At 66.5% G+C, this 57,101-nt stretch carries 51 protein-coding genes and 3 riboswitches (2 of these 54 cut by a window edge); of the genes, 14 read left to right on the top strand and 37 right to left on the bottom strand.

The annotated features are described in order from the left end of the window. The 9 genes from I6F20_RS29065 to hydA form a co-directional block, all read right to left on the bottom strand. Positions 1–883 carry the 5' portion of an ABC transporter substrate-binding protein gene (locus tag I6F20_RS29065; protein ID WP_109145850.1) on the bottom strand. The gene continues 722 nt to the left of window position 1, outside the view, so the window shows 883 of its 1,605 coding nt (coding positions 1–883); its start codon is at positions 881–883; the stop codon falls past the left edge of the window. Positions 884–1,033: 150 nt separating this feature from the next. Next, positions 1,034–2,704: a nickel ABC transporter ATP-binding protein NikE gene (gene nikE, locus I6F20_RS29060; protein ID WP_225128935.1), complete on the bottom strand. Its 1,671-nt coding sequence runs from the start codon at positions 2,702–2,704 to the stop codon at positions 1,034–1,036. Then, complete coding sequence (locus tag I6F20_RS29055) at positions 2,701–3,549, bottom strand: ABC transporter permease (RefSeq protein ID WP_225128934.1); 849 nt, start codon at positions 3,547–3,549, stop codon at positions 2,701–2,703. Before I6F20_RS29055 ends, nikE begins: the two co-directional genes overlap by 4 nt. After that, positions 3,546–4,580, bottom strand: coding sequence for an ABC transporter permease (locus tag I6F20_RS29050; RefSeq protein ID WP_225129011.1), 1,035 nt, complete (start codon positions 4,578–4,580; stop codon positions 3,546–3,548). Before I6F20_RS29050 ends, I6F20_RS29055 begins: the two co-directional genes overlap by 4 nt. 28 nt (positions 4,581–4,608) lie before the next feature. Then, complete coding sequence (locus I6F20_RS29045; RefSeq protein ID WP_036023574.1) at positions 4,609–6,228, bottom strand: ABC transporter substrate-binding protein; 1,620 nt, start codon at positions 6,226–6,228, stop codon at positions 4,609–4,611. Positions 6,229–6,347: 119 nt separating this feature from the next. Continuing rightward, positions 6,348–7,784 (bottom strand): NAD(P)-binding domain-containing protein, encoded by a 1,437-nt coding sequence (locus I6F20_RS29040; protein WP_225128933.1) that lies wholly within the window; start codon positions 7,782–7,784, stop codon positions 6,348–6,350. Further along, a complete protein-coding gene (locus I6F20_RS29035) occupies positions 7,781–8,530 on the bottom strand; it encodes an SDR family oxidoreductase (RefSeq protein WP_225128932.1) in 750 nt (249 codons plus the stop codon). The genes I6F20_RS29040 and I6F20_RS29035 overlap by 4 nt, the downstream gene beginning before the upstream one ends. Position 8,531: 1 nt before the next feature. Next, positions 8,532–9,506: an NAD-dependent epimerase/dehydratase family protein gene (locus I6F20_RS29030; RefSeq protein ID WP_225128931.1), complete on the bottom strand. Its 975-nt coding sequence runs from the start codon at positions 9,504–9,506 to the stop codon at positions 8,532–8,534. Between the two features lie 16 nt (positions 9,507–9,522). Beyond that, positions 9,523–10,992, bottom strand: coding sequence for a dihydropyrimidinase (gene hydA / locus I6F20_RS29025; protein ID WP_225128930.1), 1,470 nt, complete (start codon positions 10,990–10,992; stop codon positions 9,523–9,525). Between the two features lie 56 nt (positions 10,993–11,048). Here hydA and I6F20_RS29020 point away from each other — a divergent pair, with 56 nt between their 5' ends. After that, positions 11,049–11,711 carry an aspartate/glutamate racemase family protein gene (locus tag I6F20_RS29020; RefSeq protein ID WP_225128929.1) on the top strand — a complete coding sequence of 221 codons (663 nt, stop codon included), beginning with the start codon at positions 11,049–11,051 and terminating at the stop codon, positions 11,709–11,711. Here I6F20_RS29020 and I6F20_RS29015 read toward each other — a convergent pair. The 8 genes from I6F20_RS29015 to I6F20_RS28980 form a co-directional block, all read right to left on the bottom strand. Then, positions 11,708–12,367, bottom strand: coding sequence for a flavin reductase family protein (locus I6F20_RS29015; protein ID WP_225128928.1), 660 nt, complete (start codon positions 12,365–12,367; stop codon positions 11,708–11,710). The two genes, I6F20_RS29020 and I6F20_RS29015, sit on opposite strands and share 4 nt — an antisense overlap. A 5-nt stretch (positions 12,368–12,372) precedes the next feature. Then, the gene (locus tag I6F20_RS29010; protein ID WP_225128927.1) at positions 12,373–13,305 is read right to left on the bottom strand and encodes an N-carbamoyl-D-amino-acid hydrolase; all 933 of its coding nucleotides are present in this window, start codon (positions 13,303–13,305) and stop codon (positions 12,373–12,375) included. A gap of 103 nt (positions 13,306–13,408) precedes the next feature. Next, the gene (locus I6F20_RS29005; protein WP_225128926.1) at positions 13,409–15,091 is read right to left on the bottom strand and encodes a long-chain-fatty-acid--CoA ligase; all 1,683 of its coding nucleotides are present in this window, start codon (positions 15,089–15,091) and stop codon (positions 13,409–13,411) included. Then, a complete protein-coding gene (locus I6F20_RS29000) occupies positions 15,088–16,383 on the bottom strand; it encodes an aminotransferase class III-fold pyridoxal phosphate-dependent enzyme (RefSeq protein WP_225128925.1) in 1,296 nt (431 codons plus the stop codon). The genes I6F20_RS29005 and I6F20_RS29000 overlap by 4 nt, the downstream gene beginning before the upstream one ends. 10 nt (positions 16,384–16,393) lie before the next feature. Next, the gene (locus tag I6F20_RS28995) at positions 16,394–17,974 is read right to left on the bottom strand and encodes a hydantoinase B/oxoprolinase family protein (RefSeq protein ID WP_225128924.1); all 1,581 of its coding nucleotides are present in this window, start codon (positions 17,972–17,974) and stop codon (positions 16,394–16,396) included. After that, complete coding sequence (locus I6F20_RS28990; protein ID WP_225128922.1) at positions 17,971–19,980, bottom strand: hydantoinase/oxoprolinase family protein; 2,010 nt, start codon at positions 19,978–19,980, stop codon at positions 17,971–17,973. The genes I6F20_RS28995 and I6F20_RS28990 overlap by 4 nt, the downstream gene beginning before the upstream one ends. Before the next feature lie 463 nt (positions 19,981–20,443). Next, entirely contained in the window at positions 20,444–21,880 is a 1,437-nt protein-coding gene (locus I6F20_RS28985; RefSeq protein ID WP_225128920.1) for a PepSY domain-containing protein, read from the bottom strand. Between the two features lie 12 nt (positions 21,881–21,892). Then, positions 21,893–24,250, bottom strand: coding sequence for a TonB-dependent receptor (locus I6F20_RS28980; RefSeq protein WP_225128918.1), 2,358 nt, complete (start codon positions 24,248–24,250; stop codon positions 21,893–21,895). A gap of 115 nt (positions 24,251–24,365) precedes the next feature. Beyond that, positions 24,366–24,568, bottom strand: a riboswitch (cobalamin riboswitch). Between the two features lie 72 nt (positions 24,569–24,640). On the opposite strand from I6F20_RS28980, the gene I6F20_RS28975 reads away from it, so the two are divergent. Next, the gene (locus tag I6F20_RS28975; RefSeq protein ID WP_225128917.1) at positions 24,641–25,213 is read left to right on the top strand and encodes a histidine phosphatase family protein; all 573 of its coding nucleotides are present in this window, start codon (positions 24,641–24,643) and stop codon (positions 25,211–25,213) included. Here I6F20_RS28975 and cobT read toward each other — a convergent pair. From cobT to cbiE, 8 genes are all read right to left on the bottom strand, one after another. After that, a complete protein-coding gene (gene cobT, locus I6F20_RS28970; protein WP_225128915.1) occupies positions 25,206–26,258 on the bottom strand; it encodes a nicotinate-nucleotide--dimethylbenzimidazole phosphoribosyltransferase in 1,053 nt (350 codons plus the stop codon). The genes I6F20_RS28975 and cobT overlap by 8 nt on opposite strands. Before the next feature lie 10 nt (positions 26,259–26,268). Continuing rightward, positions 26,269–27,018 carry a precorrin-6A synthase (deacetylating) gene (gene cobF / locus I6F20_RS28965; RefSeq protein WP_225128913.1) on the bottom strand — a complete coding sequence of 250 codons (750 nt, stop codon included), beginning with the start codon at positions 27,016–27,018 and terminating at the stop codon, positions 26,269–26,271. A gap of 46 nt (positions 27,019–27,064) precedes the next feature. Continuing rightward, entirely contained in the window at positions 27,065–27,742 is a 678-nt protein-coding gene (locus I6F20_RS28960; protein WP_225128911.1) for an energy-coupling factor ABC transporter permease, read from the bottom strand. Positions 27,743–27,779: 37 nt separating this feature from the next. Further along, positions 27,780–27,998, bottom strand: a riboswitch (cobalamin riboswitch). Between the two features lie 45 nt (positions 27,999–28,043). Then, the gene (gene cobA / locus I6F20_RS28955) at positions 28,044–28,775 is read right to left on the bottom strand and encodes a uroporphyrinogen-III C-methyltransferase (protein ID WP_225128910.1); all 732 of its coding nucleotides are present in this window, start codon (positions 28,773–28,775) and stop codon (positions 28,044–28,046) included. Next, entirely contained in the window at positions 28,772–30,082 is a 1,311-nt protein-coding gene (locus I6F20_RS28950; protein ID WP_225128909.1) for a cobyrinic acid a,c-diamide synthase CobB, read from the bottom strand. The genes cobA and I6F20_RS28950 overlap by 4 nt, the downstream gene beginning before the upstream one ends. Then, positions 30,082–30,864, bottom strand: a complete 783-nt coding sequence (gene cobM, locus I6F20_RS28945) for a precorrin-4 C(11)-methyltransferase (RefSeq protein WP_225111825.1) — start codon at positions 30,862–30,864, stop codon at positions 30,082–30,084. The genes I6F20_RS28950 and cobM overlap by 1 nt, the downstream gene beginning before the upstream one ends. Further along, positions 30,861–31,229, bottom strand: coding sequence for a cobalamin biosynthesis protein (locus I6F20_RS28940; protein ID WP_036023534.1), 369 nt, complete (start codon positions 31,227–31,229; stop codon positions 30,861–30,863). Before I6F20_RS28940 ends, cobM begins: the two co-directional genes overlap by 4 nt. Further along, positions 31,226–32,407 (bottom strand): precorrin-6y C5,15-methyltransferase (decarboxylating) subunit CbiE, encoded by a 1,182-nt coding sequence (gene cbiE, locus I6F20_RS28935; protein ID WP_225128908.1) that lies wholly within the window; start codon positions 32,405–32,407, stop codon positions 31,226–31,228. Before cbiE ends, I6F20_RS28940 begins: the two co-directional genes overlap by 4 nt. Between cbiE and I6F20_RS28930 the strand changes: the two genes are divergently transcribed. Next, a complete protein-coding gene (locus I6F20_RS28930; RefSeq protein ID WP_074448201.1) occupies positions 32,406–33,152 on the top strand; it encodes a cobalt-precorrin-6A reductase in 747 nt (248 codons plus the stop codon). The genes cbiE and I6F20_RS28930 overlap by 2 nt on opposite strands. On the opposite strand, the gene cobJ is transcribed toward I6F20_RS28930, so the two are convergent. Genes cobJ through I6F20_RS28895 form a run of 7 tightly spaced genes read right to left on the bottom strand, consistent with a single transcriptional unit; the run spans position 33,128 to position 41,050 of the window. Beyond that, positions 33,128–33,862, bottom strand: coding sequence for a precorrin-3B C(17)-methyltransferase (cobJ, locus tag I6F20_RS28925; protein ID WP_036005370.1), 735 nt, complete (start codon positions 33,860–33,862; stop codon positions 33,128–33,130). The genes I6F20_RS28930 and cobJ overlap by 25 nt on opposite strands. Then, positions 33,859–34,590 (bottom strand): precorrin-2 C(20)-methyltransferase, encoded by a 732-nt coding sequence (locus I6F20_RS28920; RefSeq protein WP_036023524.1) that lies wholly within the window; start codon positions 34,588–34,590, stop codon positions 33,859–33,861. The genes cobJ and I6F20_RS28920 overlap by 4 nt, the downstream gene beginning before the upstream one ends. A 2-nt stretch (positions 34,591–34,592) precedes the next feature. Next, positions 34,593–35,222, bottom strand: coding sequence for a precorrin-8X methylmutase (locus I6F20_RS28915; RefSeq protein ID WP_036005374.1), 630 nt, complete (start codon positions 35,220–35,222; stop codon positions 34,593–34,595). Further along, the gene (cobG, locus tag I6F20_RS28910; protein WP_225128907.1) at positions 35,222–36,385 is read right to left on the bottom strand and encodes a precorrin-3B synthase; all 1,164 of its coding nucleotides are present in this window, start codon (positions 36,383–36,385) and stop codon (positions 35,222–35,224) included. Before cobG ends, I6F20_RS28915 begins: the two co-directional genes overlap by 1 nt. Continuing rightward, positions 36,382–39,630 carry a cobaltochelatase subunit CobN gene (gene cobN, locus I6F20_RS28905; RefSeq protein WP_225128906.1) on the bottom strand — a complete coding sequence of 1,083 codons (3,249 nt, stop codon included), beginning with the start codon at positions 39,628–39,630 and terminating at the stop codon, positions 36,382–36,384. Before cobN ends, cobG begins: the two co-directional genes overlap by 4 nt. Further along, positions 39,630–40,679, bottom strand: coding sequence for a cobalamin biosynthesis protein CobW (cobW, locus tag I6F20_RS28900; protein WP_225128905.1), 1,050 nt, complete (start codon positions 40,677–40,679; stop codon positions 39,630–39,632). Before cobW ends, cobN begins: the two co-directional genes overlap by 1 nt. Next, entirely contained in the window at positions 40,676–41,050 is a 375-nt protein-coding gene (locus I6F20_RS28895) for a DUF1636 family protein (protein ID WP_036005458.1), read from the bottom strand. Before I6F20_RS28895 ends, cobW begins: the two co-directional genes overlap by 4 nt. Before the next feature lie 95 nt (positions 41,051–41,145). Beyond that, positions 41,146–41,367: riboswitch (cobalamin riboswitch) on the bottom strand. Positions 41,368–41,407: 40 nt separating this feature from the next. Here I6F20_RS28895 and cobO point away from each other — a divergent pair. Both cobO and I6F20_RS28885 read left to right on the top strand, forming a co-directional pair. After that, on the top strand, positions 41,408–42,043 hold the full coding sequence (gene cobO / locus I6F20_RS28890) for a cob(I)yrinic acid a,c-diamide adenosyltransferase (protein WP_057029997.1): 636 nt from the start codon (positions 41,408–41,410) through the stop codon (positions 42,041–42,043). A gap of 5 nt (positions 42,044–42,048) precedes the next feature. Further along, positions 42,049–43,497, top strand: a complete 1,449-nt coding sequence (locus I6F20_RS28885; RefSeq protein WP_225128904.1) for a cobyric acid synthase — start codon at positions 42,049–42,051, stop codon at positions 43,495–43,497. Here the strand turns inward: I6F20_RS28885 and cobD are convergent. Further along, positions 43,486–44,451 carry a threonine-phosphate decarboxylase CobD gene (cobD, locus tag I6F20_RS28880; RefSeq protein ID WP_225128903.1) on the bottom strand — a complete coding sequence of 322 codons (966 nt, stop codon included), beginning with the start codon at positions 44,449–44,451 and terminating at the stop codon, positions 43,486–43,488. The two genes, I6F20_RS28885 and cobD, sit on opposite strands and share 12 nt — an antisense overlap. 11 nt (positions 44,452–44,462) lie before the next feature. Continuing rightward, positions 44,463–45,404 (bottom strand): adenosylcobinamide-phosphate synthase CbiB, encoded by a 942-nt coding sequence (cbiB, locus tag I6F20_RS28875; protein WP_036023485.1) that lies wholly within the window; start codon positions 45,402–45,404, stop codon positions 44,463–44,465. A gap of 120 nt (positions 45,405–45,524) precedes the next feature. On the opposite strand from cbiB, the gene cobU reads away from it, so the two are divergent. The 5 genes from cobU to I6F20_RS28850 all read left to right on the top strand — a co-directional run bounded on the left by cobU (position 45,525) and on the right by I6F20_RS28850 (position 51,290). Beyond that, positions 45,525–46,028 (top strand): bifunctional adenosylcobinamide kinase/adenosylcobinamide-phosphate guanylyltransferase, encoded by a 504-nt coding sequence (gene cobU / locus I6F20_RS28870; RefSeq protein ID WP_225128902.1) that lies wholly within the window; start codon positions 45,525–45,527, stop codon positions 46,026–46,028. Then, complete coding sequence (cobS, locus tag I6F20_RS28865) at positions 46,025–46,807, top strand: adenosylcobinamide-GDP ribazoletransferase (protein WP_036005415.1); 783 nt, start codon at positions 46,025–46,027, stop codon at positions 46,805–46,807. The genes cobU and cobS overlap by 4 nt, the downstream gene beginning before the upstream one ends. A gap of 4 nt (positions 46,808–46,811) precedes the next feature. Beyond that, positions 46,812–47,444: a 5,6-dimethylbenzimidazole synthase gene (gene bluB / locus I6F20_RS28860; RefSeq protein WP_036034966.1), complete on the top strand. Its 633-nt coding sequence runs from the start codon at positions 46,812–46,814 to the stop codon at positions 47,442–47,444. Between the two features lie 121 nt (positions 47,445–47,565). Then, positions 47,566–48,600 carry an ABC transporter substrate-binding protein gene (locus I6F20_RS28855; protein ID WP_036023477.1) on the top strand — a complete coding sequence of 345 codons (1,035 nt, stop codon included), beginning with the start codon at positions 47,566–47,568 and terminating at the stop codon, positions 48,598–48,600. Next, positions 48,597–51,290, top strand: a complete 2,694-nt coding sequence (locus I6F20_RS28850) for a hybrid sensor histidine kinase/response regulator (RefSeq protein ID WP_225111816.1) — start codon at positions 48,597–48,599, stop codon at positions 51,288–51,290. The genes I6F20_RS28855 and I6F20_RS28850 overlap by 4 nt, the downstream gene beginning before the upstream one ends. Positions 51,291–51,478: 188 nt before the next feature. Here I6F20_RS28850 and I6F20_RS28845 read toward each other — a convergent pair whose 3' ends face one another. Together I6F20_RS28845 and I6F20_RS28840 are read right to left on the bottom strand one after the other, a co-directional pair. After that, positions 51,479–51,955, bottom strand: coding sequence for a hypothetical protein (locus tag I6F20_RS28845; protein WP_225111815.1), 477 nt, complete (start codon positions 51,953–51,955; stop codon positions 51,479–51,481). A gap of 409 nt (positions 51,956–52,364) precedes the next feature. Further along, a complete protein-coding gene (locus tag I6F20_RS28840) occupies positions 52,365–53,294 on the bottom strand; it encodes a LysR family transcriptional regulator (protein WP_225111814.1) in 930 nt (309 codons plus the stop codon). A 128-nt stretch (positions 53,295–53,422) separates the two neighbouring features. Here I6F20_RS28840 and I6F20_RS28835 point away from each other — a divergent pair, with 128 nt between their 5' ends. Both I6F20_RS28835 and I6F20_RS28830 read left to right on the top strand, forming a co-directional pair. After that, entirely contained in the window at positions 53,423–54,361 is a 939-nt protein-coding gene (locus tag I6F20_RS28835; RefSeq protein ID WP_225128901.1) for a ring-cleaving dioxygenase, read from the top strand. Beyond that, entirely contained in the window at positions 54,358–54,984 is a 627-nt protein-coding gene (locus I6F20_RS28830; RefSeq protein WP_225128899.1) for an alpha/beta hydrolase, read from the top strand. The genes I6F20_RS28835 and I6F20_RS28830 overlap by 4 nt, the downstream gene beginning before the upstream one ends. Before the next feature lie 40 nt (positions 54,985–55,024). Here I6F20_RS28830 and I6F20_RS28825 read toward each other — a convergent pair whose 3' ends face one another. Beyond that, positions 55,025–55,999 (bottom strand): magnesium transporter CorA family protein, encoded by a 975-nt coding sequence (locus I6F20_RS28825; RefSeq protein ID WP_225128897.1) that lies wholly within the window; start codon positions 55,997–55,999, stop codon positions 55,025–55,027. Positions 56,000–56,191: 192 nt separating this feature from the next. On the opposite strand from I6F20_RS28825, the gene I6F20_RS28820 reads away from it, so the two are divergent. Beyond that, complete coding sequence (locus I6F20_RS28820) at positions 56,192–56,593, top strand: arginase family protein (RefSeq protein WP_225128895.1); 402 nt, start codon at positions 56,192–56,194, stop codon at positions 56,591–56,593. After that, positions 56,524–57,101 carry the 5' portion of an arginase family protein gene (locus I6F20_RS28815; protein ID WP_225129008.1) on the top strand. It continues 1 nt past the right edge of the window, so 578 of the gene's 579 nt are visible here — the first part of the coding sequence; it begins with the start codon at positions 56,524–56,526; its stop codon straddles the right edge of the window (only 2 of its three bases are visible, at positions 57,100–57,101). The genes I6F20_RS28820 and I6F20_RS28815 overlap by 70 nt, the downstream gene beginning before the upstream one ends.

Genomic DNA, 57,101 nt, shown 5'->3' with positions numbered 1-57,101 from the left:
AGTTCATGCGGAACGAGCCGATATTGCCGAGGGGATCGCCGATATCGACGCTGATATTCTTGTTCTTCTTCAGAACCGGAACGAGATCCGCGATCGGGTTCTCCCACCAGTCGATCTCACCGTTCTGCAACGCGGCCGCCGCGGTTGCCGGATCCGGCATGATCACCCACTCGACGCGGTCGACCATCACCTGCTTGCCGCCAGCAAGCCAGGACGCCTTCTCCTGCCGCGGTGAATAGTCGGCGAATTTCTCGAACACGGCCTTCGCACCGGGGACCCACTCGCTCTTGGCGAACTTCAGCGGACCGGAGCCGATATATTCGGAAATCTGCTTGAACGGATCGGTCTGCGCGATGCGCTCCGGCATGATGAAGCTGCAAGGCGAATTGTTCTTGCCGAGCGCATAGAGCAATTTCGGGAAGGGCTGCTTCAGCACCCATTTGAAGGTGCGGTCGTCGACGGCCGTGAGCTCCTGCTGGAGCGCCTTGATCATCAGGCCCATCGGATCGCGCGCCGACCAGCGCGTCAGGCTTGCCACGACGTCCTTGCTGAGCACCGGCTCGCCATCGTGGAATTTGAGGCCGGGCCGCAGCTTGAACGTCCAGGTGGTGCCGTCGTCGGTCACTTCCTCGGACTCGACCATCTGCCGCTGCGGCCGGAACGAGGAATCGATGCCGTAGAGCGTGTCCCAGACCATCGCGGCGGCATTGCGCACGACATATTGCGTGCCCCAGATCGGGTCGAAATTGGCGAGATTGGCCTGGGGCACGAATCGCAGGGTGCGCGCCGCCGCACCCTGGGCGATCGCCGGGGCCGACAGGCCACCCGTCAACGCCAGACTGCCCGCGCCAGCCAGTCCCTTCAATACCGTCCTGCGATCCATGAAGTCCTCCCAGAGATGCCGTGATGCCAGCTATTCATTGGCAAAGGGCAAGTGAAACCGAACCCATTTGCAAGCAAATGGTATGCCACTAAATGCGGCTTCGCCAGCGGGATCTCGCCATTTGGCGGCCCAGGAATACGAGTTCGGGGTTCACAGAGCGGCCGCCAGCGTCGGCCCGGTCTCGATATGCGGGATCGCCTCGACCAGTTTGCGCGTGTAGTCGGTCTTTGGATTGTCAAACAGCGCCCGGCTCTCGCCCTGCTCCACGATGCCGCCGTTGCGCAGCACGATGGTGCGGTCGCACAGCATGCGCACGACGTTGAGATCGTGGCTGACGAACAGCAGCGCAATGTCGTTCTCGCGCCTGAGGCGATCGAGCAGTTGCAGCACAACCGCCTGCACCGAGACGTCGAGTGCGGCGGTCGGCTCGTCCAGCACCAGCAGCCGCGGCCGGCAGGCGATGGCGCGGGCGATGCCGACGCGGGCCTTCTGCCCGCCGGAGAGCTGATGCGGAAACCGCGGCAACAGATCGAGCGGCAGCCCGACTCGCTCGGCGCATTCTTCCACCCGTTTGCGCAAGCCTTCGCCCGCGCGCATGCCGTCGAGCCGCATCAAGGGATGGGCAATGCAATCGAACGCCGTGAAGCGCGGGTTGAGGCTTTCGTTCGGGTCCTGAAAGACCATCTGGATGTCTTTGCGCAACGGCGAGCGGTGGAAATCGCGCGCCGCCACGTGCCCGATCGACTGCCCGTCGAACACGATGTCGCCCTCGCTCGGATCGATCAGGCGGCAGATCATGCGCGAGGTCGTGCTCTTGCCCGAGCCGGACTCGCCAACCAGCCCGACACTCTCGCCGCCCGCCATGGTCATCGAGAAGTCGGCAACCGCAGCGGAGCCCTGATCGAAACGCTTGGCGAGCTTGCGCACTTCCAGGAGCGGCGGCGTGCCGTGCGCTCGCTCCTGCCTGGGCCTGGTGACGACGTTGGCGTAACGCTCTCTGTCCTCCTCCGTCACGAGATCTTCGATCCGTGACGTCGCCGTCGGCGACGCCGCAACCAGGCGCCTCGTATAGGCGTGCTGCGGCGCGCTGAAGAGAATGCCGGGGCTCGCCTCCTCGACGATGCGGCCGCGCTCCATCACGGCGATGCGGCGGCAATAGCGCGCCGCAAGGCCGAGGTCGTGCGTGATCAGGATCGTGGCCATGCCTCGCGCGGCGGCAATGTCTGCCAGCAGATCCATCACCACCTTCTGCGTGGTAACGTCGAGGCCGGTGGTCGGCTCGTCCGCGATGAGCAGCGCGGGATTGCAGGAGACCGCGATCGCGATCATGACGCGCTGGCACATGCCGCCGGAGAGCTCGTGCGGATAGGCGTTCATCCGCGCCTCGGGATCGCGGATCTGAACGGCGCGCAGCAGGTCCAGCGCCTCGGCACGCGCGGCCTCTTTCGAGATACGCTTGTGGGTGAGGATCGCGTCCGCGATCTGCAGGCCGATCGCGCGGATCGGATTGAGCGCCGCCCGCGGATTCTGGAAGATCATCGACATCGCGGCGCCCTGCAGCTGTCGCAGATCATCGCCGCGGAGCTTGGTGACGTCCTGCCCGCGGAACAGGATCTTGCCGCCGGTGACGCGGCCGGCTGCATCGAGCAGCCGCGTCGTCGCAAAGCCAGTGACCGACTTGCCCGAGCCGCTCTCGCCGACGAGGCCGAGCATCTCGCCGGCCTTGACGGTGAGCGTGACGCCGCGCACGGCCTCGACCATGCCCCGCCGCGTCGAGAACGCGACGTGGAGGTCGTCGATCCTGAGCAGGTCCTCGCTCATGTGCGCATCCGGGGATCGAGAATGTCCCGCATGCCGTCGCCGAGGAGGTTGAAGCACAGCACGGCCAGCATCAGTGCGAGGCCGGGAAAGGCCACCAGCCACCAGCGTCCGGTGGAGATGAAGCGCGCGCCTTCCGCGACCATGATGCCCCATTCCGGCGTCGGCGGCTTGACGCCGAGACCGATGAACGACAGGCCGGCGGCATTGAGAATGGCCCAGCCGAGATTGAGCGAGATCTGCACCGCCATCGCCGGCAGGATGTTCGGCAGCAGGAAGCGCAGCACCACCGAGAAATGGCTCTCGCCGCAGGCGCGCGCAGCCTCGACCCAGCCGACATTGCGGCGGACGTTGACCTCGGCGCGCGCGAAGCGGATGTAGAACGGAAGATTGATGATCGCGGTCGCGATCACGATGTTCTCGATCCGGTTGCCGAGCGCGGCGACCATCGCCATTGCCAGCACGAACAGCGGAAACGCCATCATCACGTCGACGAAGCGGCCGACGGCGCGATCGAGCCGTCCGCCGGCATAGCCGCAGAACGCGCCGACGACGGCCCCGATCACGAACGAGATTCCGACCGCGGAGACTGCGATGGCAAGGTCGAGCCGTGCGGCGATGATGAGACGGCTGAACACGTCGCGGCCGAGCTGGTCCGTGCCGGCGATGTGCGCCGCGCTCGGCGGCAGCAGGGCCTCCGACACGTTCGACGCCACGGGATCGTAGGGCACGATCCACGGTCCGAAGATCGCGACCAGGACGAACAGCGTCACCCCGGCCGCGGCCACCGCCGTGAGCGGATTGCCGCGCAGGATCCAGACCGTATGGCGAAGTGTGGCGCTGGTCATTCGATCGACACCCTGGGATCGGCGATGCCGTAGCAGATGTCCACGACGAGATTGACCAGCACGAACAGGCTGGCCATCAGCAGCACGAAACCCTGCACCGGCGCATAGTCGGAGGACAGCAACGCGTCGAGCGCATAAGAGGCCACGCCCGGCCAGGAGAACACTTTCTCCACCAGCACGTTGGCGCCCAGCATGGTCGAGAACACGATGCCGGCGATGGTGATGACGGGCAGGATCGCATTGCGGAGCGCATAGGTGACGACCACCTTGCGCCAGGACAATCCGACCGAGCGCGCAGTGCGCACGAAATCGCTGCCGAGCGAGACCAGCATCGAGGCCCGCGTGATCCGCGCCAGCGGCGCGATCACGAACAGCGCCATGCTCACCGCCGGCAGGATCAACTGCCTGCAGGCCGCCCACCAGCCCTCGACGTCGCCGGCGAGCAGGAAATCGATCGAGAGGAAGCCGGTGCGCTGCGGCGGCGGCGAGGTGAAGACGTCGATGCGCCCGGTCGGATCAGGGGCCAGCCCGAACAGATAATAGAAGACATAGATCAAGAGCAGGCCCGAGACGAAGGTCGGCACGCAGACGCCGAGTGCGCAGAACAGCCGCACGCCGTGATCGATGATTGATCCCGGCCGCAGCGCCGCCAGCACCCCAAGCGGCACGGCCGCGATGAGCGCGATCAACAGTGCGGTGAAGGTGAGCTCGAGCGAGGCCGGCAATCGCTCGCGCAGGTCCTTCAGCACCGGCTGTCCCGTCATCATCGAGCGGCCGAGATTGCCGTGGCCGATGTCGGAGAGATAGAACACGAGCTGCTCCGGCACGGATTTGTCGAGCCCCATCTGCTTGCGGATCTGCTCGATCTCCTCCTTGCCGGCATTGGGTCCCGAGGCGAAGAACACCGCGGGGTCGCCGGGCAGAACGCGCATCAACAGGAAGGTGAAGACCAGCACACCGAACAGTGCCGGCAGCGACGACAAGAGCCGCCTGCCCGCCCGCACCATCGTTGCACCAAGACCGGTCGTCACCATTCAGCGTCCCTGCTCGCCGCGGATGTCACTTGCGGCTGACATCGCGATAATCCACCTGGCGGTGGAACTCATAGGTGTAGCCTTCGATCGACGGCGCCATCACCGCGTCCTGATTGGGCTGCCACAGCATAATCTGCGGCATCAGGTCGACATGCATCGCGTTGAGCTTGCGGCCGGCTTCCTCGTACTTGGCCTTATCCGGCTCGAAGCGGGCCTCCTGCGCAATCGCGGCAAGGTCCGGATTGTTGATCGAAGAGTAATTCCAGCGCTGAGTGCCGGTGTAGAAGTTGCGGTAGAAATAGTCGGTCGACGGCAGCCAGGCGACGATGCCTTCGGTGAAGAACGGCAGCTTCTTCTCGTTGATCTGCGTCGACATCTGCGCGTCCGGCAGCTTCTGGATGTCGACCTTGATGCCGATCTTGCCAAGAGACTCCTTGACGAGGGCGGCCATCGGCTCGGCCGTCGAGGCCTGGCCGACATTGAAGCTGAAGGTGGTCGAGAAGCCTTCGGGCAGACCTGCAGCCTTGAGGTATTCCCTGGCCTTGTCGAGATCCATCTTCACCGGCTGCTGGAACGGATAGATGCCGTTCGCCGGCTTGCCGTCCGGCCAGGTCGCGCCGAACAGCGGCGCGCCGCGGCCGAACAGGGCCGCCTTGAACATGTCCTCATAGGGCAGCGCGGAAGCGATGGCGCGGCGGACATTGACGTTGTCGAAGGGCGGGATCTGGTTGTTCATCGAGACGTAGGTGACCGCATTGTATTGCGGCGTCGAGATTACCTTGAGCTTGCCCTTGGCCTCCAGCGACTGCACGTCGCTGGCCTGCAGGTCGAGCACGAGATCGGCATCGCCGCGCTCGACGAGGTTGGCGCGGGTCGCCGGCTCCGGCACCGATTGCACGATGACGCGCTTGAAGTACGCCGGCTTGCCGGGCGATCCCCGGTTCCAGGCCTCGTTGCGCTTGATGATCACCTGCTCGCCCGGCTTGAAGCTCTCGACCGCATAGGCGCCGCTGCCGGCGGTGTGCTCCTTCAGCCAGGCCGTGGCCCAGGGATCGTCAGCCGTCGCGTGCTCTTTTGCCACTTTCGAGTTGATGATCATCGGGTAGACGGTGGCGAGATTGGGCAACGCAAGCTTGTCGGGTTTTGGCAGCGTCACCTCGATGGTGAGGGGATCGATCACCTTGAACTGATCGGCCGACGTCAGCGAGCCCGTCAGCAGCTGCGCCTTGCCGAGGATCGGCGCGGTCACGCAGCGGTCGAGCGACCACTTGACATCCTCGGCCGTGACCGGCGAGCCGTCCTGGAACTTTGCATCCTTGCGCAGGCGGAAGGTGATCTTAAGGCCGTCGGGACTGACGTCATAGGATTCGGCGAGCTCGCCGGTGATCGTGTCGAGGTCGAACACCCATTTGCCGTTGAGCTGCTTGCGGCCGAATGCCACCAGCCTGTCATAGGTGCTCATGCTCAACGCGAAGGATTCGCGGGTCGAGCCGGGGATGTTGGGATCGAGCGTATTGACGGAGGCGCCGGTGACGTAGCGCAAGGTCTCTGCCCTGGTTTGCGCTTGCGACGGCGCAGTGGCGATGAGCAGCAGCGCAGTGGTGGCGAGAACTGAGGTCGCCAGTCTGAAAGACACAAAACGCATTGGTTTTTCCCTGAATTTCGAACGAGAACGCCAGCAAGGCAGGTTCAGAAGGAAGCAAGTTGCGCGCCAGTCCGATCGGACATTTCGAGGGACGCGAGGTCGCGACGGCGCATGGGTGATCACAGCGATTCCCCCATTTCTCGCGCATGACGCGTCACCACGGCCTGCGGCACGTCATAGGCGCTGAGCGAATCCCAGTGCCGTTCGACATCGGCGCGAAACAGGCCGCGCGTCAGGCCGTGGACCAGCTTTGGAACGGCGGTCGTCATCGCATTGATCGACGATCCCGACGGACCGAAGCTCATGGTCGAGGCGATGGCGAACAGATGGATGTCGGCGATCCACGGCGTCATTCCCGGCTCGCGCTCGGTGAAGGCATAGTCGTCGGCGAGATAGGGAAAGCGGCCGAGCCGTTCGTTGCGTTCGTCTTCCGGCGGCTGGTAGCGGTCGGCCCAGGTCGCGATGTTGGCGGCACATTGGGCGAGCTCGCCGCGGCCGGCAAAGTCCATGTCGATGCCGGTGCCGCAGATGACGAAATCGGCGGTGATGGCGCCGCGCGGCGTCTGGAGTTCAACGCCGTTATCGGTCTTGCGCGTGGCTTCGACCGGCGCGCCCTCGTGCAGTGTGAAGTTGGCGTGACGCGCGCAGCGGTCATAGGTCGGCTGCGGAAATCCTTCCCGCATCTCGAGGATCTTGCGCATGAAGCGCCAGCGCCAGGCATCGTCGAGATCGCTGAGATGGCGCAGGAAGCCGCGAAAGGTCAGCCAGCGATAGGGCTGGATCACCTGGATCTGAGCGCGTCGGCACAGCAGGCGCACTTCAGCGGCACCGGCCTCCAGCGCAGTCGCCGCATTGTCGAAAGCGGAGGCGCCGGCACCGATCACGGCGACGCGCTTGCCGCGCAGGCTTTCGAAATCGATGTCGTCGGCGACGGTTGCAACAGAGCTCGCCGGCAGATGCACCAGCTGCTCCGGAATCATCCAGCCGCCCATGCCCTCCTGCCCTGTCGCAAGCACGATCTTCCGCGCATAGAGCGTTTCGACCTCTCCTGCCCGTTTCACGCGCGCAGCGAGCAGGCCGTCAGCCGCCGGCGCGATCTCCTTGAGCTCGCAAGCGTTGCGCACCGGCAAGCCGACCGTGCGCCGCAGCCAGAGCAGATACTCCGCCCAATGCTCGCGCGCGATCAGGCCGAGCTCCTGCCAGCTCGCCTTGCCGAAGCGGGCCTCGTGCCAGGACTGGTACGTCAGGCCGGGGATGTCGAGGTCGGGCCCGGTGTAGTCCTTCGGGCTGCGGAGCGTCGGCATCCGGGCGTAGGTGAGCCACGGGCCCTCCTTGCCCTCTTCGGCCTTGTCGATCAGCAGGATGTTGCTGACGCGCGAGCGCAGCAGGCCGAAGCCGATGGCGATGCCGGACTGGCCGGCGCCGATGATGAGAACATCCAGCGCCGGCTTGCCGTCTGGCCCCGCTTTCGGTTCGAGCCACGCCGCGCCGGGATGCGCGATCCGAGCGAGATCGGCGTGAATGTCGGCTTCGAGCTGGGTCAGCGTCTCACTCATGCCGCGAGCCAGCCTCCGTCGACCACCATCACGGTGCCGGTCGTGAACGACGAAGCATCGCTCGCGAGATGCAGTGCGGTTTGCGCGATCTCCTCAGGCACGCCGAAGCGCTTCATGGCGTGGCGGTTGCGCGAGGCCTCGCGCACCTCGTCCGAATTGGCGTGGCGGGCAAAGCTGCGGCGAAGCATCGGCGTGTCGATCGCACCGGGAGCGATCGCGTTGACGCGGATGCCGTCGGCGGCGAAATCCACCGCCATGGTGCGCGTCAGGCTGACGATCGCGCCCTTGGCGGCGATATAGGCGCTGTTACCCTTGCCGCCGGCAATGGCGAGCTGCGATGCCAGCGTGATGATCGAGCCGCTGTTCTGCCGCTGCATCTGCGGCACCGCGGCCCGCGCCCACAGCCAGGTGCCGCCGACATTGGCGCGGAACACCGCATCCCAGTCGTCCAGGCTCGTCGTCAGCACCGTGCCACCACAGGAGAAGCCAGCCGCCGTCATGAGAATATCGAGCCGGCCATGCCGGGCCACGACGTCGCCGACGACGGTTTCGGCGAATGCGCCATCGCCGACGTCGCCGATATGCGTCGTCGCTTCGCCGATAAGGCTCAGCGTTTCCTCGAGGCCCGCGGCGTCACGATCGACCAAAGCAAGGCGCGCGCCCTCCTCCGCGAACAGTTTTGCGCTGGCGCGGCCGATGCCCGAGCCTGCGCCGGTAATGATGGCCGTGCGCCCCTGCAGCCGCATCTCAGATCCCCTCCCTGTACTGCATCCACCAGGCGCTCATCGCGGCAGCTGACTCCGCACAGCCGAACCGCGCGCGCCAGCCGAATTCGTCGGCCATTCGCGTCACTGAGAGCGGCGCGCGATCGCCCCCATGAAGCTTGATGAAGGTCTTCTCGCCCGGCTCCGCCAGCCGACACTCCAGCCCGGGATGCAGGGCCGCAAAAGCCTCGCCCCATTGCAGCGCCGACCAGGCCGCGCCGCTGGAGATATTGTAGAGCCGGTGGCGCGGTCGCTCAGCTTCGATCAGCACAGCCACGGCCTCGGCAGCGTCCGGCGCGTAGGTCCAATCCTTGATGCCTGGCGCCGGCAGCAGCGCCGGTTCGCCGCGAGCGAATGCAGCAAGGATCTGGAACTGGAGGCTGGGCGTATCGCGCACCTTCCCGATGCGTTCCCACGGACCGAACACTGCGCTTAAGCGCACACTCAGAAAATCGCCTCCCCACAACTCGGCAAGCCGCGCCACGGATCTCTCTGACGTGAATTTGCTGACGGCGTAGAAGGAGACGGGATCGCACGGCGTCTCCTCGTCCAATATCGGATAGCGTTGCCCCGCGGCTCCATAGGCAGATGCTGACGACAGATTGATCACACGCCGAACACCGCGGCGGATCGCAGCGCTCAGAATCGGGAACTGAGCCATCACATTGATCTCGAGAATGCTCGAGGTCGTGGACCGCTCGAGCTGATCCCCGGCAGTTATGGCAGCGCCAAGGACAATCGCGTCAAAGCCCTGCTTTACAAGCGTTTCGATCCTCTCGACGTCCGAGATCTCGCCCTGAATAATCGTGAGCCGCTCCCGGTAGTCGGCAAAGGATCGCTCCGCTCCAGCCGGCAGTTGCTTACGATCATACAGCGTCACCTCATGCCCGCGCGCGAGCAGCACCTCGGCGAGATTGAGGCCGACAAAGCCGGTGCCGCCGAAGATGACGATCTTCATCGCGCGCGATCCACCATCACAGCAGCTCTGCCCCAAAATTCCGTTCGGGATCCATGTCGGCGACGAGCCGGCCGGTCGGCCTGGCCGCCTCGCCGCCGCTGCGCGCGAGGAACTTTCCGCTGCCGGCGCTCGTGAGGCACTTGTCGCCCTCGATGATCACGCGGCCGCGCGAAAGCACCGACACCGGCCAACCCTTGAGCTTGCGACCCGCAAACGGCGTGTAGCCGGCAAGGTCGTGCATCATCTCGTCGGCGATGGTGACCTCGCGGTTGGGATCCCAGATCGCGATATCGGCGTCGGCGCCGACGGCGATCGAGCCCTTGCGCGGATGCAGGTTGTAGATCTTTGCAGGCGCCGTTGCGGTCAGCTCGACGAATTTCTCCAGGCCCAGCCGGCCCTTCGATACCATCGCGTCGAACAACAGCGGCAGCCGCAGCTCCAGGCCCGGCAGGCCGTTGGCGACCTGCTTGAAATTCGGATTGGGGCCGGCGCGCAGCTTGCCGGTCTCGTCATAGCGATACGGCGCGTGGTCCGACGAGATGGTCTGGAGATCGCCGAGCGAGAGCGCCTGCCACAGCGCCTCCTGGTCGGCATGCGTGCGCGGCGGCGGGCTGCACATCCACTTCGCCCCCTCGGCGCCGGGCTTATCGAGATCAGCGGCGGTCAGGAACAGGTATTGCGGACAGGTCTCGGCAAAGACCTTGAGCCCCTGTCCGCGCGAGTCGCGGATCACCTTGGCGCCTTCGGCTGTCGAGACATGGAAGATCATGATCGGCTGGTCGATCAGCGCCGCCATGCCGATCAGCCGGGTGAAGGCTTCCGCCTCCGATACGCGGGCGTGGCTGACGGCGTGGTATTTCGGCATGGTGTAGCCGCGCGAAAGCAGCCGCTTCACCATCCAGGCGATGATGCCGTGGTTCTCGGCATGGGCGCACAGCATCGCACCGGACTGGCGCGCCGCGAGCAGGATGTCGAGCAGCGGCTCGTCGTCGACCTTGAGGCGGTCATAGGTCATGAAGATCTTGATCGAGGCATGGCCCTGCTTCACCAGCGCGGGAATGTGCTCCTCGACCGTCTCCTTGGTCGCGTCCGCAATGATCATGTGAAAGGCGTAGTCGATCACCGCACCCTTCTTCGCCAGTGCGTGATAATCCGCGACGACCTCAGGCAGCTTCATGCCGACATGTTGAGCTGCGAACGGAATCACCGTGGTGGTGCCGCCGAAGGCGGCGGAGACGGTGGCGCTCTCGAACGTATCGGCGTTCATGATGCCGGCGGCCGACAGCTGCTCGATATGGGCATGGCTGTCGACCCCACCGGGCAGCACCAGCTTGCCGCGCGCGTCGATCTCGCGCTTTGCGGGCGGAAGCCCGCGGCCGATGGCCGCAATGGTCTCGCCGGAGATGGCGACGTCGGCCTCGAAGACGTCTGTGGTGGTGGCGACGCGGCCGCCGCGGATGATCATGTCGTAAGCGGGTTCAGTCATGAGGCACTCCGTGATAGGCTCAAGGCACGTTCGCTAAATCTCGCAGGAAGATCATCATGTCCCGGCCGCGCATTCTCGTCATCAACCCGAACTCCAACCACAAGGTCACGCAGGGGCTGGAGGATGCGTTGAAGCCGCTCGATTTCGAGGGCGGGCCGGAAGTGGTCTGCCAGACGCTGGCCGAAGGTCCGTTCGGCATTGAAAGCCAGGCGGACGCAGACAGCGTTGCGATCCCACTGCGAAAGCTGATCGAAAGCGACAACAGCTCGGCCGCCTTCGTCATCGCCTGCTACAGCGATCCCGGGCTGCAGGTTTGCCGGGAAGGCACCGACCGCCCCGTGTTCGGCATCGCCGAGTGCGGCGTGCTGACGGCGCTTTCCCGCGCGGAGACTTTTGGCGTCATCGCGATCGCCCAGCGCTCGATCCCGCGGCACATGCGCTATCTCAGGCAGATGGGCCTGACCGACCGCTTTTCCGGCGAGCGGCCGCTGAACATGAGCGTCGCCGAAACCGCCTCCGGCGAAGGCACGCTCGCCAAGATGATCGAGGTCGGCCGCGCGCTGCGCGACGAGGACGGTGCCCGCGCCATCGTGATGGGCTGCGCCGGCATGGCGCGCCACCGCCGTGCTCTGGAAGACGCGCTGCGCATTCCCGTGATCGACCCGACGCAGGCGGCCGTCACCATGGCACTGGGTACAGTGCAGTTCTCGGCTCACTAGGCGTCCTTCAGCTCGTTGGTGTCCTGGCGCGCGAGCCATTGCGCATGGCTCTCGCGGACAAGGGCAAACGTATCCCGCTGCGTGGTGTAGAGATTGCCGAACATGCGGCCAATCGGCCGGTAAGCGTCGAGATCGACATACATGTTGGCGGTGTCGACCAGCCCCTCGCGGGCGTGAACCCGCAAGACCTCGGCGACCAGGAGCTCGCGATCCGGCGAGAAGGTCATCACGACATGGCGCCGGCATTCCAGCGCGAAGGGCGCCGCGGCGAGACGCGGCACCTTCACGTCGACCGAAGGTAGCGTCGCCAGGCCCGTCGCGGCGACCTCGCTGTCGCCGGAGGGGAAATCGACCGCGCAGTCGTTCATCGCGCCCGACAGCGCCTCGTCGACCATGTGCACCACGAACTCGCCGTCGCGATGGATGTTGCGGGTGGTGTCCTTCGGCGAGTGATCCGGCTTGTGCTGCAGCCCGAGCACGATCAGCGCCGGACTTTCGGAGAACACGTTGAAGAAGCTGAACGGCGCGGCATTCACCGCCCCGTTCTCATCCAGCGTGGTCACCAGCGCGATCGGCCGCGGCACCACGACGCCGCAAAGCAGCTTGTAGCGATCGCGCGGATCGAGTTCACGCAAGGATATGCCCTTGTAAGCCATCGGCGTCACGTCTCCGGCGGCGGCACCGCGCCGGTCTGGCTGGTGATCAGACCGTAATGCTCGATGCGGCGATGCCGGGCGAAATCGAAGATGGTGGTCTTGCCGAAGACCGTCGCATCGAGGTCGCAGGCATGGACCAGCACCTCGTCGTCATCCGTCTTGGCCTCGGCAACGATCTCGCCATTGGGATCGACGATCAGGCTGCCGCCGAACAGGGGATGACCGTCCTCGACGCCGGCCTTGGCGACGGCGACCACCCAGGTCGCGTTCTGATAGGCGCCGGCCTGCACCGAAAGGCGGTTGTGGAACAGGCGCTTCTCGACGCCCTCCTCGCTCTTCTCCGCATTCACGGACGGCGTGTTGTAGCCGATCAGAACCATCTCGACGCCCTGCAGGCCCATGACGCGATAGGTCTCGGGCCAGCGGCGATCGTTACAGATCGCCATGCCGATGATGCCGCCGAGCTCGCGCCAGACCTTGAAGCCGAGATCGCCCGGCTCGAAATAACGCTTCTCCAGGTGCTGATGCGAGCGCTTGCTGTCGTATTCCACATGGCCAGGCAGATGCACCTTGCGGTATTTGCCGACGATCCTGCCGGTTCTGTCGGTCAGGATCGCGGTGTTGAAGTGGTGGCCATCGGGCGTCAGCTCGGCATAGCCGAAATTCATCGCCATTCCGTGCTGCGCCGCGCGCTCGAACAGCGGCCTGGTCGCCGCGTTCGGCATTTCGCGCTCGAACCAGATGTCGAACTCGGCGCGGTCCTCGACGTACCAGCGCGGGAAGAACGTCGTCAGCGCCAGCTCGGGATAGACGATCAGGTCGGCACCCTTGCTCTTGGCTTCGTCCATCAGCGCGATCATGCGCTTGACCACGGCCTCGCGGCTGTCGGCTTTCTGAATCGGGCCCATCTGGGCGGCGGCGACATTGACGATGCGCATCAGCGAGTTCCTGGTGATGGCTGGGGGGAAGCGTCGGCTTGCAGGATCTTCCGCGGCGCCGAGCATAACGCGGCTCCGTGCCGATATTCCAGCCAAGCAGCTTTCATGCCGTCCGCCCCCATTCGGCATCCTGCAACAGCCGCCAGTTGATCTTGTTGCTGGCGGTGCGCGGCAGGGACTCGACGAATACGACGGCGCGCGGCGCCTTGTAGCTCGCCATCGCGCTGCGCGCCCAGCCGACGATGTCGCCCTCCGACGTCGTCGCGCGCGCGGCGTCATCGAGCACCACTAGCGCCTTTACGGTCTCACCGCGATAGCCGTCCGGCGCGGAAACGATGCAGCATTCCCGGATGGCGCGGTTCTGGTACATCGCCGCCTCGACCTCGGCCGGCCACACCTTGAAGCCGCTGACATTGATCATGCGCTTGAGGCGGTCGACGGCGAAGAAATAGCCGTCGGCATCGCGATAGCCGAGATCGCCCGTGCGCAGGAACCGCTTGCCGTCCCGTTCGATGAAGGCTTCGGCATCCGCCTCCGGCCTATTCCAGTAACCCTGCAGCACCTGCGGCCCGTGCACGATGATCTCGCCGACCACATTGCCGTCGAGCTCGATCAGGCTCTCGGGATCGATCACCCGGGCGTCGGTCTCGTGCACGGCGATGCCGAGGCACTGCCGCTTCGGCGCCGCCATCGGATTGAGGTGCGTCGGAGACATCGTCTCGGTCATGCCGTAGCCCTCGACGAAATCGAGCCCAAACCGCCCCTTCAGCCGTTCCGCGACGGCGGTCGGCATCGCCGCGCCGCCGCCGGTCAGCACCTTGAGCTTCGCAAAACATTTGTCGCGGAAGCTGGCGCTGGCGAGCACATCCACGATCATGGTCGGCGCAGCGTTCCAGAACGTGACGCCATAGGTCTCGAACAAATCCGGCAGCAGATCCTTGTCCCAACGCGCCATCAGCAGCAGCGTGGCGCCGGCGACGGTGGCGGCATTCATTGAGCCCTGCATGCCCGCGACATGGAACAGCGGCATGAAGCCGGTCATCACGTCGCTGCCATTGAGCCCATACCAGCGCGCTTGCAACACGGCGGTGAACAGCGCGCTGCGATGGGTGTGCATGCACGCCTTGGGCTTACCCGTCGTGCCGGACGTGTAGGGCAGGATCATGAGATCGTCCGGCCCCGCCTCCATCGCACCCGGCTGCAGGCCCTGCACTATCGCAGGCGACCACGAATACCAGCCCGGCGATGAAGGCGGCTCCAACGGCGCCTCGGTCACGCATGATGGCAGTGTGTCGGGCGTCGCGGCTGGAACTTCGTCGCGGTATTGCGCCACAATCGCATGCGTAATCGCCTCGCCCACAAGCGGTGCAAACACATCGCTTAGCTCGCTGCCGATGATTGCAACCCTGGCGCCGCTGTCCACGGCGAGATACGCGATCTCGGCGGTCTTGTTCATGGGATTGACCGGCACGATCACGGCGTTCGCCCGCATCGTCGCATAGTAAGCGATGACGTATTGCGGCGAATTCTGCAGCGCGATCATGACGCGGTCGCCGCGCTTCACTCCGCAAACGCCTTGCAGAAAGCCGGCCATGGCATCGACCCGGTCGCGCAGCTCGGCGTAGCTCAGGCTCGCCCCGTAGAACATTGTGGCCGGATGCGTTGGCCGTTCACCTGCCGCGCGCGCCAGCGCGTCGTAGAGCGTCCCCTCCGGCATCGCGAGATGCCACGGCTCATCCGCCGGCCAGGCCGGCGAACGACGAGGTGCTGCGTGGTCCGCGATCACCCGTGCTCCTTATCGGCAATTTCGAGGCCGTGGTCGAGCGCCTCGAGCAGCAGCGTCGCCTCGCGCTCGGAGATCACCAGCGGCGGCGCCAGGAACAGCGAGGTCTGCTCGCCGCTGGTGCCGATCACGGCTCCGGCTTCCAGTGCGCGCTCCGCGACGCGCGAAGCGATCGGCACCTCGGTGGTGTCGGCATGCCAGCTGCGCCAATCCGGGCCATGCAGCTCCACCGTCCAGTGCAGCCCCTGCCCGGCCACGCGCTGCACGCTGGGGTGCTTTTGCGCTATTGCGAGGAGGCGGCGGGTGAACAGCTTCTCTAGATTGTGCACGTGGTCCAGAATCCTGTCCTCACTGATGACCTTCAGATAAGCGCTCACCGCCGCCATGCTAATCGGATGGCCACGCAGCGTGCCGTAGTTCTGCCAGCTCGTGCCCTTCAGCCGCTCGACGATGTCTTTGGACACCACGACAGCGGCCACGGCCGCCGCGCCGCCGCCGAGCGACTTTCCGAGCGTCACGATATCGGGCCGGCTCTGCGCGCCCTGGAACGCGAACCAGCGCCCCGCGCGGCCCGCGCCGGTGACGACCTCGTCCGCGATCCAGTAAGAGCCGGCCTGCCGCGCGCAGCGCGCGACCTCGTCCTGATAGGCCCCGTCGTAATAGATGCCGCCTTGCGTATAGTCGATGATCGTCGCCGCCGTGTCCGAGAGCAGGCGCGGGGCGTCCGCGAGATATTCGCTGGGCGGGGTGTTGATGGCCGGCGCGCCATAGATCGCCCCATCCGGCGCCGGCAGGATCCGCACCGGCGCCATCGGTGCCGGTAGTTTCGAGCCGCCGGCGTGCACCGCAAGGCCACCGTGCCATTGCGGCTGCACCGTCATGCTGCGCGACAGCCCGGTGATGCCGTGATAGGCGCGCTCGCGCGTTGCCAGCGCCGAGCGCTGTGTCAGCGCCTGGCAGAGCGACAGCGCCATGTCATTGGCCTCGCTGCCGCTGATGCAGAAGCGCACCGCGCCGACCCAGTCCTCTTCGCCCATGAAGGCGATAGCCATCAGATCGTCGGCGGCCTGCTCGCGGCCGACCCAGGTCCAGCCTTCGTTGACGACGGGCGTATCGGCCGCGCGGCGGATCGCCTCCACCATTGCAGGATGGCGATGGCCGAGACCGCCGCCGGTATTGCTGCCGTCGATCAGCTTGCGGCCATCCGCAAGATGAAAGTAGACGCCCTCGCCGCCGACCACGGCCATCGGCGCGGCCTCGCCCGCATTCAGCCCGGTTCGCAACAATCTGCTCATCGCCACTGCCTCACTCCGCCGGAACGGCGCCGTAGCCACCGCCACCGCACATCTCGATCGTGACGAGATCGCCTTGCTGCAACACCAGGTTCGACTTGCCGTCGATGGCGACGTTGGCGCCCTGCCGGACCAGCGAGATGCGGCAGGCCTTGCCGGGAGAGCCGCCCTGCATGCCCCACGGCGCCATCACCATGCGTTCGACGCAGGTGGTCAGGTGCATCGAGGGCGCCAGGATGCGGTAGGTGCGGACCGAGCCGTCACCGCCGCGATGCGCGCCCGCGCCGCCGGAATTCCGGCGGATGGCCTGCTGCTCGAGCCGGATCGCGTAATTCGCCTCGATCACCTCGACCGGCGTGTTCGAGGTGTTGGACAGATGCACGCGGGTCGCGGACGTGCCGGCCCGATCGTGCCGCGCGCCTTCGCCACCGCCATGGACTTCATAGAGCATCTTCCACGACCCGTTCGGCCGCGGCTCGGCGAAGAACAGCACACCCGCGGTGGTTGCCCCGCCCGCGGACAGGCGCTCGGGAATGGTGTCCTGCATGGCACGGAAAATCGCATCGACGATGCGCATGGAGGTCTCGTGATTGCCGGCGGCAACGGAGGCGGTCCAGCCGGGCTCGAGGATAGAGCCCGGGCGCGTGATAATGGTCAGAGGGCGCAGCGCACCGGCATTCTGCTGCATGTCGCGTCCGCTCATGATGCGCGCGGCATAGGCGACAGCCGAGCGCGCCATGAACGGCGTGGTGTTGCAGAAATTGGAGACGCGATCGCAGCTTCCGGAGAGATCGAAGGTCGCTTCATCGCCGCGAATGGTGATCTTCACATGGATCCGTGCGGGTGCGTTGTTCGCGCTGCCGTCGTCAAGATAATCCTCACCCTCGTAAACGCCATCAGGAAGATCGCGCAGCGCCTCGCGCATCTCAATTTCGGAGAGGTCGTGCAGACGCGACTGCACCGCCATGAAGACCGCCTTGCCATGCTCGCGGCAGAGCTCGACGATGCGCCTCTCGCCGGCCTTGGTCGCCGCGATCTGGGCAAGGAGGTCGCCCTCGCAGGATTCGGCATCGCGGACATTGGCCTTGAGCAGCTGCACGATCGGCGTGTTGAGGCCGGCTGCCGTTGCGATCAGCACCGGCGGAATCCGCATCGCCTCCTGGAAGGTATCGACCGCCTTGGCGAAATAGCTGCCGGGCCAGGTGCCGCCGATGTCGGGCCAATGCGCGAGGCTGACTGCAAAGGCGACGATCTCGCCGTCGAAGAAGACGGGACGCACGACCTTGACGTCGTTGAGATGATTGCCGCCGAGCGCGCCGACATTGTAGATCACGACGTCGCCGTCGTTCAGGCCATCGCGCGGCATCACCTTCAACAGTTCGGGGATGGTGTAGGCCATCGCGCCGAGATGAATCGGAATGTCGCGGCCCTGCCCGACCAGGCCGCCGTGACCGTCGGTGATCGCGGAGGAGAGGTCGCCGGCCTCGCGCAAGAGCGGCGAGCGCGCCGAGCGCGTCATGACGAGGCTCATCTCCTCGGCCGCGGCGGAGAGCCCGTGCCTGATGACCTCGACGACGAACGGATCGAGCTTCATGCCGCCCTCCGCGTCAGGAACAGATTGCCTGATGTATCGGGCCTCGCCTGCCAGCCCGGCGGCACCACCACGGTCGACCAGGCGTCTTCGATGATGGCGGGACCAATGATGGTCTCGGTCAGCGAGGCGCGGTCGATGATTGCGGTCGGGATGTCATGGAAGCCGTCGAACGAGCAGCTGCGCGTGCCCGTAGACACCGCCCTTGCTGCCGTCGCGGGTCGGCTGACGACCGTCGTCGACGGGCGGCGCGCCTGCACGCGCACGGACTCGATGACACAGGGCTCACCGGTCGCATAGCCGAACAGCTCGTGGTGCCGCGTCAGGAAATCCTGCTTCAGCCTGGCGACGTCAAGCGGCAACGTGAAGGATACCGGAATGGCGTCATTCTGCGCCGCGTAGCGCATCAAGGCCACCAGCTCGACCTGGATCTCGGCCTTCGCAACATTGTTGGCGAGAAGCGGCGCCGAGGCATCGGCAATCAGGGCCTCGATCCGTTCCGAGACGCGCGCGAGATCGATGCCGTCAAGGGCGGCGCGAAGGGTCTGCTGCTGCAGGAAGCTGAAATCGGCGGTGAGGCAGCCCAGCGCCGAGAATGCGCTCGAGGCACTGGGCACGACCACCTCCGCAATGCCGTAGAGATCGGCAAGGCCCGCGGCATGCATCGGGCCGCCGCCGCCGAAGGCCAGCAGCGTGCAATCGCGCCCGTCGATGCCGCGCTCGACCGTGACGCGGCGGAGCGCGCGGGCCATGGTCGCGTTCGCGACCTTGATGATGCCGAGCGCCGTCTCCGTCAGGCTCAGCCCGAGCGCGCGGGCAATCGGCGCGATGACGCGCTTTGCGGCCGCGATGTCGATGCCGATGCGGTCGCCAAGCTTGGTCTCAGGATTGAGATAGCCGAGCACCGCATTGGCATCGGTGATGGTCGGCTCCGTGCCGCCACGGCCATAGCAGGCCGGGCCCGGCTCGGAACCGGCGCTCTCCGGCCCGACCGTCAGCCCGCCGGGACCGTTGCGCACGATCGATCCACCGCCGGCGCCGATCGAATGCACCGCGAGCATCGGCTGGCGCAGCGGCTTGTCGCCGAGCATGCGGCCGTCGGTCATCTCGGCCTGGCCGTCGACGATCAGGCACACATCCGTCGTGGTGCCGCCCATGTCGAAGGTCAGCATCCGCGCGCAGCCGAGCTGGCGCGCAATGCTGACCGACGCCGAGACGCCGGCCGCCGGGCCCGACATCGCCATCACCAGCGGACGCTGCTTCACCGCCGAAATCGGCACCATGGCGCCGGCGGAGTGAAACACCTGCAGGCCGGGCCCGATCGGCAGCCGCTGCTCCAGCTCGCTGAGATATTGAACCGCGATCGGCATCGCGGCCGCGTTGAACACGGTTGCCGAGGTTCGCTCATATTCGCGCGCCTCGGGATTGACCTCGTGTGAGAGCGAGACGTGAGCGACCACATCCTTGAGCCGCTCGCCCAGCATCTTTTCATGCACCGGATTGGCATAGGCGTGAAGCAGGGCAACCGCGACGCTCTGCACGCCGGTCCCCTTCACCCACGCCACCAGGCGTTCGACCTCCGCTTCCTCGAGCGCCTTCAGCACCCGCCCCTCATGATCGAGGCGCTCGGCGAGCCCAAAGCAGCGTTCAGGCGGCACCAGAGGCTGTGATTTCGGCGGAATGTCGAGCCGATAGAGATCGCGCCGGCGATAGCGGGCGATCTCGAGCACGTCGGCAAAGCCTTCGGTCGCGACCAGCGCCACCTTCGGCAGCCGGTTCTCGACGATCGCGTTGGTCACGCGCGTGGTGCCGTGGACGAAGCGCTTCACCTCGCTCTTGCGCAGGCCGACCGCCTCGATCGCCTCCAGCATCGCTTGCACCGGTGCGTCGGGGCGCGACGGCACCTTCGCAATCCGCGCTTCCGCGGAATCGCGCCGGATCGCGATGATGTCGGTGAAGGTGCCACCGATATCGGTGCCGACCTCCCAATGATTGCCGGGATCGCTCATCTGCACAATCAGCTACGCGTGACGTTCATCATCATTCCCTGTCATGCCATCACGTGCGAGCGTGCGACAGAGCGATGGCCGCGGGATAGGGTCAGAGTTGTCGCAAACCAAAGCGCTAGCAAGCCACCGGCCTTGCGCGGCGCAGCATCGGCTGCACGTTTCCGTGCAGCGCTGCTCGCGCAGAGAGCAGAAGGCCGCGAAGTCAAAATGTGCAGCGCACCCTTGGATTCTTCGAGGCAAATAGAAGCGCCCGTTGCACTGCAATCGGATCGCACAAGGCCGTTTGTCTAATTTGCAGGCGATCGGTCGGCGGTGCGGGAGACAGCACTGACCAAGAGCTATGCACGCAGGTCGGCTCAGCCTCTCTTTATTGTACGGTCGGTAAGCGAGGACATCACCGGCCGCTGGTGGATAACCCGGCGCGCCGAACGGGTCGCGCCGGGTACGGAGATTTCGCGACTGGCTATGCGCTCGCCAGCCGTGCTCGCAAGCGCCGCCAGCCGATGACGATGCCTGTGATGGAGAACATCAGCCCGAGCGTACAGAGCCCGACAATGAGAGCGTCACGCAGCCGCGCATGAGCCAGCAGAATCGGGAAATCAAGCGTGTGCAGCGCACTGTAAAGCCAGCGATAGGCGCGGCGCGACGGGTCCAGTCTTTGCAGCAGCTTGCCATCGGCAGCATCGACATCGAACCAGAGATCGCCGCAGGTCGTCCGGTAGACGGGGGCCCCCGGAAGTGCGGATTGCGCCGGATAGTCGTCGTTGCCGGCGAGCAGGAACGGTGCGGCACAGCCGGTGCCAAGGCGCGCCGTCAGGTCGCCGATCTCCTGCCTATCCAGGTATGACGCCGGTCCATCGCGCGGCGCGTCCCCTGCCCTGATCAACGCCTGACGGCCGAGACCAACCCGGTCGCGCCGATAGACATGGCCGTTGAAGGCGAACCATTCGACCTCGCGGGCCAACGGCGATATTGGCTGCGGATCGAGCGACGACGCGTCTCGCCAATCCGGCGCGGCGTTCACCACGCCGGCCTCTGCCGGCGTCAATTGCCCGCGCGAGAACAGGCGGCCGTGATCCATCGACAGCCAGCCGCTGAAGATCCAGGTCAGCACGAACACGGTCGCGACGAGACCGATGATGTGATGCAGGGCGTGCCAGCCCCGATAGGGCGACGAGAGCTGGCGTCCCCGCCTTTTCACACGCACGATTCCGAGCACCGCGCCAAGCAATGCCGCGATCAGGGCCAGCAGCGACAGCGTCCAGATCACGCCATCCCACAGCGCCCAGCTGCTGCGCAGAATTGTCGGATAGATCCAGTGCAGCACGCTGCCGGCCCAGTTCCACGCGCGCTCGCTGCGCCTCGTATCCAGGACGACTTCGCCGGTCAGCGACGAAACGTAGACCTCCGTTCCAGAGGCATCGCCGAGAGCGGCGCGAGACAAGGGGCGATGCCGATCAAAACCGTTCGGCACGCTCCATTGATCGTAATCCGACCGCGCGACGATCGCAGCGCGCACCGCCTCAAGCCCGCGCTGACGTGAATAAGCTTGCACGATGGTGAGCGCGACATCGGCTGATGTCACCGACGCGTCTCCTCCATCGGAGGCGCGAACCGCTCGCGAACCTGCGGAGCCCGAAACGACGTAGACCGGTCCATCGCTCCGCTGGATCAGCCGAACACGCGTGGCATCGGCAATCCCGCTCGCCGCAACGGCGTCCGCGACCGAGATCCTCATCCCGTCGCGATCGACCGGCACAAGTCCGGCAAATCGCTCCGCTTCCGTCAGCGACGGAAACGGGACGAAGTGCATGACGATCCCGCTCGCGAACCACATCGCGAACAGCAGGCAGAACGCGATGCCGAGCCAGCGATGCGTGAGGACGATCGCGCTCATCATGCGCTCAAGGCCTCACCATTTGAACGCGGCCGATATTTCATAGGTGCGCGGCGCGCCCAGGAGGATCTGGTCCGGATAGAACGGATCGCCCCAGATCGCGTAGCGCTTATCAGTGATGTTGCGGACACGGAAGGTCAGGCGGGCCTGGTCGACCGCATTGAACGCCGTCTTGGGGATGTCGACGAAGGCGTAGACGTCGGCCACGGTGTAAGCCTTCATCGTCACGACGTTGGCGTCGGTGTTGTAGCGGTCGCCGACATGACGGCCGGTGATGCCAAGCTCCACCGGCCAGGGCGTGAAGAACCGGTACGATGCGCCGGCGTTGGCGACGATACGCGGCACGTTTGGCGGCGTGTTGCCGGAGAACGAGCCGCCGGCAAAATTGTAGTCGGCATAGCGCGCATCGACATAGGCGATGTTGCCCCACAGCCGCAGCGGCTCGATCGGGCGTATCGAAGCGGCAAGCTCGACGCCTTTCGACTCCTGTCGTCCGGCGATGTTCAGTTGCATGCCGCCGGCGGCCGCATAGACGTTCTTGCGCAGGATGTCATAGGCCGAGAACGACCACTCCGCCCGATTGTCCCAGAACAGGTGCTTGACACCGGTCTCATAGGTGCGCGCGGTGGTCAGATCGAGCGGCTGGGTGGGCGAGAGCAGGAAGATGTTGTTGGCTGCGACGTCGGCGCTGGTGGCGTATTGGCTGAAGAAGGTGAGGCCGGGAACGGCCTCCCAGGTGTAGCCGATGCGCCCCGTGACCGGCGCCCAGTCTTTCGCGAATGGAAAGCCCGCCTTCTCCACACCGTTCTTATCGGTCGAGTTGCGGTCGAGCCCGATGTGCTCGACACGAAGGCCGCCGATCAGCGCGAAGCTGCGCGTCAGCTTGAGCCGGTCCTCGAATGACAGCGCCTCGTTGTCGATGCGCGCGGTCTGCTGCTGCGTCGTGAGCAGGCCGTAGAAACCGCGGTTGGGGTCGACCAGCGAAACGGAATCGCCGGGAAAGTTTGCCGCGCCGGGCCTGACGAAATCGAGATAGCTCGACGACAGCGTCGTGACCAGCCGGTTGTCGAAGCCCGCAATATTTGTATCCCAGATCAGGTCGGTGATGTTGCCGACCAGCCGCTGGCTGTGGGCGACATAGAAACGCTCGCGATCGACCAGGTTCGTGGTGGAATTGAACGCCTCGATCTCGTTATTGAACCAGGTCCGTTCCGCGCCATAGCCATAGGCCTGACTTTTCAGCGTGAGGTCAGGCGCGAGCTTCAGCTCGAAGCCGCCACGCAGCCACACTTCCTGCGCCACGTTGCGGTTATCGAGAACGTTGTAATTGGTGTTGAAGGTGCGGTCGTCGATGGTGACGGCACCGAGATTGGTTCCGTTGTAATTCGAGACGTAATTGCCGGAGACGATCCCCGTCGTCGCATGCGAACCGCTGAAGGTGATCGGCACCAGCGGCGCGCCCCAATAGGCCTTCGAGCGGTCTTCGCGATATTCGACCGCACCCCAGATCCTGAGGCTGTCGGAAACACGGTAGTTGAGCTGGCCGGACGTGCCGAACGTCTTGACATTGGTGTCATCGGCAAAGCCGTTGAGGGCGGAACGGCTGATATCGAAGCGATAGTCCAGTCCCTGCACATTGGTGCTGCCACCTGAGCCATAATGAGCACGGAACGAGTTCAGCGAGTCCCAGGAGAAATCGGCCTCGTTGCGGACAGCTCCGGTGTGCGGCTGCTTGGTGACGAAGTTGATGGCGCCGCCCGCGGCGCCCTCGCCCGAAATCAGCGAGGCCGGGCCCTTGAGAAATTCCACAGCCTCCAGATTGGCGGTGTCCACGATCCGCGAGGTCATGTTCTGCGGACCGATCTTGATGCCGTTGTAGAGCGTGTTGATCTGGCTGTTGGTGAAGCCGCGCATCGAGAAGGCGGAAGGTTCGGCGGGGTTGTCGCCGGAGGTGACGCCGACGGCGCCCTGCGCCACCTCGGACACGGTGCGATAGCCCTGCTCACGCATGGTTTCGGCGGAGACAACCTCGACGGTCGCGGGCGTCTGCCGCACCGTCAGGCCGAGCCGCGAGGCGCTTTCGGCCACGGCATTGGTGTTGAGCGGCGTCTGCACCGTCGAATCCGGCGTGACGGGTCTTGGCGCTGCGGATACAGCCGCCGGCCTGCGCGCTGCCGCGCGGCGCGCGCTCTGCGCCGTTCCTGCTGCCGGTTTGGCCGGCTTGCGGGCCTGGGCGGGCGACACCTCGACGGGTGGCAGTGACTCTCGGGCCTGCTGCGCCAGAGCGGCAGGCAGATCGAGAACCGCAAAGGAGGTGAACGCGGCGGAAAGCAGCAGGACGCGGCGCGGTCGTGCGATACGGATGGAAGACACAGGTACAAACCTCGGTATGACGTCAGTGGCACGTCACAGCGAACGAGGTTTCACCTTTGGCCTTGCAGCCGTCCGATGAAGCCGAATGTCTGTACTCCCCGACCGACATCTTCGCGTGTGACCACGGCTGACGGCAGGTCTCCTGGCTCGCGGGTCGTGACCGCTTCGTCGCCTTCCCGGGACCGAGGACCCAGTGGCTCGTGACGAAGGATTCACCGCTTACAGTTGCGGGGGCAGCCGCGGCATTGGGGACAATTTTCCCCGCACCGCATTCCCTTTTCATTCCCTCTCGGGAAAACCGTCGCGAGCATCTAGGATTACCACCAAGACAGAGTCAATGTGCCAGTTGCGGCGTTGTGGCCACAGCAAGCAATTTCCTTGGAGAAGAGCATGGAAGGCGAGACCTTCCTCTGGTTGATACGGCATGCAGCCGTCGCAGGCGTGGCGGGAACGATCCATGCGGCCGATGCGCGGGCCGACCTCGGCGATCATGCGGCATTGGCGGCTCTCAGGCAGCGCATGCCGCCGGATGTCGCCGGCTATGCCAGCCCGGCCCGTCGCACGGTCGAGACGGCGCGCGCGCTGGGGCTCGAACCGGAGCTGGTCAGCGAATTCGGTGAGCAGGATTTCGGCCATTGGACCGGCCATCGGCATGACGAGCTGGCCGCGACCGGCGGCGAGGCCTACGCGCAGGTCTGGCGCGATCCCGCGCACGGACGGCCGCCGAATGGCGAAAGCTTTGCGGATCAGGTTGGGCGCGTCCGCGTGGGCTTGTCGCAGATTGGCGCAGGCCCCGCAGCGCTGGTCGTCCATTCCGGGACCATTCGGGCCGCGCTCTGCATCGCACTCGACCTGACGCCGCAAGTCGCCTTGCGCTTCGTGATCGATCCGCTGTCGCTGACCCGGATCGACCGGCTCGCGGGCGGCTGGCGTGTCGTCTGCGTGAATCAGCGAGTCAGCTAGGCCGATCCGGCACGTTGGCCTGCGCGAACGTCGCCATGCCGTTGTGAAGTGCGCAAGCAGAGCGGACCAGCGGCAGCGCGATGGCGGCACCCGATCCCTCGCCAAGCCTGAGATCGAGGCTGATCAGCGGCTGCACGTTCAGCGCGCGCAACACCAGCCGATGTCCCTGCTCGGCCGATTGATGCGAGGGCAACAGGAACGGCTGGCAGGACGGGTTGAGGCGCGCCGCCGCCAGCGCCGCCACCGAGACGATGAAGCCGTCGATCAACACGGGAATGCGGCGTTGCGCGGCCGCGATGATCGCGCCCGAGATCGCCGCGATCTCGAGGCCGCCGACCGCGCACAGGATTTTTTCGGGCGACGCCCCCGCAACGCCGTGATGCGCGATCGCCGCGTCGATCACCCGCGCCTTGTGCGCGCGGCCCGACGCATCGACGCCGGTCCCGCTGCCCGCGATCTCTCCGGCGCTGACACTGAGCAGACTCGCGGCAATCGCCGCCGACGTCGTGGTGTTGCCGATCCCCATCTCGCCGAAGATCAAGAGATCAGGCCGGCCGGCCTCGGCGCGCACCACCGCGCGCTGGCCGGCCTCGAAGGCGAAGGCCAATTCCGCCGGAATGAGCGCGGCCCCGACACTGAAATCGCGCGTGCCGCTGCGCGGCTTGTCGGTGACGATTCCCGCCATCTGCTCATCGGCCAGCGTGCCGGCGTCGACCACCTCGAGGCTCGAACCCAGCTCGCGCGCCAGCACCGAGATCGCGGCGCCTCCGGCCGCAAAATTTGCCATCATCGCGATGGTGACGGCTTGCGGATAGGCCGACACGCCCTGCGCGACGATGCCGTGGTCGCCGGCGAAGACGATGATCGGCACCCGCGCGGCGCGCGGCTGCCCGGTCGCCTGCAAGCCCGCAAGCTCGATCGCGAGCTGCTCGAGCCGGCCGAGCGCGCCGGTCGGCTTCGTCAGTTGCGCCTGCCGCGCGATGGCCGCCTCGCGATCACCTTCGGAGACCTCGGGGCAGTTCTGATATATCCATTCGGGAAGCATGCTGCCTCGCTCAACGCCTGCGCTTGATGATATAGCTGTCCATGATCCAGCCGTGCCGCTCACGCGCCTCTTGCCGCAACGCGACGATGCGCGGGCCGACCTCGGCCAGCGCGCCGGACATGAGGATCTGATCGGGCATGCCGAGATAGGCCCCCCACCAGATGTCAAGCCCGGCCGGATCGAGCGACTGAAACGCCGTGCCGCCATCGAGCATCACGACGACGGTATCGACACCCTGCGGCCAGTCGCCTTCGCGCAGGCGCCGCCCCGTCGTGACCAGGAACGGCTCGCCGATATCGTTGAGCGGCAGCGCATGCGCCGCGCACAGCGCCTGGATCGAGGTGATGCCTGGCACAACTTCGATTGTCGGCAATGGATCGAGCCGCCGCGCAATGCGCAGCGAGGAGTCGTAGAGCGACGGATCGCCCCAGATCAGCAGCGCGACCTTGCCGCCACCTTCGAGGTGCCGTGCGATCGTCTGCGACCAGGTCGCGGCCACCGCATCGTGCCAATCGTCGACGCCCTTGCGGTAGTCCGCCTCGGTCGCATCGCGCACGGGAAGATCGAATTCGGCGATGCGCGTCGTCTTGTCGGTGAGCACGCCGGCGCAGATCGTCCGCCTGAGATCGGCAAGATCGGACTTCGCGGTCCCCTTGCGCGGAATCAGGATGAGATCGGCCGCGTTGATGGCCCGGGTCGCGGCGCGCGTGAGCTGCTCGGGATCGCCGCAACCGATGCCTATCAGGGAGAGCGTGAGCATCGCGAGCGCGACGGGCGGCCACGGCGGCCGCCCTTTCGCTGGTCTCTCAGGCCGCGTTGTGCAGGCGCGGCGTGACGAGGCCGGGCGCGGTGACGCCACGCAGCGACTTCGCCAGCGCCAGCACGGCGAGATCGGCGAGCGGCTCGATCACGATCACCAGCGCATAGGATCCGGCGAAGGCCGCGATGTTGGCGAGGTTGGTCGCAGCGAAGCCGGAGCCGTAGAGCGCCCAGAACGCCACCCAGGCGACGATGCCGGACTGGTAGGCGGTCGAGAGCGCCAGCGCCTGGCGGTATTGCAGATCGACGTAAGCCGTCTTGCGCGGAATGATCCGGCTCGCCAGCGCCTGGATCGCGAACAGCGGCACCAGAAGCGTGGTGACGTTCATGCCGTATTGCGGCAGATCGGTCGGCACGAACAACACGCCCTGGAGCAGCAGGCCGAACGCGAGGCCGAAGGCCGCAGGCGCAGCACCAAACAGCAGGAACAGGGTCGAGCCGAGGATGAAGTGCACCTCGGAGACGCCGACCGGGAAATGCGGCAGGACCTGGAAGAAAGTGAAGACGAGGCCCGTGGTGGCGAGCGTGCGCGCCGCGAACGAGCCGGCGCCCTGCTCTCGCACGGTCTCGACCGCAAGCTTCAAGGCAACGCCGCCTGCGGCGATGCCGGTTGCGTAACTCAATACGAGCTTGGCGCCCGTCACGATCTCGGGTTCGATATGCATGGCTCAATTCCTTCCTGCCGTCACACCCGACGGCCTTGGCCTCAATACGTGCACGGCCGGTCTCCTGGCTCGCGGTTCACTGGGTTCTCCGGCCTTCCCGGACCTTGCGGTCCAGTGGCGGTTCGGAGGCCCTCACCGCTTACAGTCGCGGGGGCGGCTGGGGTTTTGGGCGCCGCAACTGGGTCCGCCCATCCCCATTCCCGATTATGCTCCGGCGCTTTGCGCCGCGTCGAGCACCATGCCGCTCTTGTGTGCCCCTTTCGCATCGCGGGCGTCAAGGGGCGAACCGCTGCCGGAGCCGTCATGCCGGATATTCTCCTGCGAGCGCGCCGAACAGGATGACGGCAGCGGTGGAAGCGGCGCCGCCGCGTCCAAGCTGCTCGGCAAGCTCGGCAATCGTGGTGCGGACCAATCGTTCGTCAGATCGCCCGAGGGATTCGGCGAACAGCGCCGGAGTGTTGGGAGCGAGCCCGTGCGCGATCAATTTCGCGGCAAGCGCCGGAAAGGTGCGCCGGCCCATATAGACCACGGTCGTCGCCTCGGGATCGGCCAGCGCCGCCCAATTCAGATTGGGCGGCAGCTCGCCCGTGACGTCAGCGCCGGTGATGAACTGCACCCGGCGGGAGGTATGCCGGCGGGTCAGGGGAATACCGGCCTGGGCGGCGGCGACACAGGCGGATGTGACGCCGGGAACGATTTCGTAGCCGATGCCGGCCTCGCGCAGCGTTTCCAGTTCTTCCTCGAGCCGGCCGAAAATGCCGGCATCGCCGGACTTGAGCCGCACCACGCGCGCGCCGGTTGCGGCATAGTCGACCAGGAGACGGTTGACGTGGTGCTGCTTGGTCGAGGGACGCCCGGCCCGCTTTCCCACCGCAACGAGATTGGCGCCGGGCCGGGCGAGATCGAGGATCGCGCCGGAGGCAAGATCGTCATAGAGCACGACGTCGGCCTCGCGCAGCCGCGCCGCGCCTTTCACCGTGAGGAGTTCGGGATCGCCGGGGCCGGCGGAGACGAAAGAGACGAAGCCGCTCACCGGTCCTCCGCAATCAGATGGAAGAACGTGCCGGTGGCATGGCCACGGCGCGAGCCGGTCTCGGCAATGACCGTGCCGGTCGCATCGTGCACGACCGCGAGCGGCGTATCGGGCTGGGCGAGGATGGTCGAATAGTGGAACTCGTGGCCGCGCAGGCGCGCGCCAGGCTGATGCCCCGGCATCGGCGCAGCCAGTTCAGCAAGACGATAGCCGAGATGCATGCGGCGCTTGGCAAAGCTGGTCTCGAGGCCAAGCAGCCCCGCCATCTCATGGCTGATACCGTCGGCGTCGGTGAGGCCTGTGCCCAGCACCATATAGCCTCCGCATTCACCATGCACCGGCCGCGTCTCGGCGAAAGCGCGCAAGCCGCTGCGAAAGCGCGCATTGGCCGCGATCTTTCCCGCATGCAGCTCAGGATAGCCGCCCGGCAGCCAGCACACGTCGGCGCTCGCGTCGGGCGCTTCGTCGGCCAGCGGCGAGAACGGCGCGATCTCGGCGCCCGCGGCGCGCCAGGCTTCCAGCATATGCGGATAGACGAACGAGAACGCCGCATCGCGCGCCAGCGCGATGCGCTGGCCGGGCGGCCTCACGTTCAAGCCGTTCGCCACAGCTTGCGGCGACCATTGGCCTGCCGCGTGGAGCACCGCATCGAGATCGACGTGCTCGGCGACAAAGCGCGCGGCCTCGTCGATCAGCTCGCCGATCTCGGCCTGCTCCTCGGCCTGCACGAGGCCGAGATGCCGCTTCGGCAGGCTGATCTCGGCATGGCGCGGCAGCGCGCCAAACACTTTGATGCCGGCCTCCTTCAGCGCGCGCCGCACCAGATCCTCATGGCGCGGGCTGGCGACGCGATTGAGCACGACGCCCGCAAGGCGCACGCCGGCGCGGTAATCGCGAAGGCCGGCGGCGATCGCTGCCGCAGTCTGCGCCTGGCCGGAGGGATCGATCACCAGAACCACCGGCCAACCCAGCATCTCCGCGATATCAGCGGTCGCTCCCGTGCCGGAGACACCGCGCGCAGCGACACCGTCGAACAGGCCCATCGATCCCTCGGCGAGCACGACATCTGCATCGCCGCCACGGCTGACGAGATGCGCGATGGTGCTGCGATCCATCGCCCAGCTGTCGACGTTGACCGAGGCGCGTTCCGTGGCCGCGGCGTGGAAGGCGGGATCGATATAGTCGGGGCCGCTCTTGAAGCACTGCACGTTCAAGCCGCGCTTGCGCCAGGCGCGGGCGAGCGCCAGCGTCAGCGTCGTCTTGCCGACGCCGGAGGCCGGCGCGGAGATGACAAGGCTCGCCGGCATCACGACGCCTCCGGAAAGCGCGGCTCGGCACCGACCGGCCGGTAGCGGCGGTCGTAGTCGGCGGCATAGAGGCGGCTCTCGTCAAAATCGGCAGCGCCAAGCGTCTTGCCGACCAGGATCAGCGCCGTGCGCTCCATCTCGCCACCCACGAACGCACCGAGCGTTGCAAGCGTCGCGCGCACGATGCGCTGCTCCGGCCAGCTCGCGCGCCAGACGATCGCGACCGGGCAATCCGCGCCGTAATGCGGCGTCAGCTCGGCGACGACCTGGTCGAGCAGATGGATCGACAGGTGGATCGCGAGCACCGCGCCGGTCGCAGCGAACGCGGCGAGCTTCTCGCCCTCGGGCATCGCGCTGGCACGGCCCGGCGTGCGCGTCAGCACGACCGTCTGAGCAAGACCGGGCAGCGTCAGCTCAGCCTCCAGCGCGGCCGCGGCAGCCGAGAACGAGGGAACGCCGGGTGTCACCGAGTAGGGAATCCCGAGCGCACGCAAACGGCGGAGCTGCTCGCCCATCGCCGACCAGATTGAGAGATCGCCGGAATGCAGCCGCGCGACATCCAGGCCTGCCGCATGCGCGGCTGCGATCTCGGCGATGATCTCGTCGAGCGACATTGGCGCGGTGTTGACGATACGTGCGCCGGGCGGGCAATGCGCCAACACGCCTTCCGGCACCAGCGAGCCGGCATAGAGACAAACCGGACTGGCCGCGATCAGATCGCGGCCGCGCAACGTCAGCAGATCGGGTGCGCCCGGCCCGGCACCGATGAAATGCACCGTCATGGGCCGTCTCCTTCGGCAATCGCGGCGGTCGCGGTGCGATCCTGCGAGACAACCCGTGCTGCAATCAACCGCGCGCGCGGACCGGCGACCGCGAGCGCCGCAGCCTCGGCTACAGATCCGGTGCCAAATTTCTCCGCGACGAGCTTCGATTGCGTGGGCGTGTCGATGCCGGCCAGTGTCGCGGCCGGAACGGCCCTGATCGGCACGCCGCATTCACGTGCGAGTTGCTTCAGCGCCTCTATGTCGGCCTTATCGCTGACGGTTGCCATCGCCGCAAGCCCTTCCGCACCGCCCGCAGCGAGCAGCGCTTCACGCAGCGAAGCCAGCGTCACATCGCGCTTGAAGCCGAGTCCGGCGACCTTCATCGCACCACACTCCACTGCACCACGGGGCGTGCTGCCTCCCACGACCGATAGCGGCCGAGCGGGGCGGCATGCGAAATTTCGGCCCGCATCAGTTCGCCGCCGTGACGCCGATGCAGCTCGCCGAGCAGAGCTTCCGTCTCCAGCGTCACAGCATGCGCCACGAGCCGCGCACCCGGCGAGAACCGCGGCCAGATCGCATCAAATAACACTTCGTCGAGACCACCGCCAATGAAGACGGCATCCGCCGCTTCCAACCCGGCAAGAGCTTCCGGTGCCCTGCCCGTGACGACTGTGATCCGATGTGCCAAACCGAAGGCGGCTGCATTCTTGCGGATGTTCGCGGCGCGATCCTCGCGCGCTTCGACTGCACTCGCCGTCCCACCACACAGCGCCCACTCCACGGAGATCGAGCCTGAACCTGCGCCGATATCCCACAACCGTTCGCCGGGCCGCGGCGCCAACGCCGAGAGCGCGAGCGCACGTACCGGCCGCTTGGTGATCTGGCCGTCATGCATGAAGAGGTCGTCCGATAATCCCGAACTGCGGGGCATCCCCTGTCCGCCCTTCGCCTCGACGGCGACGGTGACCAGGTTTCCGGCGAGATCACCGGCAAGACTATCGGCGCGATATTCTGTGACGCTTTCGCGCGGGCCACCGAGGGCGGCGAGCATCCAGAAGGCCGAGGCGCCCCACCCGCGCTCGCTCAACCACCTAGCCAGATCGCCAGCCGCTTTCCCATCGCGCACGAGACAGATGATGCGCGCCCCTCGCGCCAGATGCGGACCGAGACGCTCGAACGGTGCGGCGTGAAGCCCGAGGCAGACGGTGGATTCGAGTCGCCACCCCAGCTGCGCGGCCGCAAGCGAGAAGGTCGAAGGTGCGGGATGCGCGATCCATTCGCCGCTATCGAGCTTCTCGGCGAGGCTTGCGCCAGCGCCATGCCAGAACGGATCGCCGGAGGCGAGCACCACCGTCGGCCTGCCGCGACAGCTCAGCACGACATTCGCATCGAACGGCACCGGCCATGGACGACCGCGGCTGCCAATTTCGGCAAGCGCAAGATGGCGCTCGCCGCCGAACACGGTTTCGGCCTTGGCAAGCGCCTTTCGGCTTGCCTCCGACAGCCCGGCAAGGCCATCTTCGCCGATACCGATGATGGTCAGCCAGGGCTCATTCATGATTCGCGCCCTCATTCTGGGCGGAACGGCCGATGCGAGCCTGCTCGCCGCGGAGATCGCGCGCGCCGGCATCGACGCCGTCTATTCCTATGGCGGCCGCACCCGCGCGCCCGCCGATCAGCCGCTGCCGACGCGCATCGGCGGGTTTGGCGGCGTGAGCGGGCTGGCCGACTACATCCGCCGCGAAGGCATCACGCATGTCATCGACGCGACGCATCCGTTCGCTGCCGAAATGAGCCGTCATGCGGTCGAGGCCTGCGCGGACACCAATGCGCCGCTGATCGCGCTGGAGCGCGCGCCCTGGACCAGGGTGTCCGGCGACAACTGGATCGAGGTCGCCGACGTCAACGCCGCCGTTGCGGCCCTGCCCGAGGTGCCGACAAACGTGTTCCTCGCCATCGGCCGTCAGCACATCGCGCCGTTCGCGGCCAAGCCGCAACATGCCTACACGCTGCGTTTCGTCGATCCGCCCGAAGCGTCGCTGCCCTTCGCGGCCGATGTGATCGTATCGCGTGGCCCCTTCACCCTCGACGGCGAGTTGGAGATGCTGCACACGCGCGGCATCGCCTGGATCGTCGCCCGCAATTCCGGCGGCGACGGCGCGCGCGCCAAGATCGACGCGGCGCGCATGCTCGGCCTTCCCGTAATCATGATCTCGCGACCAGAGCTGCCCGAGCGCCAAAGGGTCGAGAGTGTCACTGACGTGATGCAATGGCTCGGTCATTCTGCGCGCCTCGGCGCATAGACCCAGCGGCCGATGCGGCGCGTCTGCGAATTGCCGACGATGACAAGCGTGCGCATGTCGGCCATCTCGGGCGTCGCCTGGTTCAGCGTCACGATCTCGATCTTTTCATCGGCCGCGCTGATCGCGCGCGCGAAGATCATGAGACGCTCGCCGCAGCCGGCCTCGCGAAGCAGCGCCAGCGCACGGCCGAATCCTTCCGGGCGGCTGGCCGAGCGCGGGTTGTACATCGCGATGGCAAAATCGGCTTCCGCCGCGAGGCGCAGGCGTTTCTCGATCACTGCCCACGGCTTGAGATTGTCGGAGAGGTTGATCGCGCAGAAATCATGGCCGAGCGGCGCGCCGGCACGCGCGGCGGCCGCCAGCATCGCGGTGACGCCGGGCAGCACACGGATCGAAAGCTCACGAAATTCCGGCGCCTGCTCGAGCGCCTCGAACACGGCGGATGCCATCGCGAACACGCCGGGATCGCCGGAAGAGACGACGACGACCTGACCGCCTTCGGCGGCAAGCCGCAGGGCTTCGCTCGCGCGTTGCAGCTCTTCGCGATTGTCGGATGGATGCAGAGTGAGCCCAGGCCGCGGCGGCACGCGCGCGACATAGGGCGCATAGCCCAGAATGTCGGTCGCCGTCGCAAGCGCGGCGGAAACTTCCGGCGTCACAAGCGCGTCGCTGCCCGGCCCGAGGCCCGCGATGGTCAGTGTGCCTGTCATTCGGCGGCATCCAGATGCCGGCCCTTGCCGTGCACGAGCACGATCGCGAAATAGGGACAGTCGGCCGCATCGATCTCGGCGAGCCGCACCACGCGCTCGCCTGGCATGGTGCCACGCTCAACCAGCCAGGCATCGGCGAGCCGCCCGGCGGAGCTGAGCGCGCGGCGCACTTTTGCGAGATTGCGGCCGGTCTTCATGACGACCAGTGCATCGGAATCGCGCATGCGCCGTTCGAGCTCGGCCTCGGGCAGCGTGCCCATCAGCACCGTCGTCACGTCGTCGCCGAGCGCGATCGGCCGGCCGACGCCGTTCCAGCAGCCGACCATGCCGGGAATGCCGGCGATCACCTCGATCTCGACGCGGCCTTGCAGGCGCGTGTGCAGATGCATGAACGATCCGTAAAAGTAAGGATCGCCCTCGCAGAGCACGACGACGTCGACGGCGCGCGAAAGCCGCGCCAGGCGCTCGGCCCATTCGTCGTAGAAGCCGGCGAGCAGCTGGACATATTCGGGGCTGTCGAAAGCGATCTCCGTCGTAACAGGATATTCCATGGGATATTCGGTAACGCCCGCAGCCAGCATGCCATCGACGATGCGGCGCGCCTGACCGGGCCTGCCCTTCTTGCGAAAATAGGCGACGTGGCTAGCGCCCCGCACCGTACGATCGGCACGCACGCTCATCAGATCAGGATCGCCGGGGCCGAGACCGCAGCAGATGATGCGTCCCATGGCTATTCGCTCCGGCTTGCCAGCGCGTTCACGGCAGCAACCGTGATGGCGGAGCCGCCGAGGCGGCCTTCGACGGTGAGCGCCGGTGCCGGCGGATCGGCCATCAGCGCGGCCTTGGATTCGGCCGCGCCGACGAAGCCGACCGGACAGCCGATGATCGCAGCCGGCCGCGGGCAGTCGCGATCCTCCAGCATGTTGAGCAGATGAAACAGCGCGGTCGGTGCATTGCCGATCGCGATGATCGCGCCATCAAGATGCGGCCGCCACAGCTCCAGGGCCGCGGCCGAGCGCGTGTTGCGCATAGACTGCGCCAGCGCGGGCACGGCGGGATCGCCGAGCGTGCAGATCACGGCATTGGCCGCGGGCAACCTCGCGCGCGTAATGCCTTCGGAGACCATGCGCGCGTCGCACAGGATCGGCGCGCCCTTCTGCAAGGCCGCGCGCGCGGCAATCGCCATATCAGGGGTGAAACGGATATGCGCCTCGAGGCCGACCATGCCGGCGGCATGGATCATCCGCACCACCACCTGCTCCTCGTCCGACGTGAAGCGCGCGAGATCGGCCTCGGCCCGGATGGTGGCAAAGGATTGCCGGTAGATCACAGCGCCGTCGGTCTCGTAGGTGTGCGGCATCAGTTCCCTCCGACCAGGATGGAGGGATCGCTGACGATGTCGGCGCCGTTCAGCCCGCGCAGGACCGGCGCGTCGCGGGTCGAGCCGTCGCGGACGAGATCGAACCCGGCGCGCGTCGCAATCAGGGTAACCGCAGCCGCGCCGGAATGGGCGCAGCCCTTGCCGCAGCCGGAGACGTGGAGTCGCGCGTCGGCGGGGATGCGCGGCGCCAGCGCCGCGGCCAGCGCGCGCGTATCGGCATGGGCCTCGCGGCAGCGCGGCGCGCCGCTGCAGGCGATGACGCGCAGCGCCGGATCATGGGGCCTGGTGATGAGCCCCGCCGCGCTCGGCATCTCGCGCTTGCCCTCGCTCAGCACCATCCGCCAGGGCGTCATGCGCAGCGCATGGCCGCAAGCAGAGAATTGATGCAGCGTCGCGTGCAGCATCTGCCCGAACGCCACCCCGACCATTGCGCCTTGCGGATAGTGCCCGGGACGCACCGCGGCCATCACCGGCGCAGGCTCGGTCTCGCCGCGCAAGGATTGAGGCAACACGGCGCCGGATGCGATGTGGGCTGCCATGCGCCCTCGCCCGCCGTTTGCACCGCCGGAGATGATGAACCAGCTTGCGAGCGCCAGCGCCGCGCTCACGGCCTGTCCGCGTTCAACGGAACGACCGAGCTTGGCGCCATCGGCCCGCACCAGGAGACCGCCCGAGCGGTCGCGCTCGATGCGGATGTCGGCGGAATCGCCGGCGAGAACACGCGACCGCCCGTCATCGATGGCGAAGCCGAACTTGGTGGGAAGCGCCAGGCCAGAATCGGCAAGCGCCTCCTCGAGCTCCGCGGCGAGCGACTGCGTTTCGTCGCCGTTGCTCCAGAACGGCGTCACCAGGATGTTGCGCCTGGCTTCGATGTCGGCGTCGGGATCGAGCAGCGCCAGTTGCGCCAGACCATCGAGCAACGGCCGATGGCCGTCCTCCTGAACGCCCCTGATCTGCAGATTGGCCCGGCTCGTGACGTCGATTAGACCGTTGCCGAAGCGCTCGGCGAGTTCCGCAAGCCCGGAGATTTGTGGTGCTTCAAGGCGTCCCCCGAACGGACGCACGCGCACCACGAGCCCGTCGCCCGATTGCATCGGGCGCAGCGCGCCGGGACACCAACCCTTGACCGTGGTCGCGCTCATGAGGCCTCCCGCAGCGCCGCTGCAATCGAATTGCGGCGGGTTCGCCAGAGCGAGGCTTCGCGCAGGCGCGTGAAGCAGGTTTCCATCGCGGCGAGTGCGGACGGATTTTCGTGCGCCATGAAGGCGCGGACGTCGTCGTTGCCGAGTGTCGCGTCGTAATAGAGGTCGAACAGATGCGGCGGCACCGCGCCGGCGAGATGCGCGAAGGCGGCCATGTGCTCCAGCGTCGCGGTGATCTCGGCGGCGCCGCGGAAACCGTGGCGCATCATGCCGGAGATCCAGGCCGGATTGGCCGCCCGTGCGCGAACGACGCGCGAGATCTCTTCCGTCAGCGTGCGCGCATGCGGCTCGCCGGGCCGCGTCGCATCGAGGTGATAGAGCGACGGCACGCCTGCGCCGAGGTTCGCGGCTGCCGCGGCGATGCCTGCCTCATGCGCGGCATAGTCGGCGGCCAGCAGCAGATCGGTTTCGGGCAAGTCCTGGACATGGACAAAAGCATCGGCGGACGCGAGACGCTGTTCGATACCAGCGCGATCCGGCTGCATCGCGCCATCGGCAGAGAACGCCCAGGACGATGCCGACAGCCACGCTTCGCCTGCGGCCTCGCGCGTGTCCGGCGTGAAGGCATCCGGGATAGCCGAGAGGCCGACGCCGTATTGTCCCGGCCGCGGCGCGAACACGCGGGACGCACGCTGGCGATAGGGATTCTCATCGCCCTCGTCCTCGCGCGCGGCGAGCGCCTCGGCGGCGGCTTCGAACAATTGCCCGAGCCCCGCGAAGACGTCGCGGAACAGGCCGGATACCCGCAGGGTGACGTCGATGCGCGGACGGCCGAGCTCGGCCGGCGCGATGATGTCATAACCGGTGACACGGCCGGAAGCGTGATCCCAGCGCGGCGCAAGGCCCGCCAGATGCAGCGCCATCGCAAACTCTTCGCCTGCGGTGCGCATGGTCGCCGACCCCCAGAGATCGATGACGAGGCCCTTCGGCCAGTCGCCGTGATTCTGCAGATGACGGCGCAACAGCTCTTCGGCGAGTTTTATCCCCTGCGCATGCGCCGACGGCGTCGGCACCGCACGCGGGTCGACGGCGAAGAGGTTGCGCCCTGTCGGCAGCACATCCTGACGCCCGCGATACGGGGAGCCCGACGGCCCGGGGGCAACGCGTTTTCCGGCGAGCACGGAACGCAATGCATCGCGCTCCGCTTCGCCGCAGGCACCGCGGCCGAACACGTGCAGGCCATCGCCGAACTGGCTCTCCTTGAGGTCGCAGACGAAGCGGTCGATCCGCGGGATGGCTTCGGCCGGTGCGGCCATTGCATCGAGGCCGAGATCGTCTTCGAGACCCGCCGCCCGCGCCTCGTCACGGATCGCCGCGATCAGCCGCTGGCGGCGCGCGGGATCGAGACCATCGGCGGTCGAATATTCGTCGAGCAGGCGTTCGAGCCGGCGCAGGCCCTCCGGCACCGCGGATGTCTCAAGCGGCGGCGGCAGATGGCCGATCGTGACCGCGCCGATGCGCCGCTTGGCCTGCGCGGCCTCGCCGGGATCGTTGACGATGAAGGGATAGATGACGGGGAGATCGCCGATCAGCGCTTCCGGCCAGCACGCTTGCGACAGCGCCACGGATTTTCCGGGCAGCCATTCCAGCGTGCCATGTGCGCCCATATGCACGACAGCATCGCAGCCTTGCTGCCTGAGCCAGAGATAGAATGCGACATAGGCGTGGCGCGGCGTGCAGGCGAGATCGTGATAATCGGCATCGCGCGAGGCCGCGTCGCCGCGCTCGGGCTGAACCGCAATGACCGACCGGCCGCACGCGATGGCGGCGAAGTGGAACGCACCATCGCGGCAGCTCGGGTCGTTTTCCACCGCGCCCCAGGCGCGCGCGAGATCGTCCTGCAAGGATTGCGGCAGGCGCGACAGCCCCGCTCGATAATCGGCGACGCCCCAAGTCAAACTCTGCTTCAACAGTGTCTCGCCGAGCGCATCAACCGGCGCAACGTCGAAGCCGACCTCAGCGACATCGGAAATCAAAGCCTCGACCGACGCCAACGCATCAAGACCAACGGCGTGCGCGATCTGATGCGGACGGCCCGGATAATTCGAGAGCACGATTGCCAACCGCTTCTCGCCGGCGGGCTTCTCCGCGAGGCGACGCCAAGCCGCGACGCGCATGGCAACGGCGTTGACGCGCTCTTCGTCGGGCCTGTGCGCTAGATGCGCGAATTGCAGATCGGGATCGCGCTGACCGGCCGATTTGAAACTCACCACGCCTGCGAACAGGCGGCCGTCGACCTCCGGCAGCACGACATGCATCGCGAGATCGCCGGGCGACAGGCCACGCAGTGATTCCGCCCAATCTTCGCGCCGCGCCGTCGAGAGCGCGACCTGGAACACCGGACAGAATGCGGCATCGAACGGCGTCGTGCCGTCATCGCCAAGGGCCGAGAACGCCGTCGCATTGACGATCGCCGCCGCAGGATGTTGTGCCAGATGCGCGCGCAGCCAGTCGGCAGCGCCCGGCGCCTTCAGCGAGGTGACGAACGCGCCGTAGGCGTCAAATCCCTTCTCGCGCAGCGCCGCAATCAAGGCGTCGACGGGCCCCGTATCGGCGGCGGTGAGATAGGAGCGATAGAACGTCACGAGTGCGCGCGGCTTGCCCTCGCCGCCCGCCGGCGCGGCAATGACGCCGCGCGCGGGATCGTAGAAGCCCATCTCGGGCACGGTCATCTCGCCGATGACCGGGCCGGCATAGAGGCCCGAGGCCAGCGCGAGCTGCGCGATCGCGGCTTGCGCGGCGACCGGACCACCGGTGTCGCAGAGCACCTTGAGCCGCCGCAGCGTCGAGACTGGCAGGGTCGAGTACGCATCCAGCCGCGCGTCGTCGCGGCCGTCCGCCGGCAGCACGGCGAGCACGATGTTGCGCTCTTGCGCGAGTTGCTGGAGCGCCGCAAGCCCGTACGCCCAATAGGATTCCCCGCCGATCAGGCGCACCATTATGCCGCGCGCCTGCGACAGCGTGCGCTCGATATAGGTGTCGACCGACAGCGGATGACGCAGCTCCGCGAGATTGGCCAGCCGCAGCGACGGCAGGCTGCCCCGACCGCGGCGCCAGCCGGCCGCAAACGCGGCCAAATCGGAATCCGAATACGAGAGCACCACGAGATCGGCCGGGTCCTGGCCGATGTCTCTTGGCGTCGCGGTCTCCTCGAGACCGCGGCTCTCGCGGAAGACGACGTGCATCAGATGCCAGATCCTGAAAGACCAAGTCCTGCCTTGATGGCGGCCTCGTCGATATCGCCATGTTCGCCGATCACGACGAGCTTCGACTGTCTGAGACCCGCGCCCCAGGGCTTGTCGAACTGATGGCGCACCCGCTCGCCGACCGCCTGCAACAACAGGCGCATCGGCTTGCCAGCGACCGCGATGTACCCCTTCGCCCGCAGCACGTTCTGCTCGCGCGCCAGTTTCTGGACCGATGCGACCAGCGCGTCGATGTCGGCGACCTCCGGAAGGTCAATCACGACCGAGGCAAAATCATCGTGCTCGTGCTCCTCCTCGCCGTCATGATGCGATGGCCGCGCGGCGAGATCATTCTCGGCGGCAGCGCCGAGGCCGAGAATGACGCGCGCATCGATCGCACCGTCGGTGACCGGCAGCATCGGCACGCGGCGCGGCATCTCGGCGGTGATCGCCGCTTTTGCGGCTTCGATTCCGGCTGCGCCCGCAAGATCGGCCTTGGTCAGCAGCACGATGTCGGCGCAGGCGATCTGGTCCTCGAACACTTCCGACAGCGGCGTTTCGTGATCGAGATTGTCGTCCGCCGCGCGCTGCGCTTCCACCGCAGCCGGATCCGGCGCGAAGCGGCCGGCGGCGACAGCCTCGGCATCGGCCAGCGCGATCACGCCGTCGACCGTGATGCGCGAGCGGATCTCCGGCCAGTCGAACGCCTTCAGCAGCGGCTTTGGCAGCGCCAGGCCCGAGGTCTCGATCAGGATGTGATCGGGCCGCACCGGGCGCGCCAAGAGTTGCTCCATGGTTGGAATGAAATCGTCGGCGACGGTGCAGCAGATGCAGCCATTGGCGAGCTCGACGATGTTCTCCTCCGGGCAGTTCGCATCGGCGCAGGCCTTCAGGATCTCGCCGTCGACGCCCTCGCTGCCGAACTCGTTGACGAGCACCGCGAGCTTCTTGCCGCCGGCGTTGCTGAGCAGATGCTGGATCAGCGTCGTCTTGCCGGAGCCCAGGAAACCCGTGACGACCGTAACCGGGACTTTTGCGAGCGAGTTCATTCAGCGGCCTCCGGCACGACGGTAACAGGGGGAATACGGGCAAGCGACTGCTTGCGGAAGATTTCGGGACGGCTGCGCCAGGGCACGATTCCGTCGGGCGCCGCCGCGTAGGCCGCAGCACCTGCGACCACGTCCTGCGCATTCGCATCGGACAGGCGGCCATAGACATAGGACCAGCGGCCGGGCGCGCTGAGCGCGACCGAGCAGCCCTGGCTGCACGCCGACAGGCATTCGACGGGAACCACGCTGACGCCCTCGGGCACGCCGGCCTCGAGGATCGCGCCATGCAGGCGCTTGCCGGGCGTCGTCTCGCCCTCGCCGAGCGTCTGGCCGGCGCGGCAGGTGATGCAGACATGAAGTGTGACGGTCATCGCCTCTTCCAGATAACAGCGGGAGGCGATGAGGCGCACGGACCATTCTCCAGAAAGGCCCGCTTCCCCGTCGCGGAACACCCCGTCCGCCGGTCCAAAACTCGTCCGCGCTGGCAGGTCTCCCGGCTTGCGGAGCAGGGTTTTGGCCCTTCGATCCCCGCCTTCCCGATCCCAAAAGGAATCAGTGGCTTCGGGCATCTCTCCGGTCACGGTCGCGGGGGCGGCTGCATTTTGGACCCAAATCTTTGCAGATTCGGACCCTATCGCATTCCCTCTTCGCCTGTCATAGGACAGGAACCAACGCCAGGCCACCATTTGCCGGTGGCCGCCACTTGTCAAGCCGAAGGACCGGGACCGATGACGCCTGAACCGGAAACCCACACGACCGAGGAAACCGACGCCCGCCACGCCGCCAAAATGGCGAAGAAGAAGGCCGCTCGCGACAAGATCATGGCGACCAAGAGCGGTGAAAAAGGCCTGATCATCGTCCACACCGGCGCGGGCAAGGGAAAATCCTCCTCGGCCTTCGGCATGATCGTCCGCTGCGTCGCGCATGGCTTTCCTTGTGCGGTGGTGCAATTCATCAAGGGCGCCTGGGATACCGGCGAACGGCGCCTGCTCACCGGCCATTTCGGCGAACTCTGTCAGTTCCACGCGATGGGCGAAGGCTTCACCTGGGAGACCCAAGACCGCACCCGCGACATCGCTGCCGCGCGCGCCGGCTGGGAGAAAGCCAAGGAGCTGATCCTCGACGAGCGGCTGCGCATGGTCGTGCTCGACGAGATCAACATCGCGCTGCGCTACGACTATCTCGACATCGCCGAAGTCGTCGATTTCCTGACGACGCAAAAGCCTGCGATGACGCATGTCGTGCTCACCGGGCGCAACGCCAAGGACGAGCTGATCGAGATCGCCGACCTCGTCACCGAGATGACGCTGGTCAAGCATCCCTTCCGCTCCGGCATCAAGGCGCAGGCCGGCGTCGAGTTCTAGCTTCAATGGCACGCGCATTGATGATTCAGGGCGCCGGCTCGGACGTGGGCAAGTCGCTCATCGTCGCCGGCCTCGCGCGCGCCTTTACGCGCCGTGGTCTGCGCGTGCTGCCGTTCAAGCCGCAGAACATGTCGAACAACGCCGCGGTCACCGTCGATGGCGGTGAGATCGGCCGCGCCCAGGCGCTGCAGGCCCTCGCCGCCGGTGTCGAGCCGCACACCGACATGAACCCGGTGCTGCTCAAACCCGAGACCGATGTCGGCGCGCAGGTCGTGGTCCACGGCAAGCGCATCGCGACCGCACGCGCGCGCGACTACGCGGCGATGAAACCGTCGCTGATGGGCGCGGTGCTGGAGAGTTTCGAACGGCTGAAGGAGCGCGCCGATCTGGTGCTGGTCGAAGGCGCCGGCAGCCCGGCCGAGGTGAATTTGCGCAAGTCCGACATCGCCAATATGGGCTTTGCCCGCAAGGCGAATGCGCCGGTCGTGCTGGTCGGCGACATCGACCGTGGCGGTGTCATCGCCCAGCTGGTCGGCATCAGGACGGTGATCGACCCCGACGATGCCGCGATGATCTCTGGCTTCGTCATCAACAAGTTCCGCGGCGATCCCACGCTGTTCGACGACGGCTACAGGCTGATCGAGCAAAAGACCGCATGGCGCGGCCTCGGCGTGCTGCCCTGGTTTCCGCGCGCCGGCGAGCTGCCGGCCGAAGACGCGCTCGGCCTGCGCGATGCGCGCAAGCCGGGCCAATGCAAGATCGCCTGCCTGGCGCTATCGCGCATCGCCAATTTCGATGATCTCGATCCGCTCAAGCTCGAGCCGGGTGTCGATCTCGTGATGGTGCGTCCGGGCGAAGCCATTCCCGGCGATGCCAGGCTCGTGATCATCCCTGGCTCAAAATCCACCCGCGGCGACCTCGCCTTCCTGCGCGCGCAGGGCTGGGACGTCGACCTGTTCGCGCATTACCGCAGGGGCGGCCATGTGCTTGGCCTCTGCGGCGGCTATCAGATGCTGGGACGCAGCGTCGCCGACCCCGAAGGCATCGAAGGACCTGCGGGCGACACGCCGGGCCTCGGGCTTCTCGATGTCGAGACGGTGATGAGCCCGCAAAAGACCCTCACGCGCGTTACGGCCGTGCATGCCGCGACGGATCAGCCGATCCAGGCCTACGAGATCCACATCGGCCGCACCGACGGCCCGGATCACGCCCGCCCCTTCGCCAAGCTGGACGGCGAGGCGGAAGGCGCGATCTCGCGCGACGGCCGTGTGCAGGGCAGCTATCTGCACGGCCTGTTCACGTCGGATGATTTCCGCAAGGCATACCTCGCCAAACTCGACATTCCCGCGGGCGACGAGCCCTATCGCGCCAGCGTCGAGAGCGCGCTCGAGGCGCTGGCCGATCACATCGAAAAGCATCTCGACGTCGAAGGCCTGCTCGCGCTAGCGCGCTAGGGCCTCGGCAAGGCGCGTCCATTCGGCTTCGCTGCCGGGGAGCCCGAGGCGCAGCCATGTCGGCTGTTGCGCGAACACGCGGGACCAGATGTGGCTGCGCGCGAGCCTCTCCTGCGCAGCCACCGCGTCGGCCGTTTCGTACAAGCGAAACAGCGGTGTGCCGCCGATGAGCCGCCAGCTTCGCGAATGCGCCATTGCATCGAGGCGAACACAGTCGCGCGCGAGCCGCGCCGACGTCGCCTCGGCCCAAGTCTGATCGCGCAAGGCACGACAGCCGATTTCGATCGCCGCGCCCGAAACAGGCCATGGACCCGACACGGCGGCAAGCTTGTCGATGTCGGCGGCATGAGCGATGGCGAAGCCGAGCCGCAGGCCGGCCAAGCCATAAAACTTTCCGAACGACCGCAGGATCAACAGTCCCGGCCGATCCGCTTCTGGTGCAAGCGACGATTGCGGATCGGCATCGGAAAAGCTCTCGTCGACGACGAGACGGCCGACGCGGGGCAGCAGCGCGAGCAGATCCTGTGGCGCAGAACGCCGGCCATCGGGATTGTTAGGATTGACGACGATGGCGAGATCCGCGCCCGGCAGCGCGCCAAGCTCTCCGACTTCCTGCACCTCCCAGCCTGCGGCAGACAGCACGCCGGCATATTCATTGTAGGTCGGCGCGAGAATACGCGCGCGACCGGGCCGCGCAAGTTGGGGCAGCAATTGGATCGCAGCCTGCGCGCCGCCAAGCGCAACGATGGGCGCGCCGGTGCGGTACGCGTGCCCTGCGGCCCGATGCAGGGCCTCGATCTCGGCGCGTGATGGCAGCGCGCTCCACGCGCGCGCGCTCACCTCGCCCACGGGATACGGCAGCCGGTTGATCCCGGTCGACAGATCGATCCAGTCCTCCGCGCGTCCGCCAAAACGCTGCTGGGCCTGGTCCAGATTTCCACCGTGCTCGCGCATGCCCCGTTGTTTCACGCGAAAGCCAGGATCGCAAGCAGGCCTGCGACCAGCAGCATGGCGCGGCGATAGACCGTCAGCGCCTCGACGATGTCGGCGGCGCGCGGATCGCGCGCGCCTTCGTTCAGCCAGGGCTCTTCGGTCGCGCTGCCGTGATAGATGCGGGGACCGCTGAGCCGCACACCGAGTCCGCCGGCCATGGCCGCTTCCGGCCAACCGGCATTGGGCGAGCGATGCCGGCGCGCATCGCGCGTCATGCAGGCCAATGATTCCGACCGCTGCGGTGCCAGCAGCACGAACAGGAATCCGGTCAGCCGCGCCGGGACGAAATTGGCGACGTCGTCGATGCGCGCTGCCGCCCAGCCGAAGGCTTCGTGGCGTTCGCTGCGATGGCCGATCATGGAGTCCAGCGTGTTGATCGCCTTGTAGCCGAGGATGCCGGGCAAGCCCAACAGTGCGCCCCAGAACACCGGCGCCACGATGCCATCGGAGGCGTTTTCGGCAAGGCTCTCGATCGCCGCGCGCGCGATGCCGGCTTGATCGAGGCTTGCGGGATCGCGGCCGACGATGCGCGAGACCGCTTCGCGCGCGGCGGCGACGTCGCCGGCCAGCAAGGGCGTGGCCACGGCAGCGACATGATCGTGCAGCGAGCGCAGCGCGACCAATGGCCAGGCCAGGATGCCAATCAGCACGATCTGGATCCAGCCCGAAGGAAGCAGTGATTGCAGCGCCCAGCCGAGCGCCGCGGAGAGCGCGATCACCGCAAGCGCGCCGGCGACGCCCGCGGCTCGGCGCAACGCCGGCGGATCGGACGCGCGATTCAAGGCGGTGTCGATGCCGGCAATCAGCCCGCCCAGCCAGGTGACGGGATGCCCGATCCGCGCGAACAGCCACGCCGGCCAGCCCAGAAGGGCATCCACCGCCATCGCCACCACCATCGCGCCCGCAAAGTCCACATCCAGCTCCTGTCCCGCCCCTGTTGCGCAAGACGGCGGCCGAGCGCAAGCCCCTCGCTGCCTGATTTCGGCTTTGTCTTTGGCCGCGTTTGATGATTAGTGCTGCGGCAGGAGACCTTTATGGCCATCATCTTGATCACCGGCGGGGCGCGATCGGGCAAGAGCACCCGGGCGGAGGCGCGCGCGCGCAGCTTTGCCGGCCAGCCCGTCTACGTCGCGACGGCCGAGGCGCTCGACGGCGAAATGCAGGAACGCATCGCAAGACATCGCGCGCGGCGCGGAGCCGATTGGCTCGAGCGCGAGGTGCCGCTCGATCTCGTGCCCGCGCTGCTCTCGACCGAAGGTGGCGGCGCGAGGCTGGTGGACTGCCTGACGCTGTGGCTCTCAAACCTGATGCATGCGGCGCGCGATTGGGAGCGAGAGGTGAGAGAGCTCGCCGACACGCTGCCCCGCCTCAACAGCCCCGTCGTGCTCGTCACCAACGAGGTCGGCCTCGGCATAGTGCCCGACAACGCGCTGGCGCGCAGCTTCCGCGATGCCGCCGGAATCATGAACCAGATCATTGCCGGTGTCGCCGACGAGGTCGAGTTCGTCGTCGCCGGCCTGCCGTTAAAGCTGAAATGATCCCGCGCGCCGAGCACCTCAAGGACATCCTCGCCGATCTCAAGATGGCGACATCGTTCGTGACGATCCTGCCGGTGGCATCCTCGAAGCCTGCGGGCGACGGCGCCGTTGCGCGGGCAATGTGGGCGCTGCCGGTCGCGGGACTGCTGGTCGGCCTCGCCGGCGCCCTCACTTACAAGATCGCCATTCGCTTCGGACTGACGCCGAGCCTTGCCGCCCTCCTCGTGCTAGCCACGACCGCCCTCATCACCGGCGCGCTGCACGAGGACGGACTTGCCGACACCGCGGACGGCCTCGGCGGCGGCCGCACGCGCGAGCGCAAGCTCGAGATCATGCGCGACAGCCGGATCGGGACCTATGGCGTCTGCGCCCTGATCCTATCGTTCGGCCTGCGCTGGAGCGCGCTTGCGACGATCGCAAATCCATGGGCCGTCATGCTCGCGCTGTGCGCGGCGCACGTTGCTGCCCGTGCCGGCCTGCCGGCCTTCATGTCGCTAGTCCCGTCGGCGCGGCCTGATGGCCTCTCTGCCGGCGCCGGGGCGCCGCCCGGGCGCAGCGTGGCCATCGCCTTCGCGCTTGGAACGCTTGCGCTTGCCCTGACGTTGGGGCCGGGCAAGGCGCTGGTCGGCCTGATCCTGCTGTCACTGGCCGGCCTGCTGCTGGCGCGGCTTGCCATCCGCCAAATCGGGGGGCAGACCGGCGACATCCTCGGCGCGTTCGAGCAGACGGGCGAGATCCTGATCCTGCTGGTGGCGGCGTCCTTCCAAATGGGGCGATGACCTCATGGTCGAGTTCGACGATAGCTTCCGCCAGCACTTACGCGAGCTGTTCGTGTGGCGCCGCGACGTGCGCCGCTTCCGCAGCGATCCGCTGCCGGAGGGGGCGATCGATCGCCTGATCGAGACCGCCTGCCTCTCGCCTTCGGTCGGCCTCAGCCAGCCCTGGCGCTTCGTGATCGTCAATGATACTGCAACGCGCCGCGCCGTGGTCGAAGATTTCAGGACGTGCAATGCCGACGCGCTGAGCTGCTACTCCGGCGACCGCGCCGCACGCTATGCCACCTTGAAACTGTCCGGCCTCGAGCAGGCGCCCGGCCATCTTGCCGTGTTCGCCGACAAGGGCAGCGACATCGGCCACGGCCTCGGCCGCGCGACCATGCCTGAAACGACGGAATATTCCGTGGTCGCCGCCATCACCGCGATGTGGCTCGCTGCCCGCGCCGAGGGCATCGGCCTCGGCTGGGTGTCGATACTGAACCCTGCGCGCATGCACGCTGTTCTCGACGTGCCTGACAGCTGGAAGTTCATCGCCTATCTCTGCATCGGCTATCCCGAGATCGAGTGCGACCGGCCCGAGCTGGAGCAGGCGAAATGGGAGCAACGGCGCAGCGCGGACGCGTTCACGCTGCGGCGCTAGGCCGCCGGGCACCAGATCGAAAGCCTGCGAACGAACATTCACATGCGCCTTTCGCCGATTGTGGGCACCCCGCTTTCGCGCTAAGCATCGAGCAAAGCAAGGCGATCGTGCAACTTAGTCCATGACGGGGCGATCTTTCGTTTCCTCGGCGGTCAATCGCCGCGGCTTCATTCGCCTCGCGACTGCGTCGGTCGCGGGATGGATCGCGCTCGGCGCAACCGACAATCGCATGCGGATCGTCGCCTCACTCACCGCATTGCCGCTCGACGACGAGCTGACCAGACGCGGCATGATCGACAGCGCAAGCTCTCGCCTGGGCAACCTCGTCGCCGGCTTGCGGCAGCGCGGCTGGGTCGAAGGCGTCAACTTCCGCCTCGAGCTCCGTTCCACCTTCGGCGCGCCGGACAGGTTGAAGATGGCCGTCCAGGAATTGCTCGACCTCCAACCGGACGTGATCCTGACGGGGTCGACGATCGAGACCGCCGCCGTCCTTGCCGCCACCAAGGCCATCCCGGTCGTGTTTGCGACCGCGAACGATCCGGTCGGCAACGGCTTCGTCGAAAGCCTCGCGCATCCCCGCGGCAACGCCACCGGCTTCACCAACAGCAGCGCCGAGATGGGCGGCAAGTGGCTCCAGCTGATCCGCGAGGCCGTGCCCGACGTCGCGCGGGTCGGCATCCTGTTCAACCCCGCGACCACCCCGCGCGGCGGACGCTTCTTCCTCGAATCGATCGAGCAGGAGGCTGCCGCATCCGGCGTCTCCGTGATCCCCGCGCCCGTCAACGCGCCCGCGGAGATCGACGACGCCGTCAAGCGCTTTTCCGAACTGCCCAAGGCGGCGATGGTGGCGCTGGTCGACAGCTTCCTCGTGGTCAACCGCAAGGCGGTGGTCGCGGCCGCCGCCAAATACCGCGTGCCCACGATCTATCCGTTCCATTACTTCATCGATGCCGGCGGGCTGATGAGCTACGGCCCAACGCTCGAGGTGCGCTCGGCCGATTACGTCGACCTGATCCTGCGCGGCACCAAGCCCGGCGACCTTCCAGTGCAATCGCCGCGCAAATACGAGCTGTTGATCAACCGCACGGTCGCCCGCTCGTTCGGCTTGACGATCCCGTTCACGCTGCTCGCGCGCGCCGACGAGATCCGCGAGTGAACGATCCCGGCGACCAGGAACCTTCGCGCACGCCTTCCGGCCGGCTGTTCAGGAAATATCTCTACTCGATCGTCGCCCTCGCCTTCGCCGCGCTCGCCATCAACACCAGCTTCGACGTCTGGTTCTCCTATCGCGAGCAGAAGCAGCTGCTGGCGGCGACCCAGCGCGAACAGGCCGCCTCCGCAGCGATTCAGATCGGCCAGTTCATCGGCCAGATCGAGAACCAGATCAGGTGGCTCGCGCGCCTGCCGCCGGAGCTGTCGACCCACGAGGACGAGCGGCTGAACGCCATCCGCCTCCTGCGCCTCTCGCCTGCGATCGCGGAGATCGCCCAGCTCAATTCGGAAGGCCGCGAGCAGCTGCGCGTATCGCGCCGGATCGCCGACAAGGTCGGCAGCAACGCCGATCTCTCCGCTTCAGCCGCCTTCCGCGGTGCCAATGACAGCCGGGCCTATTACGGTCCCGTCTATTTCTTCGGCGACACCGAGCCCTTCATGACGCTCGCCACGCGCGGCACCGGGCGCGCTCCCGATGTGATCGTCGCCGAGGTCAATCTGCGCTTCATCTGGGACCTCGTCACGGGAATCAGGGTCGGCAACACCGGCAAGGCCTATGTCGTCGACCGCATGGGCGTGTTGATCGCGCATCCCGATTTATGGCGGGCGCTCCAGCGCAGCGATCTCTCCGGCCATGCCGACGTCCGCGCCGCGCTCGACGGCATCGGGCCGCCTTCGGGCGGCCTCGTCAAGGAGGATCTCTCCGGCCAGCGCGTGCTGTCGACCTATGCGACCGTGCCCTCGCTCGGCTGGCTGGTGTTCGTCGAGCTGCCGCTTACCGAAGCCTACGCGCCGATCTATGCCTCGATCGGCCGCTCGACCTTCCTGCTCGTGATCCTGCTCGCCTGCGCGGTGCTGGTCTCGCTCATTCTCAGCCGGCGCATGACCGTGCCGATCCAGCTGCTGACCCAAGGAGCCAGGCGGATCGGCAGCGGCGACCTCAACTCGCGGCTCGCGATCAAGACCGGCGACGAGCTGGAGGCGCTCGGCGAGCAGTTCAACCGCATGGCGGCGCATTTGCGCGAATCCTACGCCACGCTCGAGCGCAAGGTGATCGAGCGCACCTCCGAGCTGGAGAAGGCCCGCGACCACGCGCTCGCCGAGCACGACGCCGCCGAGCGCGCGCGCCGCGCGGCGGTCGCGGCCAATGAGACCAAGTCGCGCTTCCTCGCCGTCGTCAGCCATGAGTTGCGCACGCCGCTCAACGGCGTCATGGGCGTGCTGCAACTCTTGGACGACGGCAGCCTCAGCGAGGCCCAGCGCCGCCATCTTGCCACCGCGGCGGCGTCGGGCGAAACGCTGATCGCGCTGGTCGATGCGGTGCTGGAATATGCGCGTCTCGAGGCCAGCACGGAAATGCTGGAGACGCGCGACTTCCGTCTCGACCAGTTGATCGAAGCCGCCGGCGACCTGATGCGTCCGCAAGCCCTCGACAAGGGCCTGAGCTTCGATCTCGCCTGCGATGACACGGTCGACACCGCCGCGCATGGCGATCCCGTCAGGCTCAACCGCATCCTGCTCAACCTGATCGGCAACGCGATCAAGTTCACCCCGAGCGGCGGCATCGGCGTGAGCGCGGCAACCGAGCGGCGCGGCGATCACCTCCTGCTGTGCATCATCGTGCGCGACACCGGCATCGGCATCGCGCCCGGGCTGCACGAGCGGATTTTCGAGGATTTCGTCCAGGCCGACGACAGCATCGCGCGTCGCTTCGGCGGCACCGGCCTCGGCCTTGCGATCGCGCGCCGTCTCACCCGCCTGATGCGCGGCGAGCTCAAGGTCGAGAGCGCGCCCGGCGCGGGCAGCACGTTCACGCTCGAAGTGCCGCTCGGGCTTGCCGGAAGCAGCGTGGCGCAAGGCGCGCTTGCGCCGCCGTCGCGGCAGCTCCGCGTGCTTCTGGTCGACGATGACCCCGTCAATTGCGAGGTCGGCGCAGCGATCCTGCACCGGCTCGGCCACCACACGACGATCGCCAGGAACGGCGCCGCAGCCGTCGAGCTCGCCCGCGATCAGGCCTTCGACGTCATCCTGATGGATCTGCACATGCCCGACATGGACGGCGTGGAGGCGGCCTTCCGGATCGGCGAGCTCGGACTTGCCAAGATGCCGCGCCTCATCGCCGTGACCGCCGACGTCTCCGGCCGCGCCCGCGATCGGCTTGCCGGCGCCGGCATCGCCAAGGTCGTCAGCAAGCCGATCCTGGTCAACGCGCTGCGCGAGGCGATCGAGGATGATCTGGTGGCCGAGCCGGCAGCCGCGCAACGCCCGGCGACCGAACTGATCGATCGGCCTTTCCTCGACGACCAGCGGGAGCTGCTGGGCGCCGCGCAAATCGACAAGCTCCACCATCTGCTCCAGCAGACGGGAGAACGATTGATCCACGACATCGCCGACGCCGCGGCGGCGGGCGATCACAAGCACCTCGCACGATCCGCGCATCAACTTGGCAGCGCGGCAAGTGCGCTCGGCCTCGTCCGCCTGTTCGAGCGCAGCCGCGACGTCGAGCTGGCGGCACCCGCGATGTCACCTGCCGAACTCGACAGTGCCGCACGCGAACTCGCCGAGATTCGACAGGCGTCGATGCAAGCGCTGAATGATCTGCTTGAACCTGCCGGACAGCAATCTGTCAGCTAGATTTGCGCAGGTCGGAGCTCCCAAGCGTTCTCTCCTGCGGCACCAGCGGCTGGCCAAGCGGAAAGATCAATCCCACGACTCCAGCCGGTTCTTCAGCAGGTCGCCCGGCCGGCGCTGTGTTTCCGGCCGGGGCAGCGCGCCCCCCAAGAGATCAACCACCTTCGTGCGGGACCTGTTAGCATTCGCTATCACGAGCCCGAAGTTTTAACGACCAGCTTTATGTTGAGCAGGTTGACACCCTTGAATGGGTTCGGCGCGCTTTCGATGGTTCCCGTACCCGTTGCATTCGCGTAGGCACCAGTGCCCGACAGAATCGTGTATTCGCCCGTCGATTTGCCGTCTTTGGCCGATCCGGTGTAGCGCGCCGTAATCGAGCCTTCCTCGAACGTGTAAGTGCTATAGCCGAAGAAGGGGCCAGACCCTTTGAGCTGGTCCGAACTATTGATGAACTCTTTCACGCCGATACGGCCATCGCTGAAGACGGCCACTCCGAAGAATTTCCCGGACACGACCGTCTGTCCTTCAACGTTTGCGGCCTCTATGACCTTGAGGTCGAGCGGCTTGGTGACGAGCTTGAACTCGAGCACCCGCTCACCGGCTACGGCGGTTGACGCCGCGACGGCCAATGCCACACCAGAAAGGAAAAAGGTGAGAGACTTCCGCATAGCTTCCTCCTGCGCTTGTTGAAACCAAGTCGAGAAGTGCGGGCGACTCATCGAGCCAGGCTCTTCGCGGTGGCACGGAAGAGAGCCCTCGGCAACGCCCGACAGCGGCTGAACTCTCTCTGTCCTGAGGCGAAGTCGGGACGCGAATATGAGTCTCAAGCCACGGGAAGAAAGTTCAAGTCTCCGTTGCGATATAATCTTATCCAGCCACTGCGCGGGACTCTCAGCAGAGGCACAATCATCATGGCCTCTGCTGGTTGCCGGACTTCATCTTATCATTCGCGCAAGAGTAACTCCGAGGAATCACTGTCAACAACGCTGACAATGGGAGAACCCATGCCACTCACAATTTCAGCGGCAGAGTCCCTAGACTGGCGCTGCGAGCCGTTGCCCCGGCAGATTCGTGGCTTCACGACCCAGCCTCCGCACGTCTGCGCCCGCCAACTTCCTCATCCTCCCGCCCGAACCGCTCCACCAGAAAATCGATGAACAGCCGCACCTTCACCGACAGATGCCGCGTCGGCGGATAGACCGCATAGAGCGCTAGCGGCGGCGCGGAATAATCATCCAGCACTGTCCGCAACTCGCCTTTCCGCAACGCATCGGCCGCAATGAACTCCGGCAGCAGCGCGAGCCCCCTGCCCTTGACTGCGACGTCGCGCAGCACCTCGGCATTGTTGACGCAGAGCGACCATGCCGGCTGGATCCAGTGATCGCCGTCGCGGCCGGTGAGCTTCCATTGATTGCCCGTCAGCAGGAAGCCGTAGGTCAGCGAAGCATGCTCGCGCAAATCCTGCGGATGTTTTGGCGTGCCGTGCCGGGCGAGATAATCCGGCGACGCACAGATCATGCGCGCCACCGGCATGATCTTGCGCGCGATCAGGCTGGACGATTCCAGCTCCGCAATCCGCAAGGTCACGTCAAAGCCGTCCTGCACGGGATCGAGCAGATCGTCGCTGAGCACGATCTGGAGCTGCAGCTCCGGGAAGCGCGCCATGAAATCGGCGAGCACGGGCCCGAGGCGCATCGTGCCGAACGACATCGGCGCGTTGACGCGGAGCAGTCCCCGCGGCGCCGATTGCGCCTGCGTCACCGCCTGGTCCGCCGCCTCGATCTCCGAGAGGATCACGACCGCGCGCTCGAAATAGCGCTGGCCGTTCTCGGTCGGGCTGGCGTGCCTTGTGGTGCGGTTCAGAAGCTGGACCCCGAGGCTCTCCTCGAGGTCGGCGATGTATTTGCTGATCGCCGAGCGCGACAGCCGCAGCTGCCGGCCGGCCTCGGCAAAGCTGCCGCTTTCCACCACCTTCACGAAGGCCCGGAGGCTGCCGAGCTTATCCAAGGGATCGCCCCGTCGACTGTTTCCAAATCGTAGACATAGCCGTCATATTTGCATGGATTGTCTCCAATCTAAAGCGGAACGATATTTCCGGCCAGAGCAAGACCGCTCCCCGAACCTGGAGGACGACAATGTCTGGACTGCACCATGTCACCGCGATCGCCGGCGATCCCATCCGCAATTTCGGCTTCTACACGCGGGATCTCGGCCTGCGCTTCGTCAAGAAGACGGTCAATTTCGACGATCCCGGCACCTACCACTTCTATTACGGCGACGAGACCGGCCGCCCCGGCACCATCCTGACCTTCTTTCCGTGGGCCGGCGTCTCGGCCGGGCGCCGCGGCGTCGGCGAGACCCATCAGACCGCCTTCCGCGTTCCGCAGCGCTCGCTCGGCTACTGGACGCAGCGCTTCACCGAGAAGGGCATTCGGTACGAGGCGCTGGAGAAGCGCTTCGGCGAGTCCGTGCTGCCGTTCACCGATCCCGATGGCATGGCGCTCGCGCTGGTCGGCATCCCCGGTGCCGAGAACGAGCCGGGCTGGAGCAATGGCGACGTGCCGGCCGAGCATGCGATCCGCGGCTTCCACGGCGTGACCCTGCTGCTCGACAGCGCGGCGAAGACGGCGGCCATCCTCACCGACGTGTTCGGCTTCAAGGAGACCGGGCGCGAGGGCTCGGTGATCCGCTTCAAGGCGCCCGGCGATGCCGAGGGCAGCGTCGTCGACGTCTACGAGGCGAAGGGCTTTCTGCGCGGGCATCAGGGCGGCGGGTCGGTGCACCACATCGCCTTCCGCGCGGCCGACGATGCCGAGCAGGGCCAGATGGCCGAGAGGCTCGTGAGCAATCACGGCCTGCACCCGACCGAGCAGCGCGACCGCAACTACTTCCGCTCGATCTACTTCCGCGAGCCTGGCGGCGTGCTGTTCGAGATCGCGACCGACATCCCCGGCTTTGCCGTGGACGAGCCCGTGGCGAGCCTCGGGCGCGAGCTGAAGCTGCCTGCTTTCCTCGAACCGCACCGCAAGCAGATCGAGGGCGTTCTGCCGAATCTGGAAGAGACCGCGTCATGACCGAGACTGCATTCATCCATCGTTTCGAGCCCGCAGGCGACGCGGGCTCTCCACCTCTGCTGCTGCTGCACGGCACCGGCGGCGACGAGAACGACCTGCTCGGCCTCGGCCAGATGATCTCGCCCGGCTCTGCCCTGCTTTCGCCGCGCGGCCGCGTGCTCGAGCACGGCATGCCGCGCTTCTTCCGCCGTCTCGCCGAAGGCGTGTTCGACGAGGAGGACGTAGCTCGCCGCGCGAACGAGCTCGGCGACTTCGTCGCGGAGGCGCGGCAACGCTACGGCATCGCCGCGCCGATCGCGGTCGGGTTCTCCAACGGCGCCAACATCGCCGCGGCGCTATTGCTGCTGCAGCCTGACGTGCTGGCCGGCGCGATCCTGCTGCGCGCGATGGTGCCGTTGTCGGATCCGCCAAAGGCTGCGCTCGGCGGCAAGCCGGTGATGCTGTTGTCCGGCCAGGCCGACCCGATCGTGCCGGCGGGCAATTCGGCACGGCTCGCGGCGTTGTTGTCGGACGCCGGCGCGCGCGTCGATCACAAGGTGCTGCCAGCCGGCCACCAATTGTCGCAGGCCGATGTGACGCTGTCCCGCGACTGGATCAGCAAGGCGGACGCCAAGGCCGCATGATCGAGCAGCGGCGCATCGTTTGAACGATGCGCCGCTGCCATCACTCGAACCAGCCGCGCCGCTTGAACCAGATCAGCGGCAACAGGCCACTGGCGATGATTGCGAGCCAGGCCAGCGGATAGCCGAAGCTCCAGTCCAATTCGGGCATGTGCTTGAAGTTCATGCCCCAGATGCCGACCATGATGGTCGGCGGCACGCCGACGACTGAGACGATCGTCAGGATCTTGAACAGCTCGTTCTGCTGGATGTTGATGAAGCCGAGCACGGCATCGAGCAGCAGCTGGATCTTGTCCGACAATCGCGTCTCGTAATCGCTGAGCGAGACGACGTCCTTGGACACGGCTTCCAGACGCTTCTTCGAGGATGCCGTGATCCACTCGCTGCCGACGTCGCCGGCAAACGCGGCAACGCGGCCCACCCCGAGCAGGACATCGCGCGCCTTGGCGAGCCGGTCGGCCAGCTCGCCGACAGTCTCCAGGGCCTCCCGCATCCTGCGGCTGGAGCGCACCGGGCGCTGGGTGCGCACCAGCCCGCCCCTAAAGACACCGCGCGAGAGCTGGTCGACCTTGCCGCCGAGATGCTCCAGGACATCGGCGCCGCGATCGATCATGGCCTCGAGCAGGCTGACGAACACGCACATGCCGTTCTCCAGGCTGTCATCGGAGCCGATGCGCTTGCCGATGTCGTCGAAGATCGGCAGCTCTGCAAAGCGCACCGTCACCAGCACATGCGGGCCGATGACGAAGCCCACCGGCGTGATCTCGGCCTCGTCGGCCTCGGTGACCCGGACCGCGGGCGAACTGAGATAGAGCGTGCCGTGGTCGAAGATCAGGCGGCTCGACGCCTCGATCTCGCTGAGCGAGTCTTCCGAGGGAATGCGGATGCCGAGCAGCCGCTCGACGAACTGCTTTTCCTCGTCGGTACCGTTTAGAAGATCGGCCCAGATGACCTCCGTGGGCATTTCCGCGCCGATGCCGTGCCAGTCGTCGGACGGCCACCTGTAAAGTCTGAGCAAGAACCGAACTCCGTGGCCGCATCGTCATGCCGGATGGCGCCGCCGACTAACGCATGAGAGTTCCAGACGTTCAAGACCCTCCAAGTGACAGCGGCATTCCAGGGGACATCGAGATACCGACCGGAACACGGTCGAGCGAGGCACGTTGACGGACGCGCGGGTGATCCATGGATACGCGTAGTGCATCCCGAAATGACGACATTCCTGGGTGTTGAGGCCTGCGACCTGACCGCCCCACTGCCGGCGGCTGACGCGATCCTGTTCGGCGCGTCGGATGCCACCCCGTACCTCGCAGGTCAGACCAGCCATGCCCCAAGAGCGCCCGACGTCATCCGTCGCGCGCTGCGTCACTATGAGAGCGATCTCACCCGCTGGGATTTCGATCAGGACGCCGAGCTGCTCGATCCGAGCAAAATGAGGGTCTTGGACGGTGGAAACGTCCCGACCGACCCAATGACGCCGGAGAGCAACCGTGATGCCATCAGAGCAGCCACGCAGGCCGTCCTTCGGTCGGCGCCGTTCCGATCCTCCTGGGCGGTGATGATTCCGTCCCCATTCCTTTCTTCGAGGCGTTCCAGGACTGCAAGGGACTGACAGTCGTGCAGATCGACGCCCACCTTGATTGGCGGGATCAGCGAAACGGATCGGGCTATACCTTCTCCAGCACGATGCGGCGCGCCAGCGAATTGCCCTGGGTCAAGCGCATCGTGCAGGTCGGCTTGCGCGGCATCGGCGGCTCCGGTCGCGCCGAATTCGACGATGCAAAGGCGTGGGGCGCGAAGATCTTCACGGCAAGACATGTCCAGCGTCACGGGATCGAAAGCGTGCTCGGCGCGATCGAGGATGACGGCGAGTGCCTGATGACCATCGATTGCGACGGTCTTGATCCATCGGTCATCCCCGGCGTGCTCGTCCCACAGCCGGGCGGACTGTCTTATTTCGACGTTATCGACCTCATACGGGGTGTCGCGGCAAAGTCCAGAATAGTGGGCCTGGACATCGTCGAATTCGTTCCCGAGCGCGATGTGCAGAATCTTGGAGCGATTGCGGTCGCGCGGATCATCTGCAATGCGCTGGGTTGCATTGGTCGGCGGAACGTATA

Source organism: Bradyrhizobium sp. IC3123, assembly GCF_020193625.1.
GTDB classification, from domain to species: domain Bacteria; phylum Pseudomonadota; class Alphaproteobacteria; order Rhizobiales; family Xanthobacteraceae; genus Bradyrhizobium; species Bradyrhizobium yuanmingense.
Note: the sequence above shows the minus strand (reverse complement) of the source record. Positions and strands in the feature narration are given on the sequence as shown.

Excerpts from the sequence above, each read along its gene's own strand:
- nikE (WP_225128935.1), bottom strand. The coding sequence starts at position 2,704 with ATGAGCGAGGACCTGCTCAGGATCGACGACCTCCACGTCGCGTTCTCG.
- I6F20_RS29055 (WP_225128934.1), bottom strand. The coding sequence starts at position 3,549 with ATGACCAGCGCCACACTTCGCCATACGGTCTGGATCCTGCGCGGCAAT.
- I6F20_RS29045 (WP_036023574.1), bottom strand. The coding sequence starts at position 6,228 with ATGCGTTTTGTGTCTTTCAGACTGGCGACCTCAGTTCTCGCCACCACT.
- I6F20_RS29040 (WP_225128933.1), bottom strand. The coding sequence starts at position 7,784 with ATGAGTGAGACGCTGACCCAGCTCGAAGCCGACATTCACGCCGATCTC.
- I6F20_RS29035 (WP_225128932.1), bottom strand. The coding sequence starts at position 8,530 with ATGCGGCTGCAGGGGCGCACGGCCATCATTACCGGCGCAGGCTCGGGC.
- I6F20_RS29030 (WP_225128931.1), bottom strand. The coding sequence starts at position 9,506 with ATGAAGATCGTCATCTTCGGCGGCACCGGCTTTGTCGGCCTCAATCTC.
- hydA (WP_225128930.1), bottom strand. The coding sequence starts at position 10,992 with ATGACTGAACCCGCTTACGACATGATCATCCGCGGCGGCCGCGTCGCC.
- I6F20_RS29020 (WP_225128929.1), top strand. The coding sequence starts at position 11,049 with ATGTCCCGGCCGCGCATTCTCGTCATCAACCCGAACTCCAACCACAAG.
- I6F20_RS29015 (WP_225128928.1), bottom strand. The coding sequence starts at position 12,367 with ATGGCTTACAAGGGCATATCCTTGCGTGAACTCGATCCGCGCGATCGC.
- I6F20_RS29010 (WP_225128927.1), bottom strand. The coding sequence starts at position 13,305 with ATGCGCATCGTCAATGTCGCCGCCGCCCAGATGGGCCCGATTCAGAAA.
- I6F20_RS29000 (WP_225128925.1), bottom strand. The coding sequence starts at position 16,383 with ATGAGCAGATTGTTGCGAACCGGGCTGAATGCGGGCGAGGCCGCGCCG.
- I6F20_RS28995 (WP_225128924.1), bottom strand. The coding sequence starts at position 17,974 with ATGAAGCTCGATCCGTTCGTCGTCGAGGTCATCAGGCACGGGCTCTCC.
- I6F20_RS28990 (WP_225128922.1), bottom strand. The coding sequence starts at position 19,980 with ATGAGCGATCCCGGCAATCATTGGGAGGTCGGCACCGATATCGGTGGC.
- I6F20_RS28985 (WP_225128920.1), bottom strand. The coding sequence starts at position 21,880 with ATGATGAGCGCGATCGTCCTCACGCATCGCTGGCTCGGCATCGCGTTC.
- I6F20_RS28975 (WP_225128917.1), top strand. The coding sequence starts at position 24,641 with ATGGAAGGCGAGACCTTCCTCTGGTTGATACGGCATGCAGCCGTCGCA.
- cobT (WP_225128915.1), bottom strand. The coding sequence starts at position 26,258 with ATGCTTCCCGAATGGATATATCAGAACTGCCCCGAGGTCTCCGAAGGT.
- cobF (WP_225128913.1), bottom strand. The coding sequence starts at position 27,018 with ATGCTCACGCTCTCCCTGATAGGCATCGGTTGCGGCGATCCCGAGCAG.
- I6F20_RS28960 (WP_225128911.1), bottom strand. The coding sequence starts at position 27,742 with ATGCATATCGAACCCGAGATCGTGACGGGCGCCAAGCTCGTATTGAGT.
- I6F20_RS28950 (WP_225128909.1), bottom strand. The coding sequence starts at position 30,082 with ATGCCGGCGAGCCTTGTCATCTCCGCGCCGGCCTCCGGCGTCGGCAAG.
- cobM (WP_225111825.1), bottom strand. The coding sequence starts at position 30,864 with ATGACGGTGCATTTCATCGGTGCCGGGCCGGGCGCACCCGATCTGCTG.
- I6F20_RS28940 (WP_036023534.1), bottom strand. The coding sequence starts at position 31,229 with ATGAAGGTCGCCGGACTCGGCTTCAAGCGCGATGTGACGCTGGCTTCG.
- I6F20_RS28930 (WP_074448201.1), top strand. The coding sequence starts at position 32,406 with ATGATTCGCGCCCTCATTCTGGGCGGAACGGCCGATGCGAGCCTGCTC.
- cbiE (WP_225128908.1), bottom strand. The coding sequence starts at position 32,407 with ATGAATGAGCCCTGGCTGACCATCATCGGTATCGGCGAAGATGGCCTT.
- cobJ (WP_036005370.1), bottom strand. The coding sequence starts at position 33,862 with ATGACAGGCACACTGACCATCGCGGGCCTCGGGCCGGGCAGCGACGCG.
- I6F20_RS28920 (WP_036023524.1), bottom strand. The coding sequence starts at position 34,590 with ATGGGACGCATCATCTGCTGCGGTCTCGGCCCCGGCGATCCTGATCTG.
- I6F20_RS28915 (WP_036005374.1), bottom strand. The coding sequence starts at position 35,222 with ATGCCGCACACCTACGAGACCGACGGCGCTGTGATCTACCGGCAATCC.
- cobG (WP_225128907.1), bottom strand. The coding sequence starts at position 36,385 with ATGAGCGCGACCACGGTCAAGGGTTGGTGTCCCGGCGCGCTGCGCCCG.
- cobN (WP_225128906.1), bottom strand. The coding sequence starts at position 39,630 with ATGCACGTCGTCTTCCGCGAGAGCCGCGGTCTCGAGGAGACCGCGACG.
- cobW (WP_225128905.1), bottom strand. The coding sequence starts at position 40,679 with ATGAACTCGCTCGCAAAAGTCCCGGTTACGGTCGTCACGGGTTTCCTG.
- I6F20_RS28895 (WP_036005458.1), bottom strand. The coding sequence starts at position 41,050 with ATGACCGTCACACTTCATGTCTGCATCACCTGCCGCGCCGGCCAGACG.
- cobO (WP_057029997.1), top strand. The coding sequence starts at position 41,408 with ATGACGCCTGAACCGGAAACCCACACGACCGAGGAAACCGACGCCCGC.
- I6F20_RS28885 (WP_225128904.1), top strand. The coding sequence starts at position 42,049 with ATGGCACGCGCATTGATGATTCAGGGCGCCGGCTCGGACGTGGGCAAG.
- cobD (WP_225128903.1), bottom strand. The coding sequence starts at position 44,451 with ATGCGCGAGCACGGTGGAAATCTGGACCAGGCCCAGCAGCGTTTTGGC.
- cobU (WP_225128902.1), top strand. The coding sequence starts at position 45,525 with ATGGCCATCATCTTGATCACCGGCGGGGCGCGATCGGGCAAGAGCACC.
- cobS (WP_036005415.1), top strand. The coding sequence starts at position 46,025 with ATGATCCCGCGCGCCGAGCACCTCAAGGACATCCTCGCCGATCTCAAG.
- bluB (WP_036034966.1), top strand. The coding sequence starts at position 46,812 with ATGGTCGAGTTCGACGATAGCTTCCGCCAGCACTTACGCGAGCTGTTC.
- I6F20_RS28855 (WP_036023477.1), top strand. The coding sequence starts at position 47,566 with ATGACGGGGCGATCTTTCGTTTCCTCGGCGGTCAATCGCCGCGGCTTC.
- I6F20_RS28845 (WP_225111815.1), bottom strand. The coding sequence starts at position 51,955 with ATGCGGAAGTCTCTCACCTTTTTCCTTTCTGGTGTGGCATTGGCCGTC.
- I6F20_RS28835 (WP_225128901.1), top strand. The coding sequence starts at position 53,423 with ATGTCTGGACTGCACCATGTCACCGCGATCGCCGGCGATCCCATCCGC.
- I6F20_RS28830 (WP_225128899.1), top strand. The coding sequence starts at position 54,358 with ATGACCGAGACTGCATTCATCCATCGTTTCGAGCCCGCAGGCGACGCG.
- I6F20_RS28820 (WP_225128895.1), top strand. The coding sequence starts at position 56,192 with ATGACGACATTCCTGGGTGTTGAGGCCTGCGACCTGACCGCCCCACTG.